General features: G+C 63.8%; 49 protein-coding genes and 1 tRNA gene (2 of these 50 running past the window's edge). 22 read left to right on the forward strand and 28 right to left on the reverse strand.

Annotated features, from left to right (window positions below):
- Positions 1–600: the end of an ATP-binding protein gene (locus HXX15_RS05340; protein ID WP_296514851.1), read on the forward strand. Its footprint begins 828 nt before the window's first position; only the last 600 of its 1,428 coding nucleotides appear in the window; its start codon lies beyond the left edge, outside the window; it ends in the stop codon at positions 598–600.
- A 445-nt stretch (positions 601–1,045) separates the two neighbouring features.
- Here HXX15_RS05340 and HXX15_RS05345 read toward each other — a convergent pair whose 3' ends face one another.
- From HXX15_RS05345 to HXX15_RS05380, 8 genes are all read right to left on the reverse strand, one after another.
- Positions 1,046–1,477, reverse strand: coding sequence for a RidA family protein (locus HXX15_RS05345; RefSeq protein ID WP_296513416.1), 432 nt, complete (start codon positions 1,475–1,477; stop codon positions 1,046–1,048).
- Positions 1,478–1,508: 31 nt separating this feature from the next.
- Entirely contained in the window at positions 1,509–2,351 is an 843-nt protein-coding gene (locus HXX15_RS05350) for an enoyl-CoA hydratase family protein (RefSeq protein ID WP_296513418.1), read from the reverse strand.
- 7 nt (positions 2,352–2,358) lie between these two features.
- Complete coding sequence (locus tag HXX15_RS05355; protein WP_296513420.1) at positions 2,359–3,138, reverse strand: SDR family NAD(P)-dependent oxidoreductase; 780 nt, start codon at positions 3,136–3,138, stop codon at positions 2,359–2,361.
- Complete coding sequence (locus HXX15_RS05360; RefSeq protein WP_296513422.1) at positions 3,135–5,459, reverse strand: bifunctional salicylyl-CoA 5-hydroxylase/oxidoreductase; 2,325 nt, start codon at positions 5,457–5,459, stop codon at positions 3,135–3,137. Before HXX15_RS05360 ends, HXX15_RS05355 begins: the two co-directional genes overlap by 4 nt.
- 191 nt (positions 5,460–5,650) lie before the next feature.
- Positions 5,651–6,154, reverse strand: coding sequence for a MarR family transcriptional regulator (locus HXX15_RS05365; protein WP_296513424.1), 504 nt, complete (start codon positions 6,152–6,154; stop codon positions 5,651–5,653).
- A 114-nt stretch (positions 6,155–6,268) separates the two neighbouring features.
- Positions 6,269–7,006 carry an ABC transporter ATP-binding protein gene (locus tag HXX15_RS05370; RefSeq protein WP_296514853.1) on the reverse strand — a complete coding sequence of 246 codons (738 nt, stop codon included), beginning with the start codon at positions 7,004–7,006 and terminating at the stop codon, positions 6,269–6,271.
- 8 nt (positions 7,007–7,014) lie between these two features.
- Positions 7,015–8,778, reverse strand: a complete 1,764-nt coding sequence (locus tag HXX15_RS05375; RefSeq protein ID WP_296513426.1) for a branched-chain amino acid ABC transporter ATP-binding protein/permease — start codon at positions 8,776–8,778, stop codon at positions 7,015–7,017.
- A complete protein-coding gene (locus HXX15_RS05380; protein ID WP_296513430.1) occupies positions 8,775–9,815 on the reverse strand; it encodes a branched-chain amino acid ABC transporter permease in 1,041 nt (346 codons plus the stop codon). The genes HXX15_RS05375 and HXX15_RS05380 overlap by 4 nt, the downstream gene beginning before the upstream one ends.
- 259 nt (positions 9,816–10,074) lie before the next feature.
- Here HXX15_RS05380 and HXX15_RS05385 point away from each other — a divergent pair, with 259 nt between their 5' ends.
- The 11 genes from HXX15_RS05385 to HXX15_RS05435 are packed head-to-tail and all read left to right on the forward strand — an operon-like array spanning position 10,075 to position 23,330.
- Positions 10,075–12,231, forward strand: coding sequence for an indolepyruvate ferredoxin oxidoreductase subunit alpha (locus HXX15_RS05385; RefSeq protein ID WP_296513432.1), 2,157 nt, complete (start codon positions 10,075–10,077; stop codon positions 12,229–12,231).
- A 2-nt stretch (positions 12,232–12,233) separates the two neighbouring features.
- On the forward strand, positions 12,234–13,769 hold the full coding sequence (locus HXX15_RS05390) for an indolepyruvate oxidoreductase subunit beta family protein (protein WP_296513434.1): 1,536 nt from the start codon (positions 12,234–12,236) through the stop codon (positions 13,767–13,769).
- 12 nt (positions 13,770–13,781) lie between these two features.
- Positions 13,782–14,750, forward strand: a complete 969-nt coding sequence (locus tag HXX15_RS05395) for a PDR/VanB family oxidoreductase (RefSeq protein ID WP_296513437.1) — start codon at positions 13,782–13,784, stop codon at positions 14,748–14,750.
- Between the two features lie 12 nt (positions 14,751–14,762).
- Positions 14,763–16,076: an aromatic ring-hydroxylating dioxygenase subunit alpha gene (locus HXX15_RS05400; RefSeq protein WP_296513439.1), complete on the forward strand. Its 1,314-nt coding sequence runs from the start codon at positions 14,763–14,765 to the stop codon at positions 16,074–16,076.
- A 3-nt stretch (positions 16,077–16,079) separates the two neighbouring features.
- On the forward strand, positions 16,080–16,574 hold the full coding sequence (locus HXX15_RS05405) for an aromatic-ring-hydroxylating dioxygenase subunit beta (protein WP_296513441.1): 495 nt from the start codon (positions 16,080–16,082) through the stop codon (positions 16,572–16,574).
- 5 nt (positions 16,575–16,579) lie between these two features.
- Positions 16,580–18,223 (forward strand): AMP-binding protein, encoded by a 1,644-nt coding sequence (locus HXX15_RS05410; protein WP_296513444.1) that lies wholly within the window; start codon positions 16,580–16,582, stop codon positions 18,221–18,223.
- On the forward strand, positions 18,220–19,398 hold the full coding sequence (locus HXX15_RS05415; protein ID WP_296513445.1) for a thiolase family protein: 1,179 nt from the start codon (positions 18,220–18,222) through the stop codon (positions 19,396–19,398). Before HXX15_RS05410 ends, HXX15_RS05415 begins: the two co-directional genes overlap by 4 nt.
- The gene (locus HXX15_RS05420) at positions 19,395–20,639 is read left to right on the forward strand and encodes an SDR family NAD(P)-dependent oxidoreductase (RefSeq protein ID WP_296513447.1); all 1,245 of its coding nucleotides are present in this window, start codon (positions 19,395–19,397) and stop codon (positions 20,637–20,639) included. The genes HXX15_RS05415 and HXX15_RS05420 overlap by 4 nt, the downstream gene beginning before the upstream one ends.
- A gap of 10 nt (positions 20,640–20,649) precedes the next feature.
- Positions 20,650–21,426 (forward strand): cyclase family protein, encoded by a 777-nt coding sequence (locus tag HXX15_RS05425; protein WP_296513449.1) that lies wholly within the window; start codon positions 20,650–20,652, stop codon positions 21,424–21,426.
- A complete protein-coding gene (locus HXX15_RS05430; protein WP_296513451.1) occupies positions 21,423–22,154 on the forward strand; it encodes an SDR family oxidoreductase in 732 nt (243 codons plus the stop codon). The genes HXX15_RS05425 and HXX15_RS05430 overlap by 4 nt, the downstream gene beginning before the upstream one ends.
- 27 nt (positions 22,155–22,181) lie before the next feature.
- Positions 22,182–23,330, forward strand: a complete 1,149-nt coding sequence (locus tag HXX15_RS05435) for an ABC transporter substrate-binding protein (RefSeq protein WP_296513453.1) — start codon at positions 22,182–22,184, stop codon at positions 23,328–23,330.
- Between the two features lie 62 nt (positions 23,331–23,392).
- Here the strand turns inward: HXX15_RS05435 and HXX15_RS05440 are convergent, their stop codons facing one another.
- The 8 genes from HXX15_RS05440 to HXX15_RS05475 all read right to left on the reverse strand — a co-directional run bounded on the left by HXX15_RS05440 (position 23,393) and on the right by HXX15_RS05475 (position 33,282).
- Positions 23,393–25,705 (reverse strand): N,N-dimethylformamidase beta subunit family domain-containing protein, encoded by a 2,313-nt coding sequence (locus HXX15_RS05440; RefSeq protein ID WP_296513455.1) that lies wholly within the window; start codon positions 25,703–25,705, stop codon positions 23,393–23,395.
- A gap of 16 nt (positions 25,706–25,721) precedes the next feature.
- Positions 25,722–27,257 carry a branched-chain amino acid ABC transporter permease gene (locus tag HXX15_RS05445; RefSeq protein WP_296513457.1) on the reverse strand — a complete coding sequence of 512 codons (1,536 nt, stop codon included), beginning with the start codon at positions 27,255–27,257 and terminating at the stop codon, positions 25,722–25,724.
- Between the two features lie 2 nt (positions 27,258–27,259).
- On the reverse strand, positions 27,260–28,186 hold the full coding sequence (locus tag HXX15_RS05450) for a branched-chain amino acid ABC transporter permease (protein WP_296513459.1): 927 nt from the start codon (positions 28,184–28,186) through the stop codon (positions 27,260–27,262).
- Positions 28,186–28,887 (reverse strand): ATP-binding cassette domain-containing protein, encoded by a 702-nt coding sequence (locus HXX15_RS05455; RefSeq protein ID WP_296513462.1) that lies wholly within the window; start codon positions 28,885–28,887, stop codon positions 28,186–28,188. The genes HXX15_RS05450 and HXX15_RS05455 overlap by 1 nt, the downstream gene beginning before the upstream one ends.
- A complete protein-coding gene (locus HXX15_RS05460; protein WP_296513464.1) occupies positions 28,884–29,609 on the reverse strand; it encodes an ATP-binding cassette domain-containing protein in 726 nt (241 codons plus the stop codon). The genes HXX15_RS05455 and HXX15_RS05460 overlap by 4 nt, the downstream gene beginning before the upstream one ends.
- Before the next feature lie 213 nt (positions 29,610–29,822).
- A complete protein-coding gene (locus tag HXX15_RS05465; RefSeq protein ID WP_296513468.1) occupies positions 29,823–31,085 on the reverse strand; it encodes an ABC transporter substrate-binding protein in 1,263 nt (420 codons plus the stop codon).
- A gap of 89 nt (positions 31,086–31,174) precedes the next feature.
- Positions 31,175–32,146, reverse strand: coding sequence for a helix-turn-helix transcriptional regulator (locus HXX15_RS05470; protein WP_296513470.1), 972 nt, complete (start codon positions 32,144–32,146; stop codon positions 31,175–31,177).
- 104 nt (positions 32,147–32,250) lie between these two features.
- Complete coding sequence (locus HXX15_RS05475) at positions 32,251–33,282, reverse strand: AraC family transcriptional regulator (protein ID WP_296513473.1); 1,032 nt, start codon at positions 33,280–33,282, stop codon at positions 32,251–32,253.
- A 467-nt stretch (positions 33,283–33,749) separates the two neighbouring features.
- On the opposite strand from HXX15_RS05475, the gene HXX15_RS05480 reads away from it, so the two are divergent.
- The 5 genes from HXX15_RS05480 to HXX15_RS05500 all read left to right on the forward strand — a co-directional run bounded on the left by HXX15_RS05480 (position 33,750) and on the right by HXX15_RS05500 (position 40,812).
- Complete coding sequence (locus HXX15_RS05480; protein ID WP_296514854.1) at positions 33,750–35,186, forward strand: APC family permease; 1,437 nt, start codon at positions 33,750–33,752, stop codon at positions 35,184–35,186.
- A 68-nt stretch (positions 35,187–35,254) separates the two neighbouring features.
- Positions 35,255–37,213 carry a primary-amine oxidase gene (locus HXX15_RS05485; protein WP_296513475.1) on the forward strand — a complete coding sequence of 653 codons (1,959 nt, stop codon included), beginning with the start codon at positions 35,255–35,257 and terminating at the stop codon, positions 37,211–37,213.
- Between the two features lie 67 nt (positions 37,214–37,280).
- Positions 37,281–37,988 carry a sulfite exporter TauE/SafE family protein gene (locus HXX15_RS05490; RefSeq protein ID WP_296513477.1) on the forward strand — a complete coding sequence of 236 codons (708 nt, stop codon included), beginning with the start codon at positions 37,281–37,283 and terminating at the stop codon, positions 37,986–37,988.
- Between the two features lie 130 nt (positions 37,989–38,118).
- Positions 38,119–38,304, forward strand: a complete 186-nt coding sequence (locus HXX15_RS05495; protein ID WP_296514856.1) for an ABC transporter substrate binding protein — start codon at positions 38,119–38,121, stop codon at positions 38,302–38,304.
- 597 nt (positions 38,305–38,901) lie between these two features.
- Positions 38,902–40,812: a sigma-54-dependent Fis family transcriptional regulator gene (locus HXX15_RS05500; protein WP_296513479.1), complete on the forward strand. Its 1,911-nt coding sequence runs from the start codon at positions 38,902–38,904 to the stop codon at positions 40,810–40,812.
- A 77-nt stretch (positions 40,813–40,889) separates the two neighbouring features.
- On the opposite strand, the gene groL is transcribed toward HXX15_RS05500, so the two are convergent.
- From groL to HXX15_RS05550, 10 genes are all read right to left on the reverse strand, one after another.
- Positions 40,890–42,518 (reverse strand): chaperonin GroEL, encoded by a 1,629-nt coding sequence (gene groL, locus HXX15_RS05505; RefSeq protein ID WP_296513481.1) that lies wholly within the window; start codon positions 42,516–42,518, stop codon positions 40,890–40,892.
- Positions 42,519–42,544: 26 nt separating this feature from the next.
- Positions 42,545–43,312 carry an iron-sulfur cluster assembly protein gene (locus HXX15_RS05510; protein WP_296513483.1) on the reverse strand — a complete coding sequence of 256 codons (768 nt, stop codon included), beginning with the start codon at positions 43,310–43,312 and terminating at the stop codon, positions 42,545–42,547.
- Positions 43,313–43,317: 5 nt separating this feature from the next.
- On the reverse strand, positions 43,318–44,352 hold the full coding sequence (locus HXX15_RS05515; RefSeq protein WP_296513485.1) for an amidohydrolase family protein: 1,035 nt from the start codon (positions 44,350–44,352) through the stop codon (positions 43,318–43,320).
- Positions 44,353–44,452: 100 nt separating this feature from the next.
- Complete coding sequence (locus HXX15_RS05520) at positions 44,453–44,812, reverse strand: MmoB/DmpM family protein (RefSeq protein ID WP_296513486.1); 360 nt, start codon at positions 44,810–44,812, stop codon at positions 44,453–44,455.
- A gap of 63 nt (positions 44,813–44,875) precedes the next feature.
- On the reverse strand, positions 44,876–45,940 hold the full coding sequence (locus HXX15_RS05525; RefSeq protein ID WP_296513488.1) for an aromatic/alkene monooxygenase hydroxylase subunit beta: 1,065 nt from the start codon (positions 45,938–45,940) through the stop codon (positions 44,876–44,878).
- Positions 45,941–46,008: 68 nt separating this feature from the next.
- Positions 46,009–47,049, reverse strand: a complete 1,041-nt coding sequence (locus tag HXX15_RS05530) for an FAD-binding oxidoreductase (protein WP_296513489.1) — start codon at positions 47,047–47,049, stop codon at positions 46,009–46,011.
- Positions 47,050–47,154: 105 nt separating this feature from the next.
- The gene (locus tag HXX15_RS05535) at positions 47,155–48,828 is read right to left on the reverse strand and encodes an aromatic/alkene/methane monooxygenase hydroxylase/oxygenase subunit alpha (protein ID WP_296513491.1); all 1,674 of its coding nucleotides are present in this window, start codon (positions 48,826–48,828) and stop codon (positions 47,155–47,157) included.
- A 165-nt stretch (positions 48,829–48,993) separates the two neighbouring features.
- On the reverse strand, positions 48,994–49,242 hold the full coding sequence (locus HXX15_RS05540) for a hypothetical protein (RefSeq protein WP_296513493.1): 249 nt from the start codon (positions 49,240–49,242) through the stop codon (positions 48,994–48,996).
- On the reverse strand, positions 49,242–49,619 hold the full coding sequence (locus HXX15_RS05545; RefSeq protein WP_296513495.1) for a hypothetical protein: 378 nt from the start codon (positions 49,617–49,619) through the stop codon (positions 49,242–49,244). The genes HXX15_RS05540 and HXX15_RS05545 overlap by 1 nt, the downstream gene beginning before the upstream one ends.
- A gap of 50 nt (positions 49,620–49,669) precedes the next feature.
- Entirely contained in the window at positions 49,670–50,713 is a 1,044-nt protein-coding gene (locus HXX15_RS05550) for an NAD(P)-dependent alcohol dehydrogenase (RefSeq protein WP_296513497.1), read from the reverse strand.
- A 334-nt stretch (positions 50,714–51,047) separates the two neighbouring features.
- Between HXX15_RS05550 and HXX15_RS05555 the strand changes: the two genes are divergently transcribed.
- Together HXX15_RS05555 and HXX15_RS05560 are read left to right on the forward strand one after the other, a co-directional pair.
- Complete coding sequence (locus tag HXX15_RS05555; protein WP_296513499.1) at positions 51,048–52,928, forward strand: sigma-54-dependent Fis family transcriptional regulator; 1,881 nt, start codon at positions 51,048–51,050, stop codon at positions 52,926–52,928.
- Between the two features lie 113 nt (positions 52,929–53,041).
- Positions 53,042–53,488, forward strand: coding sequence for an SseB family protein (locus HXX15_RS05560; protein WP_296513501.1), 447 nt, complete (start codon positions 53,042–53,044; stop codon positions 53,486–53,488).
- Between the two features lie 261 nt (positions 53,489–53,749).
- Here the strand turns inward: HXX15_RS05560 and HXX15_RS05565 are convergent.
- Positions 53,750–53,826, reverse strand: a tRNA-Arg gene (locus HXX15_RS05565).
- Positions 53,827–54,001: 175 nt separating this feature from the next.
- Positions 54,002–55,480, reverse strand: a complete 1,479-nt coding sequence (locus HXX15_RS05570; RefSeq protein WP_296513503.1) for a HAMP domain-containing sensor histidine kinase — start codon at positions 55,478–55,480, stop codon at positions 54,002–54,004.
- Positions 55,481–55,882: 402 nt separating this feature from the next.
- Here HXX15_RS05570 and rpmH point away from each other — a divergent pair, with 402 nt between their 5' ends.
- The 3 genes in view from rpmH to yidC are tightly spaced (at most 23 nt apart) and all read left to right on the forward strand, a layout consistent with a single transcriptional unit that may run on beyond the window.
- Positions 55,883–56,017, forward strand: a complete 135-nt coding sequence (gene rpmH / locus HXX15_RS05575) for a 50S ribosomal protein L34 (RefSeq protein WP_011471298.1) — start codon at positions 55,883–55,885, stop codon at positions 56,015–56,017.
- A 23-nt stretch (positions 56,018–56,040) separates the two neighbouring features.
- Positions 56,041–56,382 carry a ribonuclease P protein component gene (gene rnpA / locus HXX15_RS05580; protein WP_296513506.1) on the forward strand — a complete coding sequence of 114 codons (342 nt, stop codon included), beginning with the start codon at positions 56,041–56,043 and terminating at the stop codon, positions 56,380–56,382.
- A gap of 17 nt (positions 56,383–56,399) precedes the next feature.
- On the forward strand, positions 56,400–57,671 hold the 5' portion of the coding sequence (gene yidC / locus HXX15_RS05585; protein WP_296513508.1) for a membrane protein insertase YidC. It continues 600 nt past the right edge of the window; the window shows 1,272 of its 1,872 coding nt (coding positions 1–1,272); it begins with the start codon at positions 56,400–56,402; its stop codon lies off the right edge, out of view.

The raw sequence follows: 57,671 nt of genomic DNA on the forward strand, positions 1-57,671 counted from the left end.
ATCGATGGGACGCTGGAAGGCGCCGCGCGCGTTTCTGAAATCGTCAAGAACCTTCGCCGGCTCTCCTTCAAGAAGACCAATGAGCAACAGCATTTTCAGATCGACCGGGTGCTGGAAACCGCCGTCCGCTGGGCGATTCGCGCAAAGCAGACCAAAACGGACGTTGAAATGGTGATCGAGCCCGACCTCGTCGCGTGCGGCAACGAGGGGCAGATTCATCAGGTGATCGTCAATCTCGTCGACAATGCCGTTGATGCGATGAGGGAGCGCGCGAAGCCGGTCCTTTCAGTCAGGGCGTCTCGGGTCGGCGATGAAATTTGCATTGAAGTCTCCGACAATGGCCAAGGGATATCCGAAGGCGTCATCGACCGAATCTTCGAGCCGTTCTTCACGACCAAAAAGGTGGGAGACGGCACAGGGCTGGGACTTTGGATCAGCTACGGCATCGTACGGGAACACGGCGGCGAACTGCGCGCCCGGAATCGTGAAGCCGGTGGGGCCCAGTTTTCGTTTGGGTTGCCTTTGTTCAGTGCACGTCCCGGAAACGGCGGCGAAAAGGAGACTCCAGGCCGGAAGCCCGTCATGGACAAGGCGCGATAACAGCGAGACGTTTGCGGCCGGGACGCCTCCAGAGCGGCCCTCCCTGAAATCCGAGCGCGAGCGCGGCAAGGCAGCGCCTGGCCCTGCCCATCGCAGGGCAGAAGTGCAACATTGATTGAAAACACGCTCGGTCTCCAAAACATCCACCATATCCACTCATCGGCTGCGGTCCGGATCGTTGCCTGATGAACCGTTTCAAACGGACCGCAAATCGCTGATCGCTATCTGAATTTTGGTATAATCTTAGGGCAATGACGTCCACCTTCAACCCAGACGAGGGTGTAGTCTGAAAAAGAAAGCCGGGGGGAATTTCGGCAAGATCGTCATGACCGTACTGTAAGCACCGACGCGGCAGGGGGGCGCTCGATCGCGACGGTCCGACACTGATCGAAATCGCGATGGGGTAGTCAGGCGAGCGAGCCATCGCCCGCTCGCGCGGCGACCGCTAATCCGGCACCACGGCGGTAGCCTGGATTTCGACCAGCGCCTGGTCCTCGATCAGGCCCGAGACCTCGACCACCGCCATCGCCGGAAAATGCCGGCCGATGGTGGCGCGATAGGCCTCGCCAATCTGTTTGAGCTCGGCGACGTAGCGTTTGCGATCGGTGACGTACCACGTCATCGTGGTGATGTGCTCGGGTCCGGCGCCGCCCTCGTGGAGGATCGCGACGACGTTCTCCAGCGCTTGCCTGACCTGTCCGGCCAGGTCGAGCGCGACGAATTTGCATTGCGCGTTCCAGCCGATCTGGCCGCCGACAAATACGGTCTGCCCGCGCGCACGCATGCCGTTGGCGTAACCGATCGGCTTCGCCCATCCCGGCGGCTGCAGGATCTCGTGCGGTGTGACGCTTTGTTGGTTCGGTTTCGCAATGGACATTTTCATATCGCTCGATCAATGGCCGCGTGAACTAATTGCCTTCGAAAACCGGCTTGGTCTTGGCGGCGAAGGCCTCGAAGGCACGGCGGAAATCGCCGGTCGCCATGCAGATCGCCTGCGCCTGCGCCTCGGCCTCGATCAACTCCTCTAGTCCCATCGCCCATTCCTTGTTCAGCATGGTCTTGGTCATGGCATGGGCGAACCAGGGACCGTCGGCGAGTTCGCGCGCCATCCGATAGGCCGCGTCCTGCAGCGAGGCCTGCTCATGCAGCGCGTTGAAAAATCCCCAGGCGTGGCCTTCGGCCGCTGTCATGGTGCGGCCAGTGTAGAGCAGTTCACTGGCGCGGCCCTGGCCGATGATGCGCGGCAGGATTCCGCAGGCACCCATGTCGGCGCCGGCGAGGCCGACCTTGGTGAACAGAAACGCCGTCTTGGCCTGCGGCGTCGCCAGCCGGATGTCCGACGCCATCGCCAGAATCGCCCCGGCGCCGGCGCAGATGCCGTCGATGGCGGCGATCACCGGCTGCGGGCAGTTGCGGATCTGCCGGACCAGATCGCCGGTCATCCGGGTGAACGCCAACAACTCCGGCATCGCCATCTTGGTCAGCGGCTCGATGATCTCGAACACGTCGCCACCCGAGGAGAAATTGCCGCCGGCGCCGCGCAGCACGATCACCCGCACGTCGCTGGCCCGACCAAGCTCGCGAAACAGCGCGCCGAGTTCGGTGTAGCTGTCGAAGGTCAGCGGATTCTTCCGCTCCGGGCGATTCAGGGTGACGGTGGCGACGCGGCCATCTTCGTCGGTCTCGAACAGGAAATGCTCGGCCTTGCGGCTCTTGAACGGCTTTCTCAGTTTCTGCATCGCGTCGGTCATAGTCGCTTCATCCCTTCATCGTTTCGCCGCCATCGATGGCGATCGCTTGTCCGGTGACCGCCGCAGCGCCCGGCGAAATCAGCCAGCGCACCGCTTCGGCAACCTCGGTCGGCTGCACCATGCGTCCCTGCGGATTGGCCTGCGCCAGTTCGGCGCGGGCATCGTCGGCCGAGCGGCCGGTCTTGCGCGCGATGGTGGCCACCGCCGCATCGATCAGCGGCGTCTCGGTGAAGCCCGGACAGACCGCGTTCACGGTGATGGCGGTCTTCGCCAGTTCCAGCGCCAGCGCCCGGGTCAGGCCGATCACGCCGTGCTTGGAGGCGCAATAGGCCGACACATAGGAATAGCCGGTGAGGCCCGCGGTGCTGGCGATATTCACCACCCGGCCGAACGGCTGCCGCCGCATCGACGGCAGCACCGCCTGCGTCACCAGAAAGGTGCCGGTCAGATTGGTGGTCATCACGCGGCTCCACAGCGCCAGATCGGTCTTCTCGAACGGCGCCGACGGCGCCTGCCCGGCGCAGTTCACCAGGATCGAAATCTCGCCGCCCTGCTCGATCGAGCGCGCAACGCCATTGCGTACCGAATCGGGATCACCGACGTCGAAATCGTCCAACACAAAGCCCTCGCCGCCGGCGGCTTGCACCTCATCGCGCACGCTTGTCAGCGGCGCCGAACGACGCCCCGCGAGCGAGATGCGCGCTCCGGTCGACGCCAGCATCAGCGCCACGGCGCGGCCAATGCCGCTGCCGGCGCCGGTGACGAAGGCGTGCAACGCTGCGCTCATCGCGCCTTCCCGGCGTCAGCCCCGGCGCGAACCAGATTGCTCTCGTATTGCGCCCGCGCCGACTGATACTGCTTTGGCCACTTCTGTCCCGGATAGCCGATCTTGGCCGCCTCATGCATCACGAACGCCGGATCGGCGAGATGCGGCCGCGCGATCGCGCACAGATCGGCGCGACCCGCCGCGATGATCGAATTGGCGTGATCGGCTTCCGAGATCGCGCCCACCGCGATCGTCGGCACCCGGATCTCGTTGCGGATCTTGTCGGAGAACGGCGTCTGGAACATCCGGCCGTAGACCGGATGTTCGCCCTTGACCACCTGGCCCGACGAACAGTCGATCAGATCGGCGCCTTCGCGCTTGAACAGCGCAGCGAAGATCGCGGCGTCCTCCGGCGTATTGCCGCCGTCGGACCAGTCATGCGCCGACAATCGCACCGAGATCGGCTTGCCGTCCGGCCACACCGCACGAATGGCGCGAAACACCTCGAGCGGAAAGCGCGCGCGGTTGTCGTGGCTGCCGCCATAGTCGTCGTCGCGCTGGTTGGTCAGCGGCGACAGGAAACTCGACAGCAGATAGCCGTGCGCGGCGTGCAGTTCGAGAATGTCGAAGCCGGCCGCGTCGGCAAGTTTGGTCGCGGCGACGAAATCGCCGATCACCCGATCCATGTCCTGCCGGGTCATCGCGCGGGGAATGTCGGAATGCGGCAGATAGGGAAGCGCCGACGCCGAGATCAGCGGCCATTTGCCGTCGCTCAATGGCTCGTCGATGCCTTCCCACGCCACCCGCGTCGCGCCCTTGCGTCCGGCATGGCCGAGCTGGATGCCGATCTTGGCCTCGGTCTGCCCGTGCACGAAATCGACGATGCGCTTCCAGGCCGCGGCTTGCGTCTCGTTCCACAGTCCGAGGCAGCCGGGAGTGATCCGGGCATCCGCCGAGACGCAGGTCATCTCGCCGAACACCAGTGCCGGGCCACCCATCGCGCGGGAGCCGAGGTGAACCAGGTGAAAGTCGTTCGGCACGCCGTCGACCGCCGAATACATCGCCATCGGCGACACCATGATGCGGTTCTGCAAGGTCAGCTCACGCACCTTGTAGGGCGTGAACATCGGCGGCGGCGCCGGCTCGTTCGATGCGACGCGGATTCCGGATCGTTCCGCGAACCAGCGCTCGTAGCCTTCAAGCCAGACTTTGTCGCGCAACCGCAAATTCTCGTGGCTGATGCGCTGCGAGCGCGTCAGCATCGAATACATGAATTGCTCCGGCTCCATGGTGTCGGCATAGCGCGCGCCGACCACCTCGAACCATTCCATGGCGTTGCGCGCGGCATTCTGGATCCGCGCCACGTCGACCCGGCGGATGTCCTCGTAAGCCTTGAGCACTGACGGGATATTGCCGGCGTCGTGGCCGGCGATATCGAACTGTCGCGTCAACTCGATGGCGTCGTCGATCGCCAGCTTGGTGCCGGAGCCAATTGCGAAATGCGCGGTATGGGCGCTGTCGCCGAGCAACACCACATGGCTGTGGCCGTTGAAGTGACTCCAGCTATTGCAGATCAGGCGATTGAAATTCAGCCAGGCCGAGCCTCTGAGATGCCCCGCATTGGTCATCAGCCTGTGGCCGTCGAGCGTCTCGGCGAACAGCCTCTCGCAGAATGCGACCGAGCCGTCCTGATCAAGTTCGCCCAGGCCGTGGGCCTGAAACGTCTCCTCCGTGGTCTCGACGATGAAGGTCGAGGTGGTGTCGTCGAATCGATAGATATGCGCCTGGAACCAGCCGTGCTCGGTCTTGCGGAAATCGAAGGTGAAAGCGTCGAATTTCTTGTCGGTGCCGAGCCAGATATAGCGGTTCGGCCGCGTCACCATGTCCGGCTTGAAGAACTCGGCGTATTTGTTGCGCAGCCGCGAATTGATGCCGTCGGCGGCGATGATCAGGTCGGCATCGGCGAACTCGCTGTCGTCGATGACGTCACGTCCGAACAACAGTTCGACGCCGAGTTCGAGACAGCGATCCTGCAGGATGTTGAGCATCCGCCGGCGGCCGATGCCGACGAAACCATGACCGCTGGTGCGGATGGTGCGGCCCTTGAAGATCAGCTCGATGTCGTCCCAGTGATTGAACGCGACCTCGATCGCCTCGGCGGTCGGCGGATCCCATTGCCGCATCGACACCATCGTCGCATCGGAAAACACCACGCCCCAGCCGAAGGTATCGAACGGCGCGTTGCGCTCAACGACGGTGATGCGGTGCTCCGGGTGACTGCGCTTCATTAGCAGCGCGAAGTACAAACCCGCTGGCCCGCCACCGATGCACACGATCCGCATCGCCTCGCTCCCTTCCTGCCAACCCTCGGCCCGAGCTTCGATCAGTCGGACGCCGCTATCATGATCTGAAACAAAAACAATTTCAAGCTTAAAACGTTTTGCCGCGACGATCCGGGTAGCACCGCAGCGGCGTCGAATTCAGCGTGTCGATTAGTAGCGACGCGGCGGTCAACACCGAGTGGCGCAACAGCTCAGCTTGCGCCGCGCAACGCGTCCCTCGCCGACTTCTTCAGCTTGCCCAGCTCGCGCATCAACAGGCTGCGGTCCTTGTCCGACAAGCCTGCGAACAGCGATCCTATCCATGCGCCGTGCTTGGCGGCCATCTTGCGAAACGCGGTGCGGCCGAACGGCGTCAGCGAGATGATCTGGACCCGCCGGTCGGTCGAAAGCGTGGTGCGCTTGACGTGACCGCTGTCGACCAGGCGCTCCACCAGCGCGGTGATGTTACCCGCCGACACCATCATGCGCTTGGAGACTTCGCCGAGCACCATGCCGCCGTCGGCCTTGTCGAGCTGCGCCAGAAGATCGAATCGCGGCAAGGTGAAATCGAATTCCTCGCGCAGCCGGCGGCGGATTTCGCTCTCGATCAGCGCCGAACAGGTCAGCAGCCGAAGCCACAGCCGCAATTCGTCGCCGTGATCCTCGGGCGCTTCCAGCACCTTGGTCTCGCCATCGATCCATTCCTCGGTGCTCACTCGACTGCTCCTCGTCTCATCGACCCGGCATCCACTTGAAGGCTAAACTAATGAGATCGCCGCCGGAAGTCCAAGGCAGCGCCGCCCCATAGGTCGTAAGTCGCATCATCCCGCTCATGACTCCGCCTTGGCCGCGCTGGAGACGCCGAGATAGGTCTCGATCACTTTGGCGTTGTTGGCGAGTTCGGCGGCGGAGCCCTGCAGCACGAACTCGCCGGCTTCCATCACGTAGCCGTAGTCGGAGATATTGATCGCCGCCCGCGCGTTCTGCTCGATCAGCAGCACCGAGACCCCGCGTGCGCGCAGCGATTTGATGATCTCGAAGATGTCGCGGACGATCAGTGGCGCAAGGCCGAGACTCGGCTCGTCGAGCATCAGCAGCTTCGGCCGCCCCATCAGCGCCCGGCCGATCGCCAGCATCTGGCGCTCGCCGCCGGACAGCGTGCCGGCCGGCTGCGCGCGACGCTCTTCCAGCCGGGGAAACAGCGCGAACACTTCGGCCAGCGATGCCTCCATGTCGCGCGCACCGGCGCGCCAGCGATCGAACGCGCCGAGCCGCAGATTGTCGTCGATCGACATCGGGGCGAACAGTTCGCGATTTTCCGGAATTAGGCCGAGCCCCAGCCGCACCAGCGCTTCGGTGCTGGGGGCAGGCTTGCGGGCGCGGCCGAAATAGGCGACCGGGCCCGAACAGGGCAACAATCCCATCAGCGCCGACAGCAAGGTCGACTTGCCGGCGCCATTGGGGCCGACGATGGTGACGATCTGGCCCTCGGCGATCTGCAGCGATACGCCCCTGACCGCGGCGATCTTGCCATAGGACACCGACAGGTCGCTGCACTCCAACAGCATCGCACTACTCACTGCGCTGCTCCCAGATAGGCCTCAAGAACGTGCGGATCCTTCTGCACCTCCTCGGGCTGGCCTTCGGCGATCTTGGTGCCGAACTGCATCACCACGACGCGGTCGGCGAGCCGCATCACGAAATCCATGTCGTGCTCGACCAGCAGAATCGCAATTCCCTCGTCGCGCAGCTTGCGCAGCAGCGCAGCCAGTTGCTGCTTTTCGCCATGGCGCAGCCCGGCGGCGGGCTCGTCCAGCAACAGCACCTGCGGATCGGCGGCAAGCGCGCGGGCGATCTCCAGCGCGCGCTGCTGTCCCAACGCCAGCGCGCCGGCTTCGGTCCAGAGTTGATCGCCAAGCCCAATCCGTTCGACTTCGTGTTTGGCCTGCGCCAACAACAATGCCTCTTCGGTTCGATCGAGCCGCAGCAGCGCCGAAAACAAACCGGCCTTGCCGCGGCGGTGGGCGCCGATCGCGACATTTTCCAGCACCGACATATCCGGCAGCAGCCGGACGTGCTGGAAGGTCCGATTGAGTCCGAGCCGCGAAATCGCACGCGAGCCGAGGCCGCGGATCGAGCTGCCTTTGAATTCGAAGTGGCCTTCGTCGGCGTCGAGCGTGCCGCTGACCAGATTGAAGAAGGTGCTCTTGCCGGCGCCGTTCGGCCCGATCAGCGCCAGGATTTCGCCGGCCCGCAGATCGAGGCTGACGTCGCGATTGGCGACCAGGCCGCCGAACGACTTCCGGGCCTGCCGCACGCTGAGCACCACCTCGCCGCGTGGCGCGCGCGGCCGCGTCGACAGCGGAGGGGCGTCGGCGACCGCGCGCGGACGAATGCCGGCGCGTCCGGTCAAGCGGCGAACCGCCGGGATCAGACCGTCGGGCGCAAGTTGAAACATCACGATGATGATGATGCCGAACACCGCGGTCTCGAAATTTCCGCCACTGCCTATCAGCGATGGCAAGAATCCTTGCAGCCATTGCTTCAGGAACGTCACCAGCCCGGCGCCGACCAGCGCGCCCCACAGGCTCGCGGCGCCGCCGACCACGGCCATGAACAGATATTCGATGCCCTGGGCGAGCGAGAACGGCGACGGATTCACGAAGCGCTGGAAATGCGCGTAGAGCCAACCGGACAGCGAGGCGAGCACGCAGGCGACGACGAAGATCTGCAGCTTCGACCCGCGGGTGTCGATGCCCATCGATTCGGCCATCGTCGCGCCGTCCTTCAACGCCCGGATGGCGCGGCCGACGCGCGAATCCAGCAGGTTCGAAAGCACCACCATCGCGACGATCAGAATGCACCACACCAGGATGAAGCTCGCCTGCGGCGTCCGGAATTCGAAGCCTGCAACGGATAGCCGCGGCAGGTCGGACAGCCCGGTCTGGCCGCCGGCAAACGGCAAGCCACCGAACAGGAAATACGCCGACAGTCCGAACGCGATGGTGGCCAGCGACAGATAATGCCCGGACAGTCCCACGGTGATCACCGCGCCCACATAGGACGAGACGATGCTGACCAGCAGCACCACCGGCAGCGTGGCCAGCGGCGGCCAATGCAGCGAGGTCGAAATCACCGCGCTGAGATAGGCGCCGAGCCCCACATAGGCAGCCTGGCCGAACGACGACAGCCCGCCCTGCCCGGTCAGCAGCACCAGCCCGAGCGAGACGATCGCCGCCAGCCCGATATAGGTCAGAATCGTGAGGTAATAGGGCAGCAACAGCAGCGCCGCCGCGACGCAGGCGAGGCCGAGTGCCGCAAATGGCAGCAACCGCCTCAATGGTCTTCCTCCGGGGTTCCGCGCCGCCGCATCGAACGCCACAGCAGCACCGGGATGATCAGGGTGAAGACGATGGTCTCCTTGTACTGGCTGGCGTAGAACGCCGAGAAGCTCTCCATCAATCCGACCGCGAGCGCGCCCAGTGCCGCGAGCGGATAGCTGACGAAGCCGCCGATCACCGCAGCGACGAACCCCTTCAGACCGAGCACGAAGCCGGTGTCGTAGTAGATCGTCGTGACCGAGGAGACCAGCACGCCACAGACCGCGCCGATGAAGGCGGAGGCCGCGAACGCCACCGATCCCGCCATCGTCGACGACACCCCCATCAACCGCGCGCCGAGCGGATTGATCGCGGCGGCGCGCAGCGCCTTGCCGTACAGCGTGCGTTCCGAGAACAGGAACAGGCCGAGTATCAGCACTGCCGCGGCGAGATAGATCGCCAGCGATTGCGCCGGGACCGGCAGCGACCCGATCGAGAACGACAGGTCCAGCAACGGTTCGGTCCGCGCGCCGCCGGGACCGAAGAAGAACAGGCCGAATTCGACCAGCACCAGATGCAACGCCATCGACACGATCAGCAGCACCAGCGTCGAGCTCTTCGCCAGCGGCTGATAGACGATCGCGTAGATCAGCGGGCCGTTGGCGGTGACCAATGCAATCGCCAGCAGCGCATCGACCGCCGCGGGCAGCACGTAGGGCGCGCTGGCGAACACGACCACGGCGACGAGCAGCGGAAGCAGCGCCGATTTCAGCGCTTCCAGCAGGCTGTGCCGGAGATTGCCTTCGGCGATGCCGCGCAGCAGCCGCGCCCCGACCATTACCGAAACCAGCGCCAGGGTGAATCCGACGGTGCCCGGAAGCTTGCCTTCCCGCAATGCCGCGTAGGTCAACGCGGCGTAGGAGACGAACTCGCCCTGCGGAATGAAGATGATCCGCGTCACCGAGAACACCAGCAGGATCGCCACCGCGAGCAGGCAATAGATCGCCCCGTTGGTAATCCCTTCCTGGATCAGGTAGCTGGCGACGAAGGAGTTCAAATCATCCCCGCGAAAGTTACTTTAGGGCTAAAGTATTTTCAAATTCCGCCGCTGTCAACCGTGGCGGCGGCGCGGCGCCGACCATGTTTGTCGCAGCTTTTGCCCATTGGCTGAGCGCGATGATACGCCATTGGGCAATCGCAACATCACGACCAAAAGATCGGCGTTGACAGAAATTATTTTATGTATGAAATTTATTGCGTCGGTCGGCGCGAACGCCCTTCACGGCATTCTCGGGCACGGAGTTCGGAGAGACAAGATGGCTGAGAGGTCCTTTGCCAAGGAAGTGTTGGACCTCCGGCTCGGCGCGGGCGACGAATTCCGTGGCGAAGGCATTCTCGCCATCACCAAGGCCTTGCTGCAATCCGGCGTCGGCTATGTCGGCGGCTATCAAGGCTCGCCGATCTCGCATCTGATGGACGTGCTGGCCGACGCGCAAGATATCCTGTCCGAACTCGGCGTCTATTTCGAGGCCTCGGCTTCCGAAGCCGCCGCGGGCGCGATGCTGTCGGCCTCGGTGATGTATCCGATCCGCGGCGCGGTGACCTGGAAATCGACGGTCGGCACCAACGTCGCCTCCGACGCGCTGGCCAATCTGGCGTCCGGCGGCGTCACCGGCGGCGCGCTGATCATCGTTGGCGAGGATTACGGCGAAGGTTCCTCGATCATGCAGGAACGCAGCCACGCCTTCGCGATGAAATCGCAGATCTGGCTGCTCGATCCCCGTCCCAATCTGGAGAGCATCGTCAAGGCGGTCGAGGACGGCTTCGAACTGTCCGAGGCCTCCAACACGCCGGTGATGCTCGAAGTCCGGGTCAGATCCTGCCACGTTCACGGCCGCTTCGCCGCCAAGGACAACAAGTCGCCGCCGTTTACGCTGGCGCAAGCCTTGGAACATCCGGTGCGCGACACCGACCGCATCGTATTGCCGCCGGCGTCGTTCCTGCACGAAAAGGAAAAGATCGAGCGGCGCTGGCCCGCGGCGGTGCAATTCATCAAGGAGCGCAAACTCAACGAGGTGTTCGAGGGCGACATCGACGACGTCGGCATCATCCTGCAAGGCGGCATGTACAATAGCGTGATGCGGGCGCTGCAGGGGCTCGACCTCGCCGACGTCTGGGGCCGGACGCGGGTTCCGCTCTACGTCATGAACGTCACCTATCCGTTGATCGACGACGAACTGACCGCGTTCTGCGCCAGCAAGCGAGCGGTGTTGATGGTCGAGGAAGGTCAGCCCGATTATATCGAGCAGGCGTTGCACAAGATCCTGCGCAAGGCCGACATCGCGGCCAAGATCTACGGCAAGGGACCGCTGCCGCTGGCCGGCGAATACACCGTGCCGGTGCTGCGCGGCGCGATCCGTTCGTTCCTGGTCAGCGAACGACACCCCGCGCTACCCGACCGTCTGCGCGCGCCCAATGAGGCCGCTGCATTGTCGGACGACCAGATTCAGGCACTCGGCGCCGCGGTGCCGGCGCGGCCGGCCGGATTCTGTACCGGCTGTCCGGAACGGCCGATCTTCGCGGCGATGAAACTGGTCGAGAAAGAACTCGGTCCGCATCACGTCGCCGCCGACATCGGCTGCCATCTGTTTTCGATCCTGCCACCGTTCAATATCGGCGCCACCACGATGGGTTACGGGCTCGGCCCCGCCTCGGCCTCGGCGTTCAACGTCCGGGCCGGCAAGCGCTCGATCAGCGTGATGGGCGACGGCGGCTTCTGGCACAACGGCCTGACGAGCGGGATCGGCAACGCGGTGTTCAACAAGCACAATGGCGTGGTGCTGATCGTCGACAATTACTACGCCTCCGCGACGGGCGGCCAGGACCTGCTGTCGTCGCGCGCCGACAACCGCTCGCGCTCGACCCAGCATCCGATCGCCGCGGCGGTCAGAGGCATCGGCGCCACATGGGTCCGGCAGATCGACCGCACCTACGACGTCGCCTTAATGCGGGACACGCTGAAGGAGGCGCTGACCACCGAGGAGAAAGGTCCCAAGATCATCATCGCGTCGTCCGAATGCATGCTGAACCAGCAGCGGCGGACGCGGCCATTGTTCGCCAAGGCCGTGAAGGCCGGCGAGCGCATGGTCAAGGAGCGATTCGGCGTCGACGACGACGTCTGCACCGGCGACCACGCCTGCATCCGGCTGTCCGGCTGTCCGTCGCTGTCGATCAAGTACACTGACGATCCGCTGAAGGACGATCCAGTCGCCGCGGTCGACAATTCTTGCGTCGGCTGCGGCAATTGCGGCGAGGTCGCCGAGGCGGCGGTGTTGTGTCCGTCGTTCTACCGCGCCGACATCATCCACAATCCTGGCGGGTTCGAGCAATGGATCGCGCGGCTGCGGCTGTCGGTCATCGGCCTTTTGCAGCAAAGGCGCGAACGCCGCCGCCCGATGTTTGCGTCGACATGAACATGATCGCGCAAGTCCCGCAGCTCGACACCGTGAAGCCGATCACCATCGCCGTCTTGGCGATGGGCGGGCAAGGCGGCGGCGTGCTGGTGGACTGGATCGTGGCGCTGGCCGAAAGCCAGGGCTGGATCGCGCAGTCGACCTCGGTGCCCGGCGTCGCGCAACGCACCGGGGCGACGATCTATTCAATCGAACTAATCGCCGCGCGCGCCGGCATGCCCTACCCGGTTCTGTCGCTGATGCCGGTGCCGGGCGAGGTCGATATCGTGCTCGGCGCCGAATTGATGGAGGCCGGGCGCGCGATCCAGCGCGGGTTGGTGACGCCGGAACGCACCACGTTATTGGCCTCGTCGCATCGCTCCTACGCGGTGCGGGAAAAGCAGGTCCCGGGCAACGGCATCGGAGCAGCCGCGGCGGTCTATCAGGCCGCGGGTGCTGCGGCGAAGCGCTTCATCGTGTTCGACATGGCGGCGATCGCCGACGCCACCGGCAGTGCGATTTCGGCGGTGATGTTCGGCGCACTGGCCGGCAGCGGCGCGCTGCCATTTCCGAGGTCGGCTTACGAGGAAACGATCCGCGCCGCCGGTGTCGGCGTCGAGCCGAGCCTGCGGGCATTCCGTGAGGGTTTTGACGGCGCTGGCGAGCCCGGCCAGACCCGATCGCCCCCGCTCGCTCCCAATGCCACGCCCGACAAGCGTTTTCCGGAATTGGCGCCGGTGGGGCACCCGGGCTACGACGCGCTGGTGCAGCGAGCCCGCGCGATCTTTCCCGGCGAGTTGCACGGCATGCTCGCCGCCGGGCTGCAGCGCGTGGTCGACTACCAGGACATCGGTTACGGCGCCGAATATCTCGATCTGGTGGCGTCGTTCGAATCGTTCGGCTCGCTGGCGCTGACCGGCGCCGCGGCGAAATATATCGCGGTGGCGATGGCCTATGACGACGTCATCCGGGTCGCGGATCTGAAAACCCGGAGCACGCGAGTCGAGCGGATCCGGCGCGAGATCCTGGCGAAGCCGGAGCAATTGGTGCAGCTCACCGAATACATGCATCCGCGCGCCGAGGAAGTCGTCGGGGTGCTGCCGGCCGCGCTCGGGCGCTGGCTCGAGGCCAGGCCGCGCGCCATCGCGGCGATCGACCGGATCGTCAATCGCGGCCGTCGGGTACGCACCGACACGCTGCGCTGGTTTCTCGCACTCTCTGTCATTGCCGGCCTGCGGCGCTTCCGCCGCGGCATGTGGCGTCACGCGCAGGAGATAGAACATCGCGACGCCTGGCTGGCGGCAGCGCGCGCCGCCGCGGCTATCGATCCGACGCTGGCAGTGGAAATTCTTCAGGCTCGCCGCCTGGTCAAGGGATATTCCGACACCCACGCGCGCGGACAGTCGAAATTCGACAAGGTGATGGCGGCGGCGATCCGCCTGCAAGGCCGACCCGATGCCGCGCAATGGGTGCAGCGGCTGTGCCGCGCCGCCCTGGCGGACGAGGATGGCACCGCGCTCGATGGCGCGCTGGCGACGATCGAGAGTTTCCTGAGATGAGCGGCACAGCGCATGGTTGAGAGCAACGAACTCGATCTGACGGTCACGGAGGTCCGCACGGAAACGCCGGCAATCCGCAGCATCACGCTGGCGCGCGCCGATGGCGCGCCACTGCCGTCCTGGGAGGCCGGCGCCCATATCAATATCGTACTACGGTCGGGCGAGCGGCGCAGCTATTCGCTGGTCAATCCCTCCGGCGCCCCCGCCGCCACCGAACATCCGCTTCACTACCGGCTCGGCGTGCGGCTGGAAAATCCGAGCCAGGGCGGCTCCGCCTTCATGCACGGTCTCAAGGTCGGCGACACGATCAAGGCGACGCCGCCGACCAACAATTTCCCGCTCCGGCGGGGCGGCGACGTCGTCCTGCTCGCCGGCGGCATCGGCATCACCCCGATCCTGTCGATGGCGGCGGCGCTGACAGCGCGGCGGCAGCCGTTCCGCTTGATCTATGCCGCGCGCAGCCGGGATCAGCTGGCGTTTCTCGACGAGGTCCAGAACCTCGCCGGCGACAAGCTGACGCTGCACACCGACGACGACGCGGGCCTGTTCAATGTCGATGCGTTGATGCGATCGCTGACCGGCGACGAACAGCTCTATGTCTGCGGGCCCGGACCGATGATCGATGCCGCGATCGCCGCGGCGAAGACGCTGGGGTGGCGCGACGGCCGGCTCTGGTTCGAGATTTTTTCCGCCAGTGCCGCAAAGCCGGGCGACGCCGCATTCGAGGTGGTGCTGGCCTCGACCGGCGCAAGCTACCTTGTCCCGGCGGACAAGACCATCCTGGCGGCGCTGCTGGAGGCGGGGGTCGATGCGATGTACGATTGCCAGCGCGGCGAATGCGGGATCTGCCAGGTCGGCGTGATCGAGGGTACGCCGGATCACCGCGACTACATTCTTTCGGATTCGGAAAAGAGCGCCGGCAAGTTGATTCAGATCTGCGTGTCGCGCTCGAAGTCACCGCGTCTCGTTCTAGATCTTTGATAGGAGCTTTCAATGGTCGAATACCGTGGCAACGTCGAAGCGATCAAATCGCTGGTCCGGGAGACTGAAGTCCACCGCGACGTCTATGTCAGCGACGAGATCTTTCAGCTGGAGATGGAGAACGTCTTCGCCAACACCTGGGTCTATGTCGGCCACGACAGCCAGATTCCCAACGCCGGGGACTATTTCGGCACCACCATCGGCACCCAGCCGGTGCTGATGGTGCGGCACACCGACGGCAAGGTCCATGTGCTGTTCAACCGCTGTCCGCACAAGGGCACCCGAATCACCACCGAAGGCTGCGGCAACACTGGCAAATTCTTTCGATGCCCCTATCACGCCTGGAGCTTCAAGACCGACGGCTCGCTGCTCGCGATCCCGTTGAAGAAGGGCTACGAGAACACCGGGTTCGAACAGAGTCATGCCGGCAAGGGCATGAGCGCGGTGAAGCACGTGCACAACTATCGCGGCTTCGTGTTCGCCAAGCTCAACGACGCCGGTCCTGAATTCGAGGAGTTCTTTTCCGAAAGCCTGTCCAGTCTCGACAACATGATCGACCGTTCGCCGGCCGGCCGGCTTGAGGTCGCCGGCGGCGTGCTGCGCTACATGCATAATTGCAATTGGAAGATGCTGGTCGAGAACCAGACCGACACCTGCCATCCGATGGTGGCGCATGAATCCTCCGCCGGCACCGCGGTCGATGTCTGGAAGAACGCCCCGCCCGGCAGCAAGAAGCCGATGGCGGTGGAAATCTTCGTGCCGTTCATGTCGCCCTACGAGTTCTTCGAAAACATGGGGATCCGGGTCTGGCCCAACGGCCATGGCCACACCGGCGTGCATCATTCGATTCACTCCGACTATTCCGTCGTCCCCGGTTATTTCGAGCAGATGACGGCGGCCTACGGCGAAGCCCGCGCCAAGGCGATCCTCGACGAGAACCGCCACAACACGGTGTATTTCCCCAACATCATGATCAAGGGCCCGATCCAGCTGCTTCGGGTGTTCCGGCCGATTTCGGCGAACAAGACGCTGGTCGAGAGCTGGACCTTCCGACTGGTCGACGCGCCGGATCTGCTGCTGGAACGCACGCTGATGTACAACCGGCTGATCAACGCGCCAACCTCGGTGGTCGGCCATGACGATCTGGAAATGTACGAGCGCGCGCAGGAAGGTCTGCATGTCGACGCCAACCCCTGGGTCAACATCCAGCGGCTGTACGATCCCGGCGAGGTCGCCGACACCATCGCGGTGACCAACGGCACCACGGAATGGCAGATGCGCAATCAATTCCGCGCCTGGTCGAAATTCATGACGATGACGATGTGACCCATGAGTGAAATCAGCAACGCACCGACCGAACAGGACATCATCAGCTTCGTGATCCGCGAGGCGCGGATGATCGACCAGCATCGCTTCGAGGAATGGCTCGAGCTGTTCGCCGACGACGGCTATTACTGGATGCCGCTGGAATGGGGCCAGACCGAGGCGCGGCTGACAACTTCGCTGATGTATGAAGACAAGCTGCTGCTGAAGATCCGCGTCGAGCGACTGAAGGGCAACCGCACCTTCAGCCAGAAGCCGAAGAGCCGCTGCCATCATGTGCTGCAGACCCCGCAGATCGACAAGTTTGATCACGACGCCAACGAATATGTCACCTGGACCCCGATGCATTACGTCGAGACCCGGCTCGACGAGCAAACGCTCTACGCGGCGTGGGCGACGCACACGCTGGCGATGGTCGACGGCGCGCTCAAGATCAAGCTGAAGCGCGTCGATATCGTCAATTGCGACGCCGCATTCGGCAACATCCAGTTGTTCATGTGACGATGATGCAGCTTCCGCCGACGGCCCCGAACACGGTCTACGAAGCGCTGTGCCGCACCGCGCAGCGCTACCCGGAGCGGTCGTTTCTCGCCGTGCTACCGGAGACCGCCGCGCTCTATGGCATCGCGGCCGGCGAGATCAGCTACGCCACGTTGCTACGCGAGGTGGACGCGCTGCGCGACGTTTATCAGGCCCGCGGTTACGGCCACGGACACCGTGTCGGCATCCTGCTGGAAAACCGGCCGGCGTTCTTCCGACACTGGCTGGCGCTGAACGGGCTCGGCGTCGCGCTGGTGCCGATCAATCCCGACATGCGCTCCGCCGAGCTGGAATATCTGATCGGGCATTCCGAGATCGTCGCCGCGGTCGCTATCGAATCCCGACATCGGGGCATCACCACCGCGGCGCAGGCCGCGAACCGTGTGCTGCCGGTGTTCGGCCCTGACGATCCGGTGCAAGCGATCACGACTCTCCCGCCGAAAACAGGCGTCCCGGATCGCGACAGCGAATGCGCGCTGCTCTACACCTCGGGCACCACCGGCCGGCCGAAAGGCTGCATACTGCCGAACGAATATTATCTCTACGCCGGCCACTGGTACGCCCATGTCGGCGGGCTGATCCCATTGCGCGACGGCGACGAGCGGATGCTGACGCCGCTGCCGGTATTTCACATGAACGCGATGGCCTATTCGGCGATGGCGATGCTGCTGACCGGCGGCTGCCTGATCGTGCTGGATCGCTTTCATCCGAAATCGTGGTGGGCGAGCGTACGCGACAGCCGCGCCACCGTGGTGCATTACCTCGGCGTGATGCCGCCGATGCTGATGGGCGCGCCGGCCGATCCCAGCGACACCGAACACAATGTCCGTTTTGGCTTCGGCGCCGGAGTCGATCGCGCGCTGCATGCACCGTTCGAACAGCGCTTCGGCTTTCCGCTGATCGAGGCCTGGGCGATGACCGAGACCGGCGCCGGCGCGGTGATCATCGCCTCAACGGAACCGCGTCACGTCGGCAGCAATTGCTTCGGACGGCCCGACGCGGAGCTCGCGACCCGCATCGTCAACGACAGCGGCGCCGAAGCCGGCGTCGGCGAGCCCGGCGAACTGCTGGTCCGCCACGCCGGCGACGCGCCGCGCTACGGCTTCTTCCGCGGCTATCTGAAGGACGAGGAGGCGACCGCGGCGGCCTGGCAGGACGGATGGTTTCACACCGGCGATGTGGTCCGCCGCGAAGCCGATGGATCGATGCATTTCGTCGACCGCAAGAAGAACGTCATCCGCCGCTCCGGCGAGAACATTTCCGCGGTCGAGGTCGAGAGCGTGCTGCAGCAGCACCCCGCGGTGAAGCAGGTCGCGGTGGCCGCCACGCCGGATTCGGTGCGCGGCGATGAAGTGTTTGCCTGCGTGGTCGCGCACCATCAGCCCGCGGCGCCGGAGGAAGCGCAGCGGCTCGCATCCGATCTGGTCGCCTGGTGTCTCGCGCGGCTGGCCTATTACAAGGCGCCCGGCTTCGTCGCTTTCGTTGCCGCGCTGCCGCTGACCTCGACGCAGAAGATCCAGCGCGGCCAGCTCAAGGAGCAGGTGGCCGCCACGGTCGCCGGCAAGGACGCGATCGACACAAGGCATCTCAAGAAGCGGGTCGCGGCATGAGCGGCGCGAAGCGGCGGCAGTCCTATGACGGCGTCGTCGCCTGCGTGCCGGTGACCATTCCCTATCGTCGCTATTCGATCAACAGCGCGCATTGGTGGATCGGCCGGGCGCTGCGCGAACTGGTCCGGCAAACCGGATTGCGCCCGACCGATCTCGACGGCTTGTCGCTGTCGAGCTTCACCGTCGGCCCGGATACCGCGATCGGTATCACCCAGCATATGGGGCTGTCGCCGCGCTGGCTCGATCACGTGCCGTTCGGCGGCGCCAGCGGCGTGGTGGCGCTGCGCCGCGCCGCGCGGGCGGTGCAGGCCGGCGACGCCGACCTGGTCGCCTGCGTCGCCGCCGACACCAACCATGTCGATTCGTTCCGCCGCACGCTGTCGACGTTCTCCCGCTTCGCGCAGGACGCGGTGTATCCCTACGGCTCCGGCGGCCCCAATGCCTCGTTCGCGCTGATCACCCGGCATTACATGAAGCGCTACGGCGCCACCCGCGAGGATTTCGGCAAGCTCTGTGTCGCGCAGCGCGCCAATGCGCGCAGCTTCCCGCATGCGCTGATGAAATCCGAGCTGACGCTCGACGCCTACATGGCGGCGCGGCCGATCGCCGATCCGATCCATCTGTTCGACTGCGTGATGCCTTGTGCCGGCGCCGAGGCGTTTCTGGTCTGTCGCGAGGACACCGCGCGATCGCTCGGCGTGACCGGCGTGCGCGTGCTCTCCACCATCGAGCGACACAACGCCTATCCGGAGGATGCCATCCAGCTTCGTGGCGGCTGGGCGGTCGACAAGCACGAACTCTGGGACATGGCGGGCGTCGGCCCGGACGACATCAACTTCGTGCAGACCTATGACGATTATCCGGTGATCTCGATGATGCAGTTCGAGGATCTCGGCTTCTGCGGCAAGGGCGAGGCCGCCGAATTCGTCCGCGCGCAAAGCTTCACCCACGACGGTTCGTTTCCGCACAACACATCGGGCGGACAGCTGTCGGGCGGGCAGGCCGGTGCGGCGGGCGGCTATCTCGGCCTGGTCGAGGCGATCCGGCAGCTCACCCACAGCGCGCTCGGCGCGCAGGTGCCGGAGGCGAAGATCGGACTGGTCTCGGGATTCGGCATGATCAACTACGACCGCGGGCTGGCCTCCGGCGCCGCAATACTCGCAGGCCCCGCATGACCGAACCCTTGTCACGCCCCAGGCGCAAGAATCCGCTGAAGAAGACGCAGGCGCCGCTGACGCCGCAGGGCGTCCGCAGCCGGACCGCTCATGGCCTGACCGCCGCGGCCGCGGAAGGCCGCTTCGAATTGCAGGTCTGCGCCGATTGCGCCGCGGTGATCTATCCGCCGCGCGACGCCTGCCCGGCCTGTCTGTCGGCACGGCTTCCGTTCAAGGCAGTCGATCCGAACGGAGAACTGGTCGCCGAAACCACGGTGCGGATTTCCACCGATCCGTATTTTCGCGAGCGAACGCCGTGGCGGATCGGCTCGGTGAAGCTCGATTGCGGCCCGGTGCTGGTGGCGCATCTGCACGGCGACACCATCGAAGGCGGCCGGGTCAGGCTGGCGCTGCAGCTCGACCGCAGCGGCGCGCCGGTGCTGATCGCGATGCCGGCACGGGATGTTCCGAACATGGCCGAGGATGTTCAATTGCGCGAGATGACCTGCGACCCGAAATTTCGCCGCGTGCTGATCACCGACGGCCGCACGCAGGTCGGCCAGGCGATGGCGAAGGCATTCTCCGCGGCCGGCGCGTCGATCGTCTTCGTCGGCATCGCCGACGCCTGGAAGCCGTTCCCGGGTGACGCGGCGTTGAAAGCCATCGAACGGGTGGAGATCGTGCCGCTCGACATCACCGACACTGAATCGGTCACCGAATTGGCCGAGCAGAATGGCGGCCGCATCGATATCATCGTCAACACCGCAGAATACACCCGCCCTGGCGGCATCGTCGAGCGCCGCGGGCTGGTGGTAGCGCGGCAGGAAATGGACGTGCGCTATTTCGGGCTGATGCGGCTGGCGCAGGCGTTCGGTCCGGCGCTGCGGTTTCGCGGCGCCGACGGCGTCAACTCCGCGACCGCCTTCGTCAATCTGCTGTCGGTGCACGCGCTGATGAACTGGCCGGCCTTTGGCGCGCATTCGGCGACCGAGGCCGCCTGTCTGTCGGCGTCGCAGGCGATGCGCGCCGAGCTGCGGCCCGGCGGCGTCAAGGTGGTGAACCTGTTTTTCGGCCCGACCGAGACCGAATGGTTCCAGAGCGTGCCGCCGCCGAAGGTGACGCCGGCGGCGATCGCGAAGGCGACGATCGATGCGCTGACCCGTGGCCTGGAAGACGTCTTCGTTGGCGATGTCGCCGAAGATGTCCGCGAGCGGCTCGCCGCGAACCCGAAGGCGCTGGAGCGGGAGCTTGCCGGATCATGAGGACCACAACATGAGCGTTGACCTTGCATTGTTCGCCGCCTCGATCGCGTCCGGCGCGATTACGATCGTCGATCTCACCCAGACGCTGACGCCGGATTTCCCGATCATCACGCTGCCGCCGGAAATGGGGCAATGCGCGCCGTTCCGGCTCGAGGAAGTGTCGCGCTACGACGAACGCGGCCCGGCCTGGTACTGGAACAATTTCAGCGTGGGCGAGCATACCGGCACGCATTTCGACGCGCCGATCCACTGGATTTCCGGCAAGGACCTGCCCGACAATGCGGTCGATACGATCCCGGCGCAAAAATTCATCGCGCCGGCCGCGGTGATCGACTGCTCGCAGGAGGCCGCGGCCGATCCGGACTTCGTCCTCACTGTCGCGTTCCTGGAGAATTGGGAATCGAAGCACGGCCGGGTCGAGGCCGGAAGCTGGGTGTTGCTACGCACCGACTGGTCGAAGAAATCCTATGCCGACTATGCCGGGCTGCGCGAGGACGGCGCCCATACGCCCGGCCCCGCGCCCGAGGCGGTGAAATGGCTGGTCGAGCAGCGTGACGTCCACGGCTTCGGCACCGAAACCATCGGCACCGATGCCGGCCAGGCGCATCATTTCAATCCGCCCTATCCGGCGCATTTCTATATGCACGGCAAGGGCCGCTACGGCCTGCAATGTCTGACCAATCTCGACCTGCTGCCGCCGAAGGGCGCGGTGATCGTGGCCGCCCCGCTGAAGATCAAGCAGGGCTCCGGCAGTCCGCTGCGCGTGCTGGCGCTGGTGGCGAAATGACGGAACGCAACATCGCCGTCGTCACCGGCGGCTCGACCGGGATCGGCGCGGAGATCTGTCGGCAGATGCTGGCGGCGGACTATCAGGTGATCTCGCTGGCGCGGCGCAAGCCGGACTGGTCGCATCCGCAACTGACCGCCATCGAGGTCGACCTGCTCGACAACGCCGCGACGGTCGAGGCCGCCGCGGAGATTGCCGCGCGCTGGCCGGTCAGCCATCTGATCCACAATGCCGGCGCGATCCGCGCGGCGCTGTTGCCCGACGTCAAGATCGACGACCTCAATGCGCTGACGCAGCTGCACCTTGGCGCTGCGATCGCGCTGGCGCAGGCCGCGCTGCCCGGAATGCGCGCCCGCAAATTCGGCCGGATCATCCTGATGTCGTCGCGCGGTGCGTTGGGACTGGCGACGCGATCGGCCTATGCGGCCACCAAGGCCGGCATGATCGGGCTGGCGCGGACGTGGGCGCTGGAACTGGCGGCCGATGGCATCACGGTGAACGTGGTAGCCCCCGGGCCGATCGCCGACACCGAGATGTTCCGCGAGGTAATTCCGGAGAACAGCGAACGCGAACAAAAACTCGCCGCCGCGATTCCGGTCGGACGACTCGGCCGCAGCGACGACGTGGCGCGCGCGGTGATGTTCTTCGCCGATCCGCAGAACGGATTCGTGACCGGCCAGACTTTGTACGTGTGCGGTGGTGCGAGCGTCGGCACCATCGTGATCTAGCAGATGCTTTCAGAAGGGAGAGTTGCAATGTTACGGACCTTGATTGTTGCCTCGTTCGCCGCCACCGCGCTGTTCGGATCGCTCGATCCGGCGGCCGCACAAATCAAGATCGGCCTGATCTCGTCGTCGACCGGACAGATTTCCGTGGTCGGAATTCCGCAGAAGAACACCGCGACGCTGCTACCCAAGGAAGTGGGCGGCGTGAAAATCGACTATCTGGTGTTCGACGACGGCTCCGATCCGACCCAGACCGTGCAGCAGGTGCAGCGGCTGATCTCCGAGAATGTCGACGCGATCATCGGTCCGTCCGGTTCGCCGAACGCGGCAAGCGTGATCGGCTTCATCGCCGAGGCCAAGACGCCGCTGCTGGCGCCGGTGGGCTCCGCCGCGGTGGTGCTGCCGATGGACGAGAAGAAGAAGTGGGTGTTCAAGACCACCCAGAACGACGATCTGATCGCCGCGGCGCTGATCGAGCATATGACCAAGACCGGGATCAAGACCGTCGGCCTGATCGCCGTCAACGATCCCTATGGCGAGAACTGGGTGAAGACGTTCGGAGCATTGGCGCAGAAGGCCGGCATCAACGTGGTCGCGACCGAGAAATATCAGCGCGCCGACACCTCGGTGACCGCGCAATCGCTGAAGATCCTCGCCGCCAATCCCGACGCGGTGCTGGTGGCCGCGGCCGGCGCCTCCACCATCCTGCCGCAGATCACGCTGGTCGATCAGGGCTACAAGGGCAAGATCTACCAGACCCACGGCGCCGCGGCGCCCGACTTCCTCAAGCTCGGCGGCAAGAAGGTCGAAGGCACCATCCTGGCGGCGAGCCTGATGCTGGTGCTGGACGAAATTCCGGATGCCAACCCGTCCAAGAAGATCGCGACGGATTACATCGCCGCCTACAAGGCCGCCTACGGCGTCGCCCCCGCGACGTTCGGCGCCAACGTCTACGACGCCGGCCTGCTGCTGAGCGCAGCGGTGCCGGAAGCGCTGAAGCAGGCCAAGCCCGGCACGCCGGAGTTTCGCACCGCGCTGCGCGACGCGCTCGAAAAGACCAAGGAGCTGGTGGCGACGCAGGGCGTCTACAACATGACGCCTGCGGATCATTCCGGCTTCGACCAGCGCGGCCGCGTGATGATCGTCGTCAAGGATGGCGGCTGGCACCTGCTGCAATAGGATTCTGCCGCGACACCCTGTTGGAGGCCGACCAAGGTCCGGCTTCCAACAGGACTACACTCTCAGCGCCACAACTTTTCATCGCCAACGAACTCGCTGCCGGGCAAGGCGCCCGGCTTCAGGAAGGCGTCGAGCACGTTGCGCATAAAGCGGCCGACATTGTTGTCGCCGTTCTTGTACGGCAGCGCCTGACTCCAGGCGATCGAACCGATCGACAGGCAGGCGCCATAGTTTGCGGTGGTGAAATAGGTGATGTCGGCGCGCACCTGCGGATCCTGGGTGCCGCCGCGCCCCGGGAAGGCGTAGGTGACCTCTTCGGATACCAGCGGGTAATTGTCGGAATGGCCGTGCGACGACGCCAGCAGCAGCGCGTGCGGCGGCGTGCCGAGCGCCAGATCGTAGCGGTCGATTTCGATGCCGGCGGCGCCGCCGAGGCCGAGCCCGAAATCGCCGATCAATTCCTGCGGACCGATGCCGTCGAACATCCACGCCACGCGGCGGTGGAACGAATCCGGCATCCGCTCGAACGGCTGACTCTCGTCCATGCCTTCCGCGGTGAAGCCGACTCCGACGATCTTTTGCGGGGCGCGGCCGCGCGAGCGCCACAGCCCTGATCGCTCGCCGGTGCAGGCCAGATAGCCCTCGCCAGGATCGGCCTGCCAGGCGCGCGAACCGGCATCGAGTTTGCGCACCTCCATGCAATGTGGCTCGCCGTCGCGCAGGCCGGAGACCCAGTAGTAACCGTTGCCGCCCGCATAGATCACCCGCCCGCCCGCGCACAGATAGTCCTCGGTCGCGTCCAGCATGTTCTCGGAATAGTATTCCGGATGGGTGCAGTTGATGACGGTGCGATACGGCCGCAGCGCGTCGACGCCCTCGGCATGGAGATCGTGATCGGTCAGGATCTCGTAGTCCAGACCGGAATGCTCCAGCCACCAGATCAGCGACAGGTCGGCCGGCAGCGCCCACGGCATCCCCATCGAACTCATGCGATGCTTCGGGCGGATATTCAGGATCGGTCGCCGCCACGACGAATAGCAGCAGCCGGAGCCGTCGGAATGATGGTCGTAAGTGGACAGACCGAATTCCTGCAGTTTGTTGAACGCGATGTCGGCCTCGGTGAGGATCGGCGTATGCGCGGTGATGGCCTGGGCGATCAGCGCGTCATAGGCGAGATGCTCGTTGGCGTAGGCCAGATAGGTGAAGGTCGACATCAGCACCGCAAGCGGCGCCTTCGGCCTGGCGGCGCGGACAAAGAACGGGATGTACTCCTCCGCCCCCGCCGAGCGCAGCCGCAGCGCATAGACGCCGCTCCTGAGTTCGGCCGGCATCGTCACGGTGAGGTTCGGCTGCCAGCGGCAATCGGTCAGCGCATCGTCGTGAAACACGATGCCGCCATATTGCGCCGGATCGAGCCTGAAACTGTCGGCGCGTCCCTTCCAGTTCCAGCCGGTCATGCCGCGGACCGGGCGGTTGATGCCCTCGGCATGCAGCCCGTGCGGCCCGACATCCACGATGGTGTCGCCGATGCCGCTGTCGGTGTAGCCCGCCGTGGTGTCCCAATGCGCGATCACCGCGCCGGCCGGCATCGAGCCGGACCGCGCCAGCGCTTCGATCACGTCCGGCGCCAGCACCTCGCCGACGATTCCGGCGCGATCAATCTTGCCGCTGTACAGCATTCCGACAAAGCGGCCGCGACGGTCGTTTTCCTCGCTGGCGCCGGCCCACAGGAACGGCGTCGCGACGCCGGGATCGGCCGGCGCCACCCGCAGCGTCTCGACCACGCGCGAGCCGTAATCGAACGGCACCACCGGCCCGATCAAAGAATTGTAGCGATTGACCACCCCGATCTGGGTGAGCCGCGCCTCGCGCGTCGCCGCGTTGAAGCTGGCGGCGACGAAGTACCAGGCCTTGGGCACCAGCGGAATTTCGGCTGCGACGTGATCGATCATCTCGCCGTCGCCGATCCAGAATTCCAGCCGGCCTTCGGGGCTGATGCCGAGCGCATAGCCCTTGCCGGCGGTGATGTCCCATTTCGACAGCATTGCCTGCCGGGTGATGCCCGGCTTGGTCGAGCACACGAAGGCATAAATCGTGAAGTCACCTGGGGCCGCCAGGCGCTGATCGGGATCGTTGGCCACCGCGAAGGCGCCGACCTGGGTGAACTGCCGGCGAACCGCGAGCTGGGCCGGAATCTCGCTGGCCACTTCCTGCTCGACGAAGCCCGGCCCATCGGGATTTTCATCGCCGTGGATCAGCCTGACGAGCTGCGCATCGACCGCCCCCAGCCCCTCGCCGGAGACCATGAACGAGAGCTGTTCGCCGGCCTTGATCGACCACGGATCGGCGTAACCATAGATGCGCTGCGTTGCCATGGCGGTCCTTCAGAAATCAGCTTGCGAGGAGGTCGTTGACGCGCAGCAGGAAGACGGCGTGATAGGCCTCGTCCATGGTGGCGTAGAGCTTGTCGTCGACGACCCGCGGCGGATGCCCGGGCCGGCCGGAAAACGCCAGCACCTTGTAGGTGCTCGAGGTATACTCCCCGACCCGCAGGATCGCGTATTTGTCCGGCATCTCGCCGCGACGGAAGTAGTTCAGCACCCGGTCGAGCGCGTCGGAATGCTGGCCGAGCGGCTTGGCCTTGTGCTCGGCGATCAGTTCCGGCGTGATCTGGGCCTTGAGCCGATCGCGAATCCGCTTGTCGAACAGCCGGTAATAGACCTGCTGCTTGTCGGCTATCTCGGTGGCTTCCTCGGGCATAACCTCACCCCCTTTTTCGGTTCGAGCGGCGCGGCGTTCACTCTTCTTGCGGTTGCGGAAATTGCGGAACTGCGCCCGCACGCCGGTCAGTCCGTTATGCGCAGTCAGCGCCACGCCGATCATCACCGCGGTGACGATGATGATCCGCAGCGGCCCGAGATCGAGCATGCCCTTGTCGATCAGGACGACGATCGCGGTGCCGATCACCGCGCCTTCGGAACGACCGAGGCCGCCGATCACGATCATCGCGAACAGCAGCAGCAGCTGATCGAGCGAGAACACCGCGAGCGAAATCGAGCGATAGAACATCACGTAGAAGGCGCCGATCGCGCCCAGCGCCCCGGAGGACAGCACGAACACCCACAGCCGCGCCCGGCGATAGTCGATGCCAGTGGCCTCGGAAAACGCCTCGTCCTCGCGCGCGGCCTGCAGCAACAGCCCGAGCCGCTCGCTGTTGATCAGGCGGAACACCAGGAGGGCCGCCAGCAACAGCGCGAAGGCGGCGAAGAATCCGAGCAGCAGGCCCGGCCGTTGCAGCAGCCAGTCCGCCGGAATGAAGGAGTCGACCTGGTTGATGCTGCCATTGGCCGGCGCCAGCGCCTTGATCTGCGATACGAACACCCGGCAGATCTCGGCGACGCCGAGCGTGAGCAGCGCGTAATACAGCCCGTCGAGCCGGGTCGACGGCAGCGCCAGGAAGCCGCCGAGCACCAGCCCGACCAGCGCGCCGACCGGCATCATCAGCGGCCAAGGCACGCCGAGATAGACATTGGCCGCCGCCGCCGCATAGCCGGACATGCCGACCACCGCCATCGTCGCCAGCGAGAAGATACCGGCGGTGCCGATGATCAGCGTCCAGATCACGTTGATGGCGGAGAAGATGCAGAAGATCGCCGCAATGTTGATCGCCTGATCGGACAGGAACGGCGTCGCCACCAGGAGGCCGCCGAGGCCAATCGTCCACCACAGCGGCCGCTTGTCGAGCAGCCGGCGCTCGCGGCGCAGCGATTTCGGATTGCTGACGCCGCGCCAGGCGAGCCAGTGGCGCTTGGTCAGCGGCACGCGGCCGCGGCGCCAGACTTCCGTGCCGTCCGGCATCAGGGTGATTTCATGCCGACGGCGGCCGACCTCGTAGAAGCGTTTCTCAGGCTGTTGTTGCGGCGCCATCTCTACTCCCGCGTTTCGTCGAGAAGGCCGCCGAGCCCACGCGGACGGATCAGCAGCACGCAGACGATGAAGGTGAACTGCACGAACAAGACGTAGCGCTGGCCGAGGAAGGGAATCGCTCCGGTCGCGGCCTCGATGAAGCCGATCAGCACCGCGCCGGCGACGGCGCCCGGCACCGATCCCAGTCCTCCCAGCAACGCGATAGTGAGCCCCTTGATCAGCGGCGTGACGCCGGCGGTCGGGCTGACGAAGACGTTCTGCGACAGCAGCACCGCGGCGAGCCCGGCCAGCGCGCCGGTCAGCATCATGATCGGCAGTGCGGTCTTGCGGCTGGAGATGCCGCACAGCGCCGCCCCCTCGGCGTTCTGCATCACGGCGCGGATCTCGAGACCCCGCCGGCTGTGCCGCAGCCAGACCAGCACGGTGCCCAACAGCAAGGTGGTGGCGACGATGGTGACGACCTGATCGACCCGGATCGACATCCCGAGCCAGTCGAACCGCCCAACGCCGAACACCCGCGGCAACGCCTTCTGCTGCGGCCCGAACGCCCACAGCAGCATCTGCACAGTGGCGAGATTGAGCGCCAGCGTGATGATCAGACTGCGTACCGGGAAATTCTGTTTGTCGTGGATCGTCAGATAGGCGACCAGATAGATGACGACGCCGAACAGCGCGCCGGCACAGATCGCGACGAGGCCAATGAAGACGGCGAGCGCCGGCTGACTCCACCCTGTCGCACCGAGCCAGTCCTTCGCCAGTGGCCCGGCCCAGATCGCCGCGAAATAGGCGGCATAGCCGGCGAATGCGAAGGTGGCGCCGTGGGCCATATTGACCATGCCGACGCTGGACCACAACAACGAAATGCCGATCGCCATCAGACCATAAATGGCGGCGAGATAAAGCGCGTAGACGATCAGACCGGCATCCATCACAACAAATCCACATGGCCGACGTCGCCGCGCAGATGGCCGGCGTGCATGCCGATCATGCGGTCGACCTTGCCGGTCAACAGCGCGACGTTCTGTTCGGCGATCACCATCGCCCGGCCATCGAGCCCGATATCGATCAGCGCATCGACGACGCGCTGCGAGATCCGCGGCGCCAGGCCGAGCGACGGCTCGTCGATGAGGTAGAGTTTGGCGTCGGCCATCAGCGCGCGACCGACCGACACCATGCGGCGCTCGCCGCCCGACAGCTTGCCGACATAGGCCTGCTCGCGCTCCTTGAGCTGCGGGAAGATGTCGTAGACATGATCGCGACGCAGCGCGCGGTCGCGCCACGCCGCCTTGGTGTAGGCGCCGCAATCGAGATGTTGCTTCACGGTGAGTCCCGGGAAGATCGCGTCGCCCTGCGGCGTCATCGCGACGCCGAGCCGAACGATGCCGGGCGTGCGACGGCCTTCGCCGAGCGACCGGGTGCCGCCGATCTCGGTGCCGTCGAACACGATCGAGCCCTGCTGCCAGCCGACCAGATGCATGATGGCGCGGAACAGCGTGGTCTTGCCGTGGCCGTTGAGACCGACGATCGCCAGCCGCTCGCCGGCCGCGACCGAGAAATCGATCTCGTGCAACACCCGCAGCGGACCGTAGCCTGCGGAGAGACCCTGGATGTTGAGCAGTTTGCCGCTCATGCCGCACCTTCAAAATAGGCGGCGCGAACGGCAGGATCTTTGAACACAGATTTGGGATCACCCTCGGCGATCACCGCGCCGAGATCGAGCACGACGACCCGGTCGGCGATGGCGTCGAGCAGTTCGAGCCGATGCTCGATCAGGATCACGGCGATGTGGTACTCGTCGACGAGCTTGCGCAGCAGCAGATCGAGCTCGGAGATCTCGGTATTGATCAGGCCGGAGGCCGGCTCGTCCATCAGCAGCACGCGCGGGCGGCGCATCATCAGGCAGGCGAGCAGCAGCTTGCGGCGGTCGAAAGTGTCGAGCGAACCGGCGATGCGCTCCCATGGCACTTCGAGATGCACCAGCCGGGCCGCCCATTCGGCGTCATGCACCGACATATAGGGCTTATACGCCTTGCGCGCGGCGCGGAAAGTTTCGCCGACGGTGAGCGCGTTCGGCACGACCGGACTCTGATAGGTGCGGGCGACGCCGAGCCGGGCGCGCTGGAAGATGTCGAGGCCGTCGAGCGACTGGCTGTCGAGGTACACCTTGCCGCGCTGGGCGTGGTAGCGACCCGACAGCACCTCGAACAGGGAGGTCTTGCCGGCGCCGTTCGGCCCGATCAGGCCAAGCAGTTCGCCCCGCTGCACCGACAACGAGACATTCTTGAGAATCTCGCGCCCGCCAAGCCGCAGATGAACGCCGGTGCAGCCGAAACATGGCGTCGAATCTGTCATCGCTGCGACTGCGTCCTTGGTGGCTGGTTCAAGTTCTGCTCGACGACGCCAAGCGCTTCAGTTCGTCATTGCGAGGAGCCGTTGCGACGAAGCAATCCAGTCGGTGTTCGCGGCCCTGGATTGCTTCGCTGTTCGGCCGGCGCTCCGCGCCGACCTCCGCTCGCAATGACGGCATCGACGCAACCGCCGTTCGTTTCGTCTCGGGTTCGGTCTTCAGAACCACGGCGCGGGCTTGATCTTCACTTCCGCCAGTTCGGCGGGCGCGATAATCTTGTGCTTGCCGTCCTGCACCTGCAGCAACAGGTGGCTGATGCCGGCCTTGACGTCCTCGGTCTGCCACGGATGCACCAGCGGCGCCTGCTCCGGTCGATCGAAGGTGTAGGTGCCGCAGACGCCCTCATAGCGCAGCTTGCGAATGGCATTGCCGACGCCGTCGAAGTCCGACGGATCGACGCTGGCCCAGACCTGCGCCAGCATCTTCACGGTGTCGTAGCCGCTGCCGGTGTAGACGATTCCCATATTGTCGCCGTAGCGCTTGGTATAGGTCTTGCGGAATTCCTGGCCGGCGGCATCGGCGTGGGTGCCGACCACGGTGCCCCAGATCATACCCTCGGCGGTGCCGGCGGCGAGGCTGAGGAATTCAGGCTGGCTCGGGCCGTATTGCAGATAGACCAGCGAGCCCTTGACCGGATCGCCGGAGAACTGCTGGGCAAAGGCGGCCAGTTCGGCGGCGACCCAATGGTCGATGAAGATCACGCCGGCATCGGTTTCATGCAGCGCGCGCAGCACCGGCGACCAATCCTGCACCGGAAACTGGATGTCGGTGATGGCGCCGACCGCCCACTTGCCGCCGGATTCGGCGATCGCCTTCTGCACCGATTTGGAGATCACCTGGGTGTAGGCGATCTGCTCCTGCACAATGTGAATCTTGTTGTTCTTCGGCTTCCATGTCCCGCCGGCGACGATCTTGTCGAGATAGCGCACGAAGCCGTAGCCGTACCAGGTCTCGGCGCCGTCGATCTGGAAGACGTTCTTGTATTTCGCCGGATTCGATTTCACCAATTCGAGCGAGGCCAGCGAGGTATTTCCGTGCAGATACGGCACCTTGGTGGCGGCCGCGGCGTCCATCGCCGGCTGCGGGATCAGCACGAAGGCCGATGCGATCGCATGCACTTTCTTGCCGTTCAGCGACTGGATCGCGCCGACCGTGCCTTCCGGCGTCAGCACGTCGATGTCGACCACCTCGGCGCGCAGCTTGCGGCCCTTGATGCCGCCGCCGGCGTTGATCTCGTCGATTCCGACGGTGATGCCGTTCAGCCAATCCTTGTGATCGCCGACCCCGACCGGCGATGATTGCGCGGTCGGCAGACCGATCAAAATGTCGTCCGCCGCGTCCGCCCGTGGCGGAAAGGCGGTCAACACCGCCGCGCCGACGGCGGCTCCGAGAAATTCACGACGCTTGATGCCGGAAACCATTTGCGCACCCCTTCAAGAGAATGCGCGACGCTACGGCGGTGCAGACTTCGCGGAAATGATGCAAATGCATCCCAGTCGCAGATTTCGCCTCAGGCCGGCTCGGTGCCGTGCAGCACTTTCGACAGCGTGGCCTTGCTGTGGACGCCGAGCTTCATCAGGATCGTCTGGGTATGATTGCGCACGGTGGCCGGCGACAGACCCAGCAGCCTGGCGATTTCCTTGTGGGTGTGGCCGTTGGCGATCTCCTCGGCGATCTGCCGCTCGCGCGGGGTCAGCCGATCGGACAGGACCGCGGGACGCAACGCGATGCCGAACAGCGGTTGCCCCTGACGATGCGCAAGCTCGGTCCGGTCCACGACGATCTGCCATTCCGCAAGGGTGTGCCGCCCCGGACGCGCCGCCGGCGAATTGAGCTCGGCCGGGAGGTAGTCCGCCTTCCAGCCACGGCAGCGGTCGCCAATGAGGCGAAGCGCCTCTGGCGAGGCATTGAGGATCCGCCCCTGGGCATTGACCAGCAGATTCGCCGCGCCGGATCGGCCGTTGACGCCGCGTTCCACCAGATAGCGGACGTGATCAAGCGCGCCGCGCAGGAAGGCGATCTCGCCGGCGTCGATCTCATCCGCCTCGCGGCCGCTCCGATACGCCGACATGAACAGGGAGATCGGGCTGTTGGGCTGGTCGGCGATGACGACCGCCATTTTGTCGATGCGGTAGCGATCCGACAGCGCGACCATGCCGGCCGTATGCCGGCTGCCGTAGCGATCGTAACGCGCGGCGCAACACCCGGTATCCATGACGTCGCGGGCCAGCAGGTCGTCATGCTTGATCTCCGACCAGAACTGATCGAAATCCTCGGGAAGATTATAAGAAAGGCTCGCGCACAGATCGACCTCGCCGCGGTGCAGATCGGCCCAGCCGCCCCAGCTGCAATCGGCATCGACCGACTCCGCTAGCTCCTCGAGGCTCCACTGGAACAGCGCGACCGGGTCATGCGTCGGGCTGCGCTGGTGCAACTCCATCACGAAAGAACTGAACTGATCGATGCCGGCCCGCGATCCCATTGCCGCTCCTCCCATAACAGTTCACACCGATCCTTGAAGTCGTGGCCCGGACCGCGGGTCGCGAGGCCCGCCCCCGCGCCGGCCGCATCGGGTCCGAGCGGCATTCAAGAAAGTAACAGGCTCAGTCTTTCCCGCTTGCGAAACGCAACCGGTGACTCGCCGACCTGGATCTTGAAGCCGCGCGAAAACGCGCTGGTTTCGCTATAGCCAAGCTGCAGGGCGATCGATGTCACCGGAATGCTAGTTTCGGCCAGCATGCATTTGGCGATGTGGGCGCGAACCCGGTTGCGGATGTCGAGATAATTGACGCCGTGATCGGCAAGCTTGCGCTGGAACGACCGCGTGCTCATGCCGAAATCACCGGCCACCACTTCGATATCCGTGGCGGCGGTGCGGCACAGCGAGGCCGCGATCCAGGCCTCGATGCCGCGCACCAGGTCGAGCCGCGCGCTGCGCATCCGGATCGAATCGGCGAGATCGGCTTCGAGCCGCGCGTGCAGGTTACGATCCGCCTGCTTCAGCGACACGTCGAGAAACCGCGCCGGAAACAACAGCGCGTTCTCACGCCGCCCGAACCGCAACGGGCAATCGAAATGGCGTTGATAGAACGGAAAGTCGTCGCCGGCGGGATGCTCGAACTCGACGCCGCTGGCCTGCCAGGCCGGCCCGAGAAAACTCGACAGCATGGAATATTCGATCGCCATGGTGAACCCGGCATCCTGCTCGCGGAACCGGATCGCGGGATCCTGGATCGAATAGACCAGCCGCGCCGTGCCGTCGCTCACCGTCAGCAGGCTACGGGTGCTGGTCTGAACGCTGGCGAAGTAGCGATTGAATCCGGCCAGCGCGTCGCCGACGGTTTGCGCGGTTAGCACGAGATCGCTGATCGGCCCGAGTGCCGATAGCTTGAACTCCTTGCCGAGTTCCAGGCCGAGCGTGCGGTTGCCGGATTCGTATGCAGCTGCCTCAAGCATGGACGTGAAGGTCGCGAGCGGCAGCCTCTCCGAGGGATCCTCCAGCACCGCGCGCGGAATTCCCGCGCGGGCGTTGATTCCTGCGGATTGTGGCCGCCACTTGACCAGAGCCGAGAGCAATTCCTGTACGGCGCCCGCGGTGATCGTTCCTGATGCAGACATTGCCGCCACCTGAGAGGGAGAACAGTTGAGAATGCTTAGCAAGAAGCGCGCCAAAGCGTTTCAGGACGGTGGAACGGCGTAGTTCCGCAGCCATTCGAGGCCAAAACGACGAAACGCAGCCGGGTAGCACGGAGCTTTGAACTTGCAGTGAGCCGCGGCCGCCCTGCGCGGCCTCAACGGCGATCGTTTCCTCAACCCATTCGCGCCTTGACTGGCGCTTGTTTGCTCAGCGGTTGCTGCGCATCGATCAGTTCGACCGCGAGAACGGAACCGAGATTGGCGCCAACTGTCAATCATGCCGATCGGATGACGGGCCATGATGCGTCGCGGATGCGCGATCGACAAGCGGCATTTGTTCCGCATTGCGGGATGGCGGCAGCTCAGATGCCTGGGTCGCGGCCGAGTTCGGCGCTGCGCGATGCGCTGCCGTGGTGCAACAACGCGTCGCCGTCAACCTGGAAGGCAAGATGTCGATGGATGGACAAGCTCCGAACAAGCTGCGGCGCGATGCCGTCGGAGTTGCCCATGTGGTGTTCTTTGTTGTGGCAGCCGCGGCGCCGCTCACCGCGGTGGTCGGCGTCACGCCCGCGGCGTTCGCGTTCGGCAACGGCCCCGGCGTTCCCGGCACCTTCCTGCTGGTCGGACTGCTGTATCTGTTGTTCAGCGTCGGCTTCACCACGATGAACCGCTTCGTCGCCAGCGCCGGCGGGTTCTATCCTTATATCAGCGCCGGGCTCGGCCGCCCGCTCGGCGTCGCCGGCGCGCTGATCGCGATCGCGACCTACAACGCGATCGACATTGCGGTCTACGCCATGTTCGGATTCTTCGCCAATGCCATCGTCAATTCGCATGGCGGGCCGCAGATCCCATGGTGGGTGTTCTCGTTCGGGCTTGGCGCGGCGGTCTATCTGTGCGGCGTGCGCCACATCGCGTTCAGCGGCAAGATCCTCGGCTTCTGCATGATGGCCGAGATCGCGATTCTGCTACTGCTCGGCATCGCCGTTCTGCTCAGCGGCGGCGGCCCTGAAGGAATCAGCATCGCGCCGTTCGGGCCGCGGGCGATGTTTTCCGGCGGCTTCGGCATCGCGCTGGTGTTCGTGGTGTCGTCGTTCATCGGAATCGAGGCGACCGTGATTTTCGGCGAGGAAGCCCGCGATCCGGCGCGGACGATTCCCAAGGCGACCTACATCTCGGTGCTGCTGATCGCCGTGTTCTACGCGTTCTCGACCTGGGTGATTTCGCTTCATTACGGCCCGTCGAAAATCCTCGCCGAGGCCAACAATAACACCGCGACGCTCTACCTCACCGCGATCGGCAATCTGCTCGGCCCGGCGATGGCGCTGGTGATGAACCTGCTGTTGATCACCAGCCTGTTCGCCTGCGCGCTGTCGTTTCACAGCACCATCAACCGCTATCTGTACGCGATCGGCCGCGAGGGCCTGGCCTGGAGCGGCTTCGCCCGAACCCACCGCGACCACGAATCGCCGCACGTCGCGGGTCTGGTGCAGACCCTGATCGCGCTCGGCGCCACCGCCGGTTTCGCGCTGAGCGGTCAGGATCCCTACGCCGTGGTGTTCGCCTGGATGGGCACCTTCGCCAGCCTCGGCATCCTGGTGGTCCAGGTGATGGTGTCGATCGCGGTGATCGCGTTCTTCCGCGCGAACACCCATGGCATCGGGATCTGGCATCGGCTGATCGCCCCGGCGCTGAGCACCATCGGGCTCGGCGCCTGCCTGATCCTGATGGCATCGAATCTGGCGCTGGTCAGCGGATCGAACTCCCGGATCGTCACGTCGTTTCCGAGCCTGCTGGCGCTGATCGGCAGCATCGGCTTCGGCTTCGCGATCTGGGTCAGATCGCGCCGACCGGAGATCTACGCCCGGCTCGGCCGCGCCTTCGAATAGATCGACGACAGACCAACGGTCCCGATCGGAACTAGCACCACCGTTTCCCTCGAGCAACAGGAGACCCTATGAGCCTCGCAGATGAAACCACTTGCTGCCATGCCACGACCAAGGCCGAGGCGGCGTCGGTCACGCACCCGCTGCAGGCCCTGACCCCGGCGGAAATCACCAGGGTCGCCGCCATCGTCAACGCCGACCCGCCCTATGGGGTCGACACCCGGTTCGAGACCATCGAGCTGCTGGAGCCGGAAAAATCCGTCGTTCGCGCGTTCAAGCCGGGCATACCGATCGCCCGGCAGGCGCGGGTCAGCGTGTTCAGCACCACGGCGATCGGCGTGACCCGGCTGTTCGTCTCGCTCGACAGCGGCGCCATCATTTCGCGCAAGGAATTCCCGCAGGCGCGGCCGATGATCCAGCTTGAGCAGTTTCTCGCCATCGAAGGCCACGTCCGCGCCAACCCGGAATTCATCGCCGGCTGCGCCCGGCGCGGCATAACCGACATGTCCACGGTCTGCGTCGATCCGTGGTCGGCGGGCAATTTCTCGATTCCCGGCGAAGAGGGGCGGCATCTGTGCCACACCTTCGCCTGGCAGCGGCTGCGCGAGAACGAGAATTTCTACGCCCATCCGATCGAGGGCCTCAACGCCGTGATCGATCTGAAGACCTGGGAGATCATCCGCGTCGACGATTACGGCGCCATCCCGGTGCCGACCAAGGAAGCCAATTACGAAAAGGAATTCACCAAGACGACGCGCAAGCCGATGAAGCCGATCGACGTGGTGCAGCCGGAGGGAGTCAATTTCAAGATCGAAGGCAGCGCGCTCAGCTGGGACAAATGGAGCTTCGTGATCGGCTTCAACGCCCGCGAATCCCTGACCCTGCATGACGTCAAGTATGACGGCCGCCCGATCCTGCACCGCGCCTCGCTGGTCGAAATGGTGGTGCCCTACGGCAGCCCGGTTAACGGACACTTCCGCAAGAACGTGTTCGACATCGGCGAATACGGCATTGGCAAGCTGGCCAATTCGCTGAAGCTCGGCTGCGATTGCCTCGGCGTGATCGAATATCTCGACGTGCATCTGAACACGATGAACGGCGACGTGATGACGATCGAGAAGGCGATCTGCATCCACGAGGAGGATTCCGGACTGCTATGGAAACACTGGGACTTCCGCACCGACCGCGCCGAGATCCGGCGCGCCCGCAAGCTGGTGGTCTCGACCATTTGCACGGTCGGCAATTACGAATATGCGCTGTACTGGTATTTCCACATCGACGGCGCCATCGAGTTCGAGATGAAGGCCACCGGCATCATCAACACCGCCGGCTGCGTTCCGGGCCAGCCCGGCAAATATGCTCGCGAAGTGCTGCCGGGCGTGGTCGGCCAGATCCACCAGCATATCTTCTGCGCCCGTCTCGACACCGCGATCGACGGCGACCAGAACAGCTTCGTCGAGTGCAACACCTATGCGGAGCCGGAAGGTCCGGACAATCCCTACGGCAACGCATTTTATGAAAGCGAAACCGTGCTCGACACCGAGCTCAAGGCGGCGCGCCGGGCTGACGCGGCGAGCCAGCGCTATTGGAAAGTGGTCAATCCCAACAAGACCAACTACACGGGCGCGCCGGTGAGCTACAAGCTCGAAGCGATGAATTGCGTCACGCCGTTCATCGGCCCCAACTCCCCCTCGGGCAAGCGCTCCAGCTTCATCCAGAACCACGTTTGGGTGACTGCCTTCAATCCCGACGAGCGCTTTCCGGGCGGCGACTACATGAACCATTCCGACGGCGCCGGCGGACTCGCCGACTTCATCAAGCAGGACCGCCCGATCAAGAATACCGACATCGTGCTTTGGCACGTGTTCGGATTGCACCACCCGGTCCGGATCGAAGATTTTCCGGTACAACCCTGCATCTCCACCGGGTTCAAGCTGGTGCCGCACGGCTTCTTCGACGGCAACCCCTGCATCGACCTGCCGGCCGAGGTCAACGAGGCCAGTTGCTGCGCCAACGCCGTCATCACCTAACGACGATCCGCTCCGCCGGGATCGCCGGCGGAGCGGCCCTCTGCATCCTGGTACGACGGGGTTTGGCTTGATCGGCAGCGAGTTTCAAGTCATCGGCGGCGCGCTGATGGGACTGGCCGGCAGCCTGCATTGCGCCGGCATTTGCGGCGGCGTTGCCTCGTCGCTGCTGATCGCCTCGGCAGCACCGGATGCCGCCCCCAGCGCGCGAGCCGCCACGCTGTTGAAGATTCAGATCGGGCGCGCGCTGAGCTATGCGCTGTGCGGTGCCATCGTCGGCGGCATCGGTGCTGGATTCGCCGGCATGCTCAATCTCGCCGGCGTGCAGCCGGTCACGCGGATTGCCGCCGCGTGTGCGCTGGTCTGGGCCGGATGCTCGATCGCGGGTTTCGCGCCAAGCTTCGCCAGGTTCGACCGGGTTTTAACATCGACGTCCATTTCGTGGCTGGCCGCGACGCGCCGGGTCGGCAATGCGCATCCGGTGGCGCTCGGTATCGTCTGGGGTTTTGGGCCGTGCGGCATGGTTTATGCGGCACTGCTGAATGCCATGCTGAGCGGATCGTTGCTGGGGGGCGCCGAATTCATGGCCGGCTTCGGCCTCGCCACCATTCCGGCCGTCGCGACGACGGCCTTCGGCGTTACGGCTCTGGCCGGTTTCGGCGCCCGCCTGCCGCGCAACAAGCTCCGCGGCGCGCTGGGAGCGGCGATCCTTGCGCTCGGGCTGGCGAGCCTAGTCGAACCCGCGGCATCGCTGTCGGCGCTGTGCCTCGGCCGTTGATCGCCGCATCACGGCGCGGATATGTCGCGCAGCACCACATCACAGGCCGACGCATCGAGGACGGCGAGGCCCGCCGCGCGGCGACGACGTTGCCGCCAAACGTTAAGCGTTGCGGAAAAGAACATGACCGATCAGCAAACGCGGCCGCGCTGGCTGCGTCTATGCCGTGGGAATCCTGCAAGGCGTCAAGCCGGCCGATTTGCCCGTGATGCAACCCATTGTGTTCGAACTGGTCATCAACCTTAAGACCGCCAAATCGCTTGGCCTTACAACTTCCCCGATGCTGCTTGCACGCGCTGACGAGGCAATCGAGTAGAGGTGCGGGTTGCTACGGTTCATGAGTCCGGAAATGGCGCAAAACTGCCGTTTTTGGCCACTCAAAACATTCCCCTAATCGATTCACGCGGAACATCGCCAACGCCGTGGGTGCGGCGCACCATCATTTGTGTTGGATTGGCCCGTTTCGAACAAGCGTAGTTGGGCGCGCGCGAGCATTGGTAGTAGCGGGCTGTTTATCTCGCGGCGTGCAATGATGACCGATTGCACGGATCGTTTCGGCCGCAGCGCAGCGTCGATTCTTCCGCGCGGGTGAATTCCGCCACCGACTCGTCCTTGCGCATACAGGGAAGAGGTATAAGCTGACTTTGAGCGGACTCAAGAGCCGCCGGTATGTCTGGGAAGTGAACGCGGGATGGATTGTCTCGTCGAATGACGCCGTCGAAATTCCGATAAAAGCGCCCAATCAGCGGTTGAACTTGATTCTAGGCTGCCGGTCTTGGTGTGCCTCGGCGGGATTTGACCCTGCGCTTTGCGCCATCCGATCGATGATCGCGACAACCAGCCCACATTTCAGGTGATTGCGCGAGACCTGCTGTTACCAGGTCTTGGACGTTGTGGCGCCAGAGGATCCGGCATGAACCAGCGAGACGTGCGGGCCGCGTGGGAGAAATTCGTCGAGCGCGGCGCGTTGGCGACCGGTCTGCGATCGTCGGTGGCGAATTCCTGGCAGAGATCTAAGAACCATCGGGTTACGGTCGATCGGCCTATGGCGCCGCTGGTCGCGGAGGCTGAGCTGTTTCGCCACCGCTCCAAGCATACGCCGCTGCGTCATGCCGCCCGGCCCGCGCTGCAGAATTCGCGAAACTTCCTGAGCGACGCCAATTCGATCATGATCCTCACCGATCCTTCCGGACTGATTATCGATACAGAGGGCGATGCCAGGGTGATCGAGGCCGGACGGACGGTTCACCTCGAGCACGGCGGACGATGGAGCGAAGCGGATATCGGCACCAATGCCATCGGTACCGCGATGGCGGAGTCGAGGCCGGTGCAGATTCACGGCGCCGAGCATTTCTGCTCGCAGGTGCAGCGATGGACCTGTGCCGCCGTTCCGGTTTGCGATCCAACCGACGGCGAGCTGCTGGGCGTCGTGGATATTTCCGGGCCTGCCAAAACCTTCAACCCGCAGAGTCTCGCTCTGGCCGTTTCGGTCGGCCAGCATGTCGAAAGCGTGCTGGCGCGCTCGCTCAAGCAGGACCACGAGAAGCTGCTCCGCCACTTCCTCGCCAAGAGCTCGATCTGGGCGAACGATGATTGCGTGTTGGTGGATCGTTGCGGCACCATCCTGCACGCCGGCGAGCAAGCCCTGAAGACGATCCGCGACCACCGCCACGGCGGCGACGAGCCGCCGACCCGCTTCCTGAAGACGTTGCCGTTTGAGGAGTGGCCAGCCAAGCTGAGGGGATTGCTGCCGAATGCCAGCTTCGATTTCGTCGCCAGCGACCACACCGGGATCGGTGCGATCATCGTTTTTCATGCACGACGACGCACGGCAAGCGTCGAGCGCGGAGTTCAGAAGCAGGCACCGGCGCAGGACCCGCGGAAGACCGCGGAATTGGCGCCCGCTGCGCGGGATCCCATGCCGCAATCGCCGCCCACGGGGTTCGTCGCGTCCGATCCAGCGGTGCAGGCGATTGTGCGGCAGGTCGAGACCGCCGCCGCCCGCAAGATGCCGATCCTGATCCGCGGCGAAACCGGAACCGGCAAGGAACAACTGGCCCGTCACGCCCATGCCGCCAGCGGGCGCACCGGCGCCTTCGTCCCGGTCAATTGCGCAGCACTTCCCGAAAGCCTGATCGAGGCCGAACTGTTCGGCTATGCCGACGGCGCCTTCACCGGGGCGCGACGCGGCGGGGCCACCGGACTGGTCAAAGAGGCGGACGGCGGCACGCTGTTTCTGGACGAGATCGGCGACATGCCGATCGCGCTGCAAGCCGTGCTGCTACGCCTGCTCGACGACTGGACCGTACGCCCGATCGGCGGCGCCAGAACCAAGGTCGACATCTTCCTGGTCTCGGCGACCAACGCCGCGCTGGACAAGGCCATCGCTGCGGGGCGGTTCCGCGCCGACCTGCTGTACCGCCTCAACACGCTCGAAGTGACGCTGCCACGACTGCATGAGCGCAGCGACTTCGAGGCCATCGTGCAGCATCTGCTCGACGGTATCGATCCCACATGTGAGATCGCGGTGCAGACCATGGCCGATCTCGCCGCGCGGCCCTGGCCCGGCAACATTCGCGAGTTGCGAAATATCCTGGCGCGCCACACCCTCGCCTGCTCCGACTGCCTGCTCGATCGGGCCGCAGGCGCGGCCCAGATCGGCCAGGTCACGCAGCCACAATCCTGTTCGCTGCAGGAAATTCAGCTCGCCAGCATCCGGACGGTCCATGCCGAAACCGCCGGCAATGTCAGCGAAACCGCGCGACGCCTGGGCGTCTCGCGAAACACCGTCTATCGCGCGCTCGGACAAACGACGCCGCGGTGACGGCCGCCGGCTGAGCCTCCGGTCGCGATCGCGTCACGATCGCGCCGGAAATCTTCAGATCGATTAGCGATGACCGATCAAAGCAGCTCCGCGCCGCCACCCAGGGCCGGCCCCGAGGTCGGATCGTAGTTGTCCGGCTTCTTGGCGATCAGCGTCTGCGTGGTCAGGATCAATGCCGCGACCGAGCCGGCATTGCGGATCGCGCAATAGCTGACCTTGACTGGATCGATGATGCCGGCCTTGATCATGTCGACGGTAGTGCCGGTGCGGGCGTCGAAGCCGTAGCCGTTGCTGGCCTTCGCCACTTTTGCGACAGCGGCGACACTGTCACGACCGCAATTGGCGACGATACAAGAAAGCGGCTGGCTGAGCGAACGCTGCACCAGTTCAGCGCCCTGCTTGGCACTGCCCTTCAATCGCTTGATCAAGCCGTCGAGTTCCGGGGCGACCCGGATCAACGCCACGCCGCCTCCGGGCACGACGCCTTCCTCGATCGCCGCGCGGGTGGCATTGATCGAGTCTTCGATCAATTGCGCGCGTCGCTTCTGTTCGACCGGCGTCGCCCCGCCCGCCAAAATCATCGCGGTGCCGCCCGACAACTTGGCGAGGCGCTCCTGGAACTTGTCGCGCTCGATGTTTTCCGGCGCAGCATCGTATTGCCGCGATACCTGCTCGCGTCGCGCCGCGATCACCTTGGGCTTGCCATGGCCGGCGGTGATCAGCGTCTTCGATGACGAAATCCGCACCTGGCGCGCCGAACCCAGATCCTCCAGACTGGCGCGCTCGACCGTGCCGCCGAGGTCCTTTGATATCACCCTGCCGCCGGTCGCGACCGCGATGTCTTCCAGCATCGCCTTGCGCCAATGGCCGTATTCCGGCGGATGAATCGCGGCGACCTTAAAATTGTTTCGTTCGCGGCGCGACAGCAGCATCATGATCACCGGCGGCGCCACTTCCTCGGCGATAATCAGCAGCGGACGGCCGCTCTTTTCGATCAGCGCAAACACGCCGTTCAATTCGTCGATCGCCTGAATCTTGTGATCCGTCATCAGGATGTAGGGATTGTCGAGAACAACCTGCATTCGCTCGACATCGGTAACCATGTGATGCGAGAGATAGCCGCGTTCGAACGCCATGCCCTCGACCACTTCCAGCGTGGTCTCGACGGTCGAGCCGAACTCGACAGCGACGATGCCGTGATTGCCGGCGCGTTCGAACGCTTCGGCGACCATCTCGCCAAGCTTGGCATCGTTAGCCGCAATGGTGGCGATGGCGCGAATGCCCTTGGCGCCGTCAACGCTCTTTGCTGAACGCTTCAGCACCTTGATGGTCTCTTCCACCGCCAGCTCAAGACCCTCGACCAGTTCAACCGGATTGGCGCCGGCGGCCAATAGAGCAAGCCCCTCCTGCACCAGCACATTGGCGAGCACGGTCGCGGTGGTAGTGCCGTCTCCCGCAGCTTCGTTGGTCTGCTTCGACACTTCCCGCAGCACTTGGGCGCCCATGTTCTCGAACGGGCATTCAAGTTCGATTTCGCTGGCGATGCTCACACCGTCGCGTGAGACAATCGGCGTGCCGATCGGCCGGTCCATCACCGCATTCATGCCCTTGGGGCCAAGGGTGCCGCTCACCGCCTTGGTCAGTTTGGCGACGCCGCGGCCCAGGGCCTCTCTCGCCTCAGAATCGTGCAGCATGATTTTTGGCATTGTTGTTTCCTCTTGGGTTACACGTGCTACACAGCGGCGTTGGACGGCTCCGCAGTCTGTCCGACGCCGCGGGGCGTGAACGGCGTTTCCATGTCGAAGCGCGCGTGCAGCAGACCGCGACACAAGGCGCTGTTGAATTCCGCATTGACGTTGACGCGACGCAGCGCGCGAACATAGGTTGGCAGCGTCTCGACCTGCAGCGGGTCGCCTTCGGCGTCGACGAACGCCAACGCCTCGGGAAGCGCGGCTGAAACGACCGGCCGCCGCTCGAGATAGCGCGCGACCAGCCGGGCGCCGGTTTGGTCCGGCTCAAGAACCGCGAGCTCGCCGAGCGAGAGCTCGACCAACGCCTCCGGTGCATAGCCCACCGCAATCAGATGGGCGAGCAGCGCCGCCTGACGGCGCTGGAACGCCTTGACCAGAAAGGTCCGCCGCAAGTCATCCAGATCGCCATCCGCGTCGGCCCCGAAGGTTTGCTGGAACGAAAGGCCCTGCGCCAACCCCGCATTGATCTTGTCGGCATACATATGCTCGCCAAGTACAACGTCGACGGCGCTGACCCAGGGCAGATCGCTGACGGCCCGACGCATATCGTCGGCCATCAAAAACGAGAAATTGGCGGCGCACCAATAGGTCGGCAATCGAAACTCGATGTGGACGCGATTTTGCGCGTCCACATCCGCCCGAGTGACGAATTCGAGATCAGTGACCGGCTCGTCGAGTTCCGGGTCGGTCACTGTCTGCAACCGGGCCCAGACTTCGGCCTTGCGATCGGCAATCGTCTCGGCCGCCATTTCGCTTACTCCGCAGCTTGGGCGAGATGGGCATAACCGCCCCCGGCCCTGATCTTCTTCTTCTGTGCTTCGACGTCGACATCGTAGATCCGCGCGGCGTTCAGCCCGAGGATCTTGGTCTTCGTTTCCATCGTCAGCACCGAGCCGGTTTCCTTGGTCAGCTCTTCGGGAATTTCGAACGCCATAAACTTGTCGATCAGCCATTTCGGAGTCCAGATGCCGTAATCGCTGCCATAGAGGATCTTGTCGGCGCCGATCCAGAACAACAGCTCGGCCATGACGTGTCCGAAATAGGCCGGCCGCGAATGGATGAACGGCAACGCCACCGCGATGCCGGCATAGACGTTGGTCTCCTGGGTGGCGATCCAGCAAAAATCATCAAGCCGCGGCAGGCCGCAATGTTCGACGATGAAATTGAGGTCCTGAAACGAAGTCGCGACATCATCGATGTCGCCGACATCGAAGGCGTCCTTGTTCAGCGGGATGATCGTCGGCCCCTTGTGGACATGGATATTCTTGATCCCGAGCTTCTGCGCCGCTTCGAGAAATCGGTAGGACCCCTTGTCGTCGAGCTTGTAGCCCTTCGACTCGCCGCGCCATTCGGCGGTATAGAGCTTGACGCCCTTCAGCTTGTACTTCTCGGCCTTGGCGTGCAGCTCCTCGAGCCCCTTGTTGCCATCGCGCGGATCAAACGCACCATTAAGGATGAACCGGTCCGGATGGCTCTTCTTCAACGCCGAATTGCGTTCGGTGGTGTTGAACCCGGCTTTGTAGAAATCGGTCAGATAGGTCGGCTGCAGAATCGCCATGTCGTCGTAACCATGGATAAACAAATCGTCGTGCATGGTCTTCGCATCATACTTCTCGAACTTCTCCAACGACCACTTCTCTGCCGGTGGACTGAGATTGGAGTGATAGGCGTAGAAGCATTCGATGAATTGCTTGCCATGAATGTTCTTCTGGTTCGGCGGACTGCCGTCCCAGAAATGGGTGTGCCCGTCGATGACGAAAATCTCTTCTCCGGATGCGGTCCTGTACATCGCGCTTCTCCCTATCCAGCCACGTTGGTCAGATTGAATTTGATCGTTTGATTGCTGAGAGCCGGGACAGGGGCCGGCGGTGACGCCGGCCCCTGTCGTATCAGTGTTCGATGTAGGCCAGCGCTTCGTTCATATCCCCGAAGCAGACAACGGTATCGTCGTCGACCATCACCATGCGACCGTAGTGGGTCGATGTCGAAATCTCGAAGATATACGGCGTCATTTCTCGGCCAAGCGCTTCGCTGATTTCGCTCATCTTGAACACCAGCTTGCCTTCGCCGTCGATCCGGATCATCGCCGGCATGTAGGTGACGGTGACGCCCTTCTTCTTCTCCATGACTTCGGCGATGGCGCGTGCCTCGACGCTGTCGTTCATGGTTACACCGCATTGGTGGGATATCGTGTCTTCAAACCGGATATCCTTCATCGATTTGAAGATATTTGCATGTGCTTCGGACATTTTGTTCTCCTGAATGGGTGACTGGCTTGCGCCTGTTTCGGACTTTGTTCAGCGCAGCACGGGTCACGGCGCTTTGAGGCCGACCTGCGCGCAGATCGCGTCGATGCGGTTCTTCGAGAGCGATTGCGCCTCGGCGAAGCTCGATACCTTGACGCGGGGCAGCGACCAGATCGGCTGCAGATTGGCGGCGGCTTCGTGCGCCAGGGCACCGTGGTGCGCCATCCAGCCGTTGAACAGCCCCTTGTTATGGACGCCGTGTTCCTTGTCATGCGTCAGCATGTGGATCAGCTCGACGGTATTGGCGAGGTTGCGCTCGTAGTCCGCCTCGGCGGCGCCGACGACAGACGGGGTCGCAAAATCGCCCTGCGAAGCCGCCATCTGCATGATGAATCCGCTGCGGAACAATTCCCCCACCAGCGGCTCGAACACCAGATTGATCGCGAAATATTGCTCTAGGAAGTCGGTCGAGCCCATGATCGCCTCGACCGCCTTGCGGGTGCCTTGCCAGATTGGATCCTCGAGCCAGTGCTTCTTGCCGGCGTTATGATCGAAGCCTTCGAGATCGAGACCGATCTCGGCGAGGTACAACGTCAGATCCTGGGAGAACCGCAGCTTGTAGGATGAGTTGGTCAAAATGGCGTTGTTGACCATCTGGGTGTAGCCGTAACGCTGCGCCTGCATCAGCGAGGTGCCAAGACCGAACTCGGCGTGCTTGTAGGCGCCAAGGTGATCTTGCAACACCTTGACCCACGCCTTGTCGAAGCGCTTAGGCGCGCCGGACTTGCGGGAATTTTCGATGACGCTCTGCACCATGCCGCAAATCGTCGACTGCCGCTGATAGTGCGTGCGCTCCCACTCCTGATCGACCGCGCGGAACTGATGCCAGTTCGAGCTCAGCGCCTTGGTCCAGGTCTTGGAATAGGTCGGAGTGCCGTCCGGGAACGAGATGATCCAGTCCTGGAGCAGATAGCGCTCCGGGTCGGGCTGGACATCGACCGTCATGTCCTCGTAATGGCTGGCCTTGCGGGCTTTGGGCTCGAAGTAGTTGTACTTGCGGCTGTCGGAACCGGCAAAGATCGCGGCGCCGGCGGCGCCGGATTGATGCGCTTGCTGTGGGGTAACGCTCATGTTGTCCTCCCTGGTGATGTCTTCGATTGTTGTTGGCGTCTCTTGTGCGCGGTGGGGCGATACCGCCGTCACCGCGTGGCTGGCGTAAACTTGTCGAAATAGATGTGATCGGGCTCCACATTGTTCATCTGCAAGACCGGCAGGATCGCGTCGATCATCGGCACCGGACCGCAGGCGTAGGCATCGATCACGCCGCTCAAAGCCTCCTCGCGAAGGCGACGCTGCACGACCTCATGAATGAAGCCGGTCTCGCCCTCCCAGTTGTCGTCAGCGGTGGCATGCGACAGCGCGGGGATGAATTCGAAGTCTGGCAGCGCCGCCGCGATGGCTGCGATCTCGTCGAGCATGAACAGATCCGCACGGGTCCTCGCTCCATAGAAGAACCGTACCGGACGCTGCTCGCCGCTCTGCACATGGTCGGATAGCATCGACCACAGCGGCGACATTCCGGATCCGCCCCCGATCAGCAGCATCGGACCGGACCGGCCCTCACGCCGGAAGCAGGTGCCATACGGCCCTTTCGCCTTCAGGGCGGCGCCTGGCTGCAAAGCTCCGTCGAGCTGCGACGAAAACGCGCCATCGGGATATTTCTTGATAATGAATGAAAGATGCGTGGCGTTCTCCGGCGCGTTGGCCATCGAAAATGCACGGGTGACGCCGGCATTGACCAGCGTCAGATCGACATATTGGCCGGCCCAGAATTTCAGCGGCTTGTCGAGTTCGACCTCGAGCAAGCGAATGTCGTGAGTGAGCGGCGTGACCTTGGTCAAGCGCGCATCGAACTCCTTCACCGCGATGGCGTGGGACAGCAATTCCTCGTCGAAATTCAGCAACTCCACTTCGATGTCGCTGTAGGCGTGGGTCTTGCAAAGCAGGATGTGCTCGGTTTCCCGCTCGTAGTCGGGCAAAGCGAAAGTCGAATATTTCAGCAACTCAATTTCGCCGCTGATCAGCTTCGACTTGCAGGAGCCGCATTGGCCTTCCTTGCAGCCGTGCATGAGAGAGATGCCCTGGCGGAAGGCTGCGTCGAGCACGGTCTCCCCTTCCTCGACATCCATCTCGATGCCGACGGGCTCGAACCGCACCTTGTAGAGCGTCACTTCCGACATGCTTTCCTGGCCTGCTTTGAAACGAAGCAATTGGCAACGCAGCGTGCGTTGATGTGTGGGCGGATCGAGGGGACCGCGGATGCGGCCCCCTCTCGCCGTTCAAATTTAGTTGCAGGGATTGATCTTGAACCCCTTACGATATTCGGCGATGGCGGCATCGCGTTCGGTGCCGGCCTTCAATGCACGGAAGCCGCGCAGCGGGCTGCCGAGCGTGTTGCCGCGGATGTGGTCGAGCGTCCACATGTCCTTCTGCTCGAAGCGCAGATGCGGCTGCGGCACCAGCGTCTTGCCATCGGAGCGGACGAAACCGAGATCCACCATGGCGTCGGCGTGATCCCAACCGTGGTAGCATTCCTCCCACTCACGGCGACCGCTGAAGCGGCCCATGGCGGGCGTGGCGCGACCTTCGTACTCCGCGGCGAACGCTACCTTGTGGGTCCAGCGGCAGCCTTCTGAACAGTAGGTGTACATCTTGCCGTCCACCTCGTCGCAGCAGAAGTCCTCGCGGATCAGGCAAGGGACCATGCAGCTCCAGCAGCGGTGCGGATAGACGTAGCCAACATCGCCATTGAAGGCGATGTTCTTCTCGCCCGGAACCGACAGCTTGGCATGCCACTTCCAGAAGTCGCCGAACTCGGCGTACCAACCCGGATACTTGTGCTCGAACCACTCGAAGTCCTTCTCGGTCTGGGCTTCGATGCGCCAGAAGTTGAACGACCAGCCGACCGTGAAGAACTGCGCGGTCTTGTGGACGTAATTCTTCTTGACGATACGATCCCAGGCCTCGGCGACGTCGTCGTGATGGATCTTGATGCCGTATTTCTCCAACGGCAGCATGTAGGTCCGATAGTAATCCTCGTAGATCCAGCGGTGCCACAGCTCCGCGTAGGATTCCTTGTTCTTGTCGCGGTTGGTGGTGCCGTATTCGATGAAGGTGCCGATGGCGGCGTCGACGATCGCGTGGTTCTGCCAGAACGCGTATTTCAGATCGCGCTCGAGCAATTGATGGTTCGACGGATCGTGGATCATGGCCATCAGCATCGAGTGGCCGTTGCCGATGTGGCGGGACTCGTCCGACTGCACCGACAGGAACACGGTCGGCAGCGCATAGTCGCCGTTGCGCGCGGCTTCCGACGGCATGGCGACGAACAGCGTGTTGGTGAAGGCGGTCTCGGCGACCACTGTCAGATAGATGTTAGCGGCGGTGATGGCGTCTCCAGTGAGGAAGCCCTCCGCGAACTGCCGTCCGATCGTGGTGGCGTAGCACTTGCCAAACGCGGCCTCGGTGATGTCGAACCCGGCCGGGTCGATATAGTTCTCCATGTACCACTTCTTCAGATTCATCTGAATTGTGGAATGGCGGAACTCATCGACCATCTGCATGGTGAAGCCGGTACGCAGCTCTTCGCCGGGCGCCAGACGTCCGACCATCGCCATCGAACGCGCCGCGGAGATTTCCGGGAACGGGATGATCGCCAGGAACAGCTTCATCCATTCGACCCAACGCGGCTCGACATTGCGGAACATGTCGCCCCGCAACGCCGCGTCGAGCGCGCCGTAGACCCGATTGTCCTTTTCTTCCTGCATCGGGAAATAGGACCGCAGCACCTGCTTCATCGGATCGCGCGGCACCTTCGAGATCTTGTAGTCGGTCGGGAAGGTCATCGCTTCCTGAACGTAGCTCGGCGTCCAGCCCAGGTCGGAGACCCGATTGGCGGCCTCCGCGGTACTGATGCCTTTCTGATTCACAATCTTGTTCAGCGTCAGAGTTTCAGACATTTCCTTCTCCCTTGAACATTGCGTTGAACTTCGCTGCTCGCCTATTTTCGGACGCCCGCTTGCTTGACGCACTCTTCAGAAACGTCCGCCGTCAACTGTCTCGGTCCCTGTATCGTCGGGCCACCCGCCCTTCGATACCTCCGGCTCGATCAAACTCCGCCTTGACTAACTGTGGCTGGCGGCGGGCTTGGTCAGTGGTTTGTCCTCGGCGATGAACCGCGCCGTCAGCACCAATGTGCCCATGGCGAAATCTTTGCCGTGCTTGGCGATCATCGCCTCGGCGATGCCGGCCAACTGAACGAAGAAGGCGTCCTTCGATTTGTCTTCTTCGCTCAATTCGATCTGTACGGGCGAGTGCGCTCCGCCATTTCCGGCTGACGCTCTTGCCGTAGTCTGTATTCCGCTCTTGCTCATCATGCATGCCCCGATCGGTTGTGGTCATCGGTCGATGGACCGCTCTCGAATTCCAGCAGCGCGACGTTGAGCCATTCGCGCTCGGTGACGAGCCGCTCGTGTTCGACCTTCAGCGCCTCGAATCGAGCCGTCGCCCGTGCCAGTTCCAGCAAGGCCGCAGCGCCGGCGCCCGGCAGCGCGCTGTCGCGCAGCGCGCAATGCATCTCGATTTCCGCGCCGCCGCGTGCGCTTTCGTTTCGCAATTGCAGTTCGTTGTTGCGGATCATCGCCTCGATCAGCTTGTGCCGCGCGAGCATCCGCTCCCGCCCCCGCTCCAGTTCGGCGGCCTGCTCGGCAGTCGGCGGCGGCTGATCGCCCCTGGAATTCTTCGTTGTCATAGCGCCAACCCAATCGTCCGGAGAGAGGCGAACCTGCCCGCAGTTGGTCATCATGGGATCAACACAGCGCGGCCATGGATGCGGCCATGGTGCAGGTCGTGCAGCGCATCGTTGGCCTGGCTGAGTTTGTATTCCTTGGTGTGGAGATCAACGAGGCCGCGATCCGCGAGCGCCATCAGTTCGACCAATTCGGCGTAGGTGCCGACCAGATTGCCCACGATGGTCTTTTCCGAGGTGATCAGGTCGATGGTCGGAAGCTCGATCTTGCCGCCGTAGCCGACGACATAGTAGTAGCCGTCGTTCGCCGTCATCGCCAACCCCCTGGCGACAGCCTCGCCCTCGCCGACGAAGTCGATTACCGCTTCGGCGCCGCGGCCGCCGGTCTTCGCCAGCACGGCTTCGACTTCGTTGCCGTCGGCTTTCACCAGGTGATGCGCGCCGCAGGTCTTGGCCAGTTCAAGAGACTTGTCATCGCGGTCGATGACGATAATTTCGGCGGCGCACAATGCTGCGAGAACCTGAATGCCGATATGGCCGAGCCCGCCGGCGCCGATCACCGCGACATATTGGCCCGGCAGCAGATGACGGGATGCCTTCTTCGCAGCGCGATAGGCCGTGAGGCCGGCGTCGGTGTAGGGCGCGACATCCTTCGGCGCCAGCGTCTTCGGCAACTTGATTAGCGAGCGCTGGCCGGTCAGCAAATACTGCGCGTAGCCGCCGTTGGCGTTGATGCCAGGAAACGAGCTATCCAGCGCGTGCATGTCGTTGCCGCGCCGACAAGCCAAACAGTGTCCGCTGGTCACCAGCGGATGACAGATCACGCTGTCGCCAACCTTGACGCCCTCGACGCCAGGCCCGATCGCCTCGACCCAGCCGGCATTCTCATGTCCCATGATGTAGGGAAGCTTGACCTCGACCTTGCTGCGCCAAATGCCTTCGACGATGTGCAGGTCGGTTCGGCAGACGCCGGCTCCGCCGATCCGCACGATCACGTCGGTCGGACGTGTAATCTTCGGATCCGCCACATCTTCGTATTTGACGAATTCTTTCGCCGTCAGCTTTTCGTCGAACGCATGGAGCACCGCTGCTTTCATCTGGCTTTCTCTCCCAATGACGATTTTTTGTTTTGTGCTCAATGGCGCAATCGTCTGCAGAGAGAAGGACAGCAAGAGCCGTGCCAGCACCCTAACAAACTGACTTATTTGAGATTCCGGATTTCTTCGCAACTGCGTTGCGATCCGCACCGGATCACAACTGCAGTCATTAGTGTTCCGCGACGGAACAGTTAGCTGCGACAATGGTGCGCCAGAGGCAATTTGGAATTCCAGCCAATTGATCTATAGTAATCGAAACGCCGAATGCACGAGACGGTGCACGCAGCGACGCATACCGAGGAAATCGCCGAGCCGCTGTTCAGGAGGACAGTTCATGCTGGTTGCAAATCGGCGGGTCGAGAAGGCATGGATGGTGCTCGAGCAGCGGGGCGCCCCGCCGGCTGATTTCCTGACGGTCGACATTTACGACAGCTGGATGCGCTGCATTTCGCTCGGCCTCGACATGCGACGTCCGCCGCCTCCGGAATTCGTCGGCCCCGCAATGCTGCGACAGGAGCAGCAACGTTGTTCGCTTGTGCGCGGTCTCGCTTTGGCGGAGATGCACACCCTGCATCAGCAAATCTCCGGCTCCAATTTCATGGTCGCCTTTGCCAACGCGGATGGCTTGCTGCTGGATATGATATCCGACCGGAGCTTCAGCGACGCCTCCGACGCCGCAAGCATCCAGCCTGGCACGGTATGGACCGAACGCTTCTGCGGCACCAATGGCCTTGGCACTGCGGCCCATCTCAAACGTGCGGTCGCCGTGCATGGAGATCAGCATTTTTTCCCGCGCTACAACAACCTGACTTGTGTTGCGGCGCCGATCTTCGCACCTGATGGCGAATTGACCGGAATATTGGATGCCTCGTCGGATTGCATGTCGCGCCAGACCCACACCCAGGCGCTGGTCGCGATGGCGGCGACTCAGATCGAGAATGGATTATTCCGCGAATATCATCGCGGCGATATCCTGATCGCTTTCCACAATCGTGGCGAATATCTGCACACGCTGAGCGCGGGCCTGATGGCCGTAGACGAGGGTGGCAAGATTCTCGCGGTGAACCGGGCGGCGCGGGTGTTGTTGCACGGCTTGCCGGCTTCGCCCGGCCGTCGCTTCGTCGATATCTTTCGAACCGATTTCAACACCTTTGTCGACGAAGGCCGTCGCCGGGAGCGCCAGGGCCTCGAGGACGAGGTCGGCAGCCAGTTTGTTTCGACGATCGAGAACACACGTCGGTTCCCGATGGTTCAAGCAGTGTCGAAGCCGCCGGCCCCGCCACCGAACAAGACCCCCAGGCAGTTTGTGTCTGCCGATCCGGCCATCGCCAGTGTCGTGCGCCGGGTTGAAAGCGCTGCGGCGCGCAAGATGCCGATTCTCATTCGGGGTGAGACCGGCACCGGCAAGGAACAAATGGCGCGTCACGCACATGCGGCCAGCCGGCGCTCCGGCCAGTTCGTCGCCGTTAATTGCGCGGCGCTTCCGGAAAGTTTGATCGAAGCGGAATTGTTCGGTTACTCGGAAGGCGCGTTCACGGGCGCAAAGAAGGGCGGCGCCGTCGGTTTATTCAAAGAAGCGGACTGCGGCACGCTGTTTCTCGACGAGATCGGCGACATGCCGGTAACGCTGCAAGCTGTTCTGCTGCGGTTTCTCGACGACTGGATCGTCCGGCCGGTCGGCGGCGCGAAATGTCAGGTCGACGTTCTCCTGGTGTCCGCCACCAATGCCAACCTCGACGAGTCGATCGCGAGGGGCCGGTTCCGCTCCGACCTGCTGTTTCGCCTCAACACACTCGAGGTGACATTGCCGCCGCTACGCGAGCGTTCCGACTTCGATGAAATTGCGCGGCATCTGATGGGAAAGATCGATCCATCTGCAGGCTTGACGCAAGGCGCGATCGATCGATTGGCCGAATTGGATTGGAACGGCAATATCCGGGAATTGCGCAATGTGCTCTCCCGGCTATCGCTCAGCGAGCAAGGAGGCCTGATCGATGATGCTGCGGTCAAATCCATTGTCGGACATCTGAGTAACAAGCGGTCGTCCGGCGACGTGTCTGTCGGCGTCGGACTGAGGAGTGACTTGCGCGACCTTCAACGCGCACACTTGCTGACCGCTTATGCTCAATCCGGCAATAATATCAGCAAGACGGCGCGCCGCCTCGGCGTGTCGCGCAATATGATCTATCGCGCTCTTCGAGGGAGCCAGGACTGAATCGAGCGATCGAAAGCGCCGACGCGATTCTTGGCGCAGGCTTCTGAGACTGACCTGACGACTGGCATTCGTGTGAGATCTTCAACCGTCATCGACTTCATGAAAGGATCGTCGTGTTTGAACCGCAAAACAGTCTCGAAGCCCTGATGCAAGCCGCCGCGAAGGACCCCAGCGTCGCTCCGGCATTCTATCAGGCGCTGCTGGAAACCGAGATCTATATTTTGACCCCGGACGCCCCCATGACCCCAGGCCGCCGCCGGTCGCTCAAATACCAGGAGAAAATCAACGTCGCGACCGTCGAATTCCAGGGCATGAAATGGCACCCAGCCTTCACGTCCAAATCCAGGATATCCGACTACGTCAAGGAGCCCGAAACCTGCCTTGGCGCCGTGGCGCGCAATCTGTTCGAGATGTTGCCCGACTCCAATTTCTGGCTCAATCCGCAGTCCGAATGCCAGAAACCGCTGCCTGCCTCCGAGATAGCTCTTTTGACGAGCGGCAAGATCTTCGAAACGATCAGAGAGGTGCTACCGAAACAGCCGGCCAAACGTTCTAAGTAATTGCGGTATTGTGTTTGTCCGTCGGCTGGATCTGCCACGAAGCGAGCCGGCAAAGAGGACAGCGTGTGGACGGGCGAGTGCTGGCCGGGAGCTTCCGCGAAGCCGTGGTTCAGCGACAATGAATGACGTTGACGTAAACGTTCCGTCGGATGCAGTTCGCAAAATTCCGCGGCTTTGCTTCCATATTGTTTCCGCTGCGCAACCAACCCGAAGACAGCGGCGGGCGACAGTCGAAATCATATAACAATTTCAGATGGATACTGGCGCGCCCGAAGAGATTCGAACTCCTGACCCCTAGATTCGTAGTCTAGTGCTCTATCCAGCTGAGCTACGGGCGCGTTTGTCGCTGACATCGCAGGCAATGCCCGCGGAAGCCGCTTGCGTTCCGCAACGAACAGGCTGCGAAAGCGGGCCATAGCTAGCGGCTCCGGTTCGGCTTGGCAAGCTCCGGCTTGGCAAGAGTCGATCTGGCAAGTGTCAGCCTGGCGAGCTCCGGCTGGCGCTGCGACGGCGTTACGCCCGCGCCCGCTCGTTGCGCAGGCTGTGCAAATCCACCGGGCGGTCGGGGATCGAGAAGCGGAACGTCGCCCCCAACGTACCTTCCACCAGATTGATCTCGCCGCCATGGGCGCGGACCAGTTCGGCGGCGATCGCGAGGCCAAGGCCGCTGCCGCCGGCGCGCACCGAGCCATGGAAGGCTTCGAACAGGTGGTCGCGCGCCTTCTGCGGAACCCCGGGGCCGGTATCCGAAACCTCCACAATGGTCACCGAGCCTTCGCGGCGGCCGGTGATCCGGATCTGCTGCGGCGCGGCGTCGCTGCGCGGATGGCTCTCCAGCGCCTGGGCGGCGTTGCGCACCAGATTGAGCAGGACGCGAAACAGCTGGTCGGGATCGGCGTCGATGGTCAGCCCGCGCTCGATCGAGCTGATCCAGGTGATCGAGGCGTCCGCTGCCAACCCGGCGGTCTCGCGCACCTCGTTGACCACCGGCTCGATCAACAGCATTCGCCGATCGGGGGCGGCCTCCTGGGCCCGGCCGTAGGACAGCGTCGACTGGCAGAACGCGATCGCGCGCTCCAGCGAACGCATCAGTTTCGGCGCGAACCGCTGCACCCGCGGATCGGGTACGCTGGCGAGCTGGTCCGACAGCAATTGCGAGGACGCCAGCAGGTTGCGCAGATCATGGTTGATCTTCGACACCGCGAGCCCCAGCGCGGCGAGCCGGCTCTTCTGATGCAGCATCGACACCAGGTCGCGCTGCATGTCGGACAATTCGTGCTCGGCGAGCCCTATCTCGTCGCCGCGCGGCCCCGGTATCATAATGCTGGCTGGACTTTCCGGGTTTTGCCGGAAATTGACCATGTTGGCGGTCAGGCGGCGCATCGGCCGGACGAACAGGAAGTGCAGCGCCAGATAGATCAGCGCCGTGGTCAGGCTGGTGATGGTCAGCGACACCAGCAGCAGATTGTTGGAAAATCGGTACATCGCCTGGCGCAGCGGCAATTCGTCGATCACCACCTCGATGAACTGCGCGTTGCCTTCGGCCGGCCCGATCACTCGAATCGCCTGATTGCCGCTCTCCAGCATGACGACGAAGGAATCCACGATCGCCGACCACGGCGTGACGTCGCGCAGATCGACGTGGTGATCGATGGTCGGCGGCAAATTGGCGCTGGCCAGCAGCCGGCGCTGCTGGCCCATCTTGATCGCCACCGCGCGGGCGTCGATGCTGTCGAGAATCTGCCGTGCCAGCGATTCCGGCACCATCCCGGACGGCGAGGCATCCAGCACCAGCGCCGCGGTACTGGCCGCGGCGAGCCGGTCGTTCAGCCGGTTGATCCGGAAATTGGCAATCGAGGGCACGTAAATCAGGATTTCGGCGATCAACACCAGCGGAATTGTCAGCAGCAACAGCTTGCCGGACAGACCGATCCGGGGTTCCGGCCGTGGTCGCGATGCTTGCGCCTGATGCTGTTGCTCCGCTGCCGGCACTTGGTTTTCGCCTCGCCTTCCCGCTCGCGCCCGGATTCACTGCACAGAATGCGCCCTAGCACGAAAACCGTCAAATTACCGTTCGATCATCCGCGGCGGAGCGCTGAGCCCCGGGGCGCTGCCGTGCCAAGCCCCGCGCGGACTTGAGAGATCGCTCGTCACCGCGAACTTGGGCGTAAAACACGTTGTTTCGAAGGCGGCCAAAACCGACACCGGGCGTGATTGACGAAAACAGGTCGCTCCCGTATAAGCCGCGCCAACTGTCCGCGATGGCCCGGCTCGACCGGGGCGGTTCATTTTTGAGCCGAAAATGGCTCATGTTTGAGCCAGCATCTCCGGACTTTATCTCATTCCTCGGCGAACTTGCCTCGGCGAACTTGCCCGGTCAGCGGAGAACGACCCGTGAAGCGGACTTATCAACCCAGCAAACTGGTGCGCAAGCGCCGCCACGGCTTTCGCGCCCGTCTTGCGACGGTCGGTGGCCGCAAGGTCCTGGCGGCGCGCCGCGCCCGCGGTCGCAAGCGTCTGAGCGCCTGAACGGGCCTCTCCGAGATCTCCTCATGGATCGGTTAAGGCAGCGGGCGGACTTCATCGCCGTTGCCAATGGGCTGCGGATGAGCGGGCCTGCCTTCGTGGTGCAGGGCCGACGCCGCGACGATGACGGCCCGGTCCGGGTCGGCTTCACCGTGACCAAAAAGGTCGGCAACGCTCCCGAGCGCAACCGCATCCGCCGCCGGCTTCGCGAACTGGTGAAGCACGTCGATGGCTTATCCATGCGACCGCACAATGATTATGTGCTAGTCGGCCGTCGTGCGGCGCTGAGCCGCGACTTTGCCATCATGCTCGACGATCTCCGTTCCGCCCTCGACCGCATCGAGCGGCGGGCGTCAAAACCGAATTGAATGACGAGACCTGACCGATGACCGATAATCGCAACACCATTCTCGCCGTCATTCTGTCGGGCCTCGTGCTGCTCGGCTGGCAGTATTTCTTCAACATTCCGCAGATGGAAAAGCAGCGCGCCGCCCAGCAGGCACAAACCCAGACTGCGACTCCGGCACCGCAGCCCAGCACCACGCCGGCCGCGACACCCGGCTCGCCGCAATCCGGCACGGCTGCGGCGCCATCGACTGCCGCCACCCCCGCCCAGCCGGCCTCAGCCGCGCCGGTGGTGAGCCGCGACGCCGCGATTGCCGCCAGCCCGCGCATCAAGATCGACACGCCGCGGGTCAGCGGCAGCATTGCCCTGAAGGGCGCGCGGATCGACGATATCTCGCTGGTTCTGTTTCGCGATACCGTCGATCCGAAATCGCCGGCGATCGAGCTGTTCTCGCCGTCCGGCACCGCTAACCCTTATTACGCCGAATTCGGCTGGGTCGCGGCGAGCGGCGCGGCGGTCAAGATTCCGGACCAGACCACGGTGTGGGAGCAGGAAGGCTCGGGCAGCCTGACGCCGTCCCACCCGGTGACGCTGAAATACGACAATGGCGAGGGGTTGACCTTCCGCCGCACCATTTCGATCGACGAGCGCTATCTGTTCAGCGTCAAGGACGACGTCACCAATGTCGGCGCCGCCCCGGTCACGCTGTATCCGTTCGCGCTGATCTCGCGGCACGGCACCCCGGCCGTCGCCGGCTATTACATCCTGCACGAAGGCCTGGTCGGCTATCTCGGCGACCAGGGCCTGCAGGAGTATCCCTACAAGAAGATCGACGACGCCAAGGCGGTGAGCTTCAAGGTCACCAATGGCTGGCTCGGCATTACCGACAAGTACTGGGCCTCGGCGCTGCTGCCGGACAACAATGCGCAGCTGCAGGCGCGGTTCTCCTCGAATCTTGTCGGCAATGTCCGCACCTATCAGGCCGACTATCTGCAGGACCCGCAGACCATCGCGATCGGCGGCACCGGCTCGGCCAATGCACGGCTGTTCGCCGGCGCCAAGGAAGCCCGCGTCGTCGGCATCAACTTCCCGTTCGCGGGGCTCGGCGGCTACAACCAGCAGCTCAACCTCAACCATTTCGACCTGCTGATCGACTGGGGCTGGTTCTATTTCATCACCAAGCCGATGTTCATGGCGCTCGACTTCTTCTTCCACCTGGTCGGCAATTTCGGCGTCGCCATCCTGCTGGTGACGGTGATCGTCAAGCTGTTGTTCCTGCCGCTGGCGAACAAGTCCTACGCCTCGATGGCG

The organism is Rhodopseudomonas sp. (assembly GCF_013377015.1).
GTDB lineage: Bacteria > Pseudomonadota > Alphaproteobacteria > Rhizobiales > Xanthobacteraceae > JARJEH01.

Coding starts and splice junctions, on each gene's coding strand:
- HXX15_RS05530 (WP_296513489.1), bottom strand. CDS start 47,049: ATGTCGGAAGTGACGCTCTACAAGGTGCGGTTCGAGCCCGTCGGCATC.
- HXX15_RS05515 (WP_296513485.1), bottom strand. CDS start 44,352: ATGTACAGGACCGCATCCGGAGAAGAGATTTTCGTCATCGACGGGCAC.
- HXX15_RS05395 (WP_296513437.1), top strand. CDS start 13,782: ATGGTTGAGAGCAACGAACTCGATCTGACGGTCACGGAGGTCCGCACG.
- HXX15_RS05535 (WP_296513491.1), bottom strand. CDS start 48,828: ATGTCTGAAACTCTGACGCTGAACAAGATTGTGAATCAGAAAGGCATC.
- HXX15_RS05465 (WP_296513468.1), bottom strand. CDS start 31,085: ATGGTTTCCGGCATCAAGCGTCGTGAATTTCTCGGAGCCGCCGTCGGC.
- HXX15_RS05430 (WP_296513451.1), top strand. CDS start 21,423: ATGACGGAACGCAACATCGCCGTCGTCACCGGCGGCTCGACCGGGATC.
- HXX15_RS05485 (WP_296513475.1), top strand. CDS start 35,255: ATGAGCCTCGCAGATGAAACCACTTGCTGCCATGCCACGACCAAGGCC.
- HXX15_RS05370 (WP_296514853.1), bottom strand. CDS start 7,006: ATGCTGTTGGAGTGCAGCGACCTGTCGGTGTCCTATGGCAAGATCGCC.
- HXX15_RS05460 (WP_296513464.1), bottom strand. CDS start 29,609: ATGACAGATTCGACGCCATGTTTCGGCTGCACCGGCGTTCATCTGCGG.
- HXX15_RS05390 (WP_296513434.1), top strand. CDS start 12,234: ATGATCGCGCAAGTCCCGCAGCTCGACACCGTGAAGCCGATCACCATC.
- HXX15_RS05555 (WP_296513499.1), top strand. CDS start 51,048: ATGCTGGTTGCAAATCGGCGGGTCGAGAAGGCATGGATGGTGCTCGAG.
- HXX15_RS05400 (WP_296513439.1), top strand. CDS start 14,763: ATGGTCGAATACCGTGGCAACGTCGAAGCGATCAAATCGCTGGTCCGG.
- HXX15_RS05540 (WP_296513493.1), bottom strand. CDS start 49,242: ATGAGCAAGAGCGGAATACAGACTACGGCAAGAGCGTCAGCCGGAAAT.
- HXX15_RS05385 (WP_296513432.1), top strand. CDS start 10,075: ATGGCTGAGAGGTCCTTTGCCAAGGAAGTGTTGGACCTCCGGCTCGGC.
- HXX15_RS05345 (WP_296513416.1), bottom strand. CDS start 1,477: ATGTCCATTGCGAAACCGAACCAACAAAGCGTCACACCGCACGAGATC.
- HXX15_RS05425 (WP_296513449.1), top strand. CDS start 20,650: ATGAGCGTTGACCTTGCATTGTTCGCCGCCTCGATCGCGTCCGGCGCG.
- HXX15_RS05525 (WP_296513488.1), bottom strand. CDS start 45,940: ATGAGCGTTACCCCACAGCAAGCGCATCAATCCGGCGCCGCCGGCGCC.
- HXX15_RS05355 (WP_296513420.1), bottom strand. CDS start 3,138: ATGAGCGCAGCGTTGCACGCCTTCGTCACCGGCGCCGGCAGCGGCATT.
- HXX15_RS05445 (WP_296513457.1), bottom strand. CDS start 27,257: ATGGCGCCGCAACAACAGCCTGAGAAACGCTTCTACGAGGTCGGCCGC.
- HXX15_RS05500 (WP_296513479.1), top strand. CDS start 38,902: ATGAACCAGCGAGACGTGCGGGCCGCGTGGGAGAAATTCGTCGAGCGC.
- HXX15_RS05470 (WP_296513470.1), bottom strand. CDS start 32,146: ATGGGATCGCGGGCCGGCATCGATCAGTTCAGTTCTTTCGTGATGGAG.
- HXX15_RS05450 (WP_296513459.1), bottom strand. CDS start 28,186: ATGGATGCCGGTCTGATCGTCTACGCGCTTTATCTCGCCGCCATTTAT.
- HXX15_RS05440 (WP_296513455.1), bottom strand. CDS start 25,705: ATGGCAACGCAGCGCATCTATGGTTACGCCGATCCGTGGTCGATCAAG.
- HXX15_RS05435 (WP_296513453.1), top strand. CDS start 22,182: ATGTTACGGACCTTGATTGTTGCCTCGTTCGCCGCCACCGCGCTGTTC.
- HXX15_RS05475 (WP_296513473.1), bottom strand. CDS start 33,282: ATGTCTGCATCAGGAACGATCACCGCGGGCGCCGTACAGGAATTGCTC.
- groL (WP_296513481.1), bottom strand. CDS start 42,518: ATGCCAAAAATCATGCTGCACGATTCTGAGGCGAGAGAGGCCCTGGGC.
- HXX15_RS05405 (WP_296513441.1), top strand. CDS start 16,080: ATGAGTGAAATCAGCAACGCACCGACCGAACAGGACATCATCAGCTTC.
- rnpA (WP_296513506.1), top strand. CDS start 56,041: ATGGATCGGTTAAGGCAGCGGGCGGACTTCATCGCCGTTGCCAATGGG.
- HXX15_RS05420 (WP_296513447.1), top strand. CDS start 19,395: ATGACCGAACCCTTGTCACGCCCCAGGCGCAAGAATCCGCTGAAGAAG.
- HXX15_RS05550 (WP_296513497.1), bottom strand. CDS start 50,713: ATGAAAGCAGCGGTGCTCCATGCGTTCGACGAAAAGCTGACGGCGAAA.
- HXX15_RS05545 (WP_296513495.1), bottom strand. CDS start 49,619: ATGACAACGAAGAATTCCAGGGGCGATCAGCCGCCGCCGACTGCCGAG.
- HXX15_RS05360 (WP_296513422.1), bottom strand. CDS start 5,459: ATGCGGATCGTGTGCATCGGTGGCGGGCCAGCGGGTTTGTACTTCGCG.
- HXX15_RS05410 (WP_296513444.1), top strand. CDS start 16,580: ATGCAGCTTCCGCCGACGGCCCCGAACACGGTCTACGAAGCGCTGTGC.
- HXX15_RS05510 (WP_296513483.1), bottom strand. CDS start 43,312: ATGGCGGCCGAGACGATTGCCGATCGCAAGGCCGAAGTCTGGGCCCGG.
- HXX15_RS05455 (WP_296513462.1), bottom strand. CDS start 28,887: ATGAGCGGCAAACTGCTCAACATCCAGGGTCTCTCCGCAGGCTACGGT.
- HXX15_RS05520 (WP_296513486.1), bottom strand. CDS start 44,812: ATGTCCGAAGCACATGCAAATATCTTCAAATCGATGAAGGATATCCGG.
- HXX15_RS05415 (WP_296513445.1), top strand. CDS start 18,220: ATGAGCGGCGCGAAGCGGCGGCAGTCCTATGACGGCGTCGTCGCCTGC.
- HXX15_RS05480 (WP_296514854.1), top strand. CDS start 33,750: ATGTCGATGGATGGACAAGCTCCGAACAAGCTGCGGCGCGATGCCGTC.
- HXX15_RS05350 (WP_296513418.1), bottom strand. CDS start 2,351: ATGACCGACGCGATGCAGAAACTGAGAAAGCCGTTCAAGAGCCGCAAG.